Source organism: Nocardioides hankookensis (genome assembly GCF_042658885.1).
Lineage (GTDB): Bacteria > Actinomycetota > Actinomycetes > Propionibacteriales > Nocardioidaceae > Nocardioides > Nocardioides hankookensis.
In genome coordinates this window covers 340,511-397,256 of the sequence record NZ_JBHSRJ010000001.1, presented here as the reverse complement: position 1 = coordinate 397,256, position 56,746 = coordinate 340,511, and the positions used below count along the sequence as shown (strand labels likewise).

At 71.6% G+C, this 56,746-nt stretch carries 49 protein-coding genes (2 of these 49 cut by a window edge); 16 read left to right on the top strand and 33 right to left on the bottom strand.

Going from position 1 to position 56,746, the window contains the following annotated elements; genetic code table 11:
- Positions 1-199: the 5' end (the start) of a leucyl/phenylalanyl-tRNA--protein transferase gene (gene aat / locus ACFPYL_RS01790; RefSeq protein ID WP_379149730.1), read on the bottom strand. The gene continues 485 nt to the left of window position 1, outside the view; only the first 199 of its 684 coding nucleotides appear in the window; its start codon is at positions 197-199; its stop codon lies beyond the left edge, outside the window.
- 32 nt (positions 200-231) lie between these two features.
- Here aat and ACFPYL_RS01785 point away from each other — a divergent pair, with 32 nt between their 5' ends.
- Entirely contained in the window at positions 232-924 is a 693-nt protein-coding gene (locus ACFPYL_RS01785; protein ID WP_379149728.1) for an EcsC family protein, read from the top strand.
- On the opposite strand, the gene ACFPYL_RS01780 is transcribed toward ACFPYL_RS01785, so the two are convergent.
- The 6 genes from ACFPYL_RS01780 to ACFPYL_RS01755 form a co-directional block, all read right to left on the bottom strand.
- Complete coding sequence (locus tag ACFPYL_RS01780; protein WP_379149726.1) at positions 885-2,099, bottom strand: hypothetical protein; 1,215 nt, start codon at positions 2,097-2,099, stop codon at positions 885-887. The two genes, ACFPYL_RS01785 and ACFPYL_RS01780, sit on opposite strands and share 40 nt — an antisense overlap.
- Complete coding sequence (locus tag ACFPYL_RS01775) at positions 2,096-3,193, bottom strand: hypothetical protein (RefSeq protein ID WP_379149725.1); 1,098 nt, start codon at positions 3,191-3,193, stop codon at positions 2,096-2,098. The genes ACFPYL_RS01780 and ACFPYL_RS01775 overlap by 4 nt, the downstream gene beginning before the upstream one ends.
- On the bottom strand, positions 3,190-4,278 hold the full coding sequence (locus ACFPYL_RS01770; RefSeq protein WP_379149723.1) for a hypothetical protein: 1,089 nt from the start codon (positions 4,276-4,278) through the stop codon (positions 3,190-3,192). Before ACFPYL_RS01770 ends, ACFPYL_RS01775 begins: the two co-directional genes overlap by 4 nt.
- A gap of 25 nt (positions 4,279-4,303) precedes the next feature.
- Positions 4,304-5,227 carry a hydroxymethylglutaryl-CoA lyase gene (locus ACFPYL_RS01765; RefSeq protein ID WP_379149721.1) on the bottom strand — a complete coding sequence of 308 codons (924 nt, stop codon included), beginning with the start codon at positions 5,225-5,227 and terminating at the stop codon, positions 4,304-4,306.
- The gene (locus ACFPYL_RS01760) at positions 5,220-7,121 is read right to left on the bottom strand and encodes an acetyl/propionyl/methylcrotonyl-CoA carboxylase subunit alpha (protein ID WP_379149719.1); all 1,902 of its coding nucleotides are present in this window, start codon (positions 7,119-7,121) and stop codon (positions 5,220-5,222) included. Before ACFPYL_RS01760 ends, ACFPYL_RS01765 begins: the two co-directional genes overlap by 8 nt.
- Positions 7,122-7,248: 127 nt before the next feature.
- A complete protein-coding gene (locus ACFPYL_RS01755; RefSeq protein ID WP_379150152.1) occupies positions 7,249-8,763 on the bottom strand; it encodes a carboxyl transferase domain-containing protein in 1,515 nt (504 codons plus the stop codon).
- Between the two features lie 85 nt (positions 8,764-8,848).
- Between ACFPYL_RS01755 and trxA the strand changes: the two genes are divergently transcribed.
- The gene (trxA, locus tag ACFPYL_RS01750) at positions 8,849-9,232 is read left to right on the top strand and encodes a thioredoxin (protein WP_379149717.1); all 384 of its coding nucleotides are present in this window, start codon (positions 8,849-8,851) and stop codon (positions 9,230-9,232) included.
- A gap of 20 nt (positions 9,233-9,252) precedes the next feature.
- Positions 9,253-9,795, top strand: a complete 543-nt coding sequence (locus ACFPYL_RS01745; RefSeq protein ID WP_379149715.1) for an SACE_7040 family transcriptional regulator — start codon at positions 9,253-9,255, stop codon at positions 9,793-9,795.
- Here the strand turns inward: ACFPYL_RS01745 and ACFPYL_RS01740 are convergent.
- Genes ACFPYL_RS01740 through ACFPYL_RS01730 form a run of 3 tightly spaced genes read right to left on the bottom strand, consistent with a single transcriptional unit; the run spans position 9,764 to position 14,148 of the window.
- Positions 9,764-10,420: an SWIM zinc finger family protein gene (locus ACFPYL_RS01740; RefSeq protein WP_379149713.1), complete on the bottom strand. Its 657-nt coding sequence runs from the start codon at positions 10,418-10,420 to the stop codon at positions 9,764-9,766. The two genes, ACFPYL_RS01745 and ACFPYL_RS01740, sit on opposite strands and share 32 nt — an antisense overlap.
- Positions 10,417-13,110 carry a DEAD/DEAH box helicase gene (locus ACFPYL_RS01735; protein WP_379149711.1) on the bottom strand — a complete coding sequence of 898 codons (2,694 nt, stop codon included), beginning with the start codon at positions 13,108-13,110 and terminating at the stop codon, positions 10,417-10,419. The genes ACFPYL_RS01740 and ACFPYL_RS01735 overlap by 4 nt, the downstream gene beginning before the upstream one ends.
- 9 nt (positions 13,111-13,119) lie before the next feature.
- Entirely contained in the window at positions 13,120-14,148 is a 1,029-nt protein-coding gene (locus ACFPYL_RS01730; RefSeq protein WP_379150150.1) for a zinc-binding dehydrogenase, read from the bottom strand.
- A gap of 38 nt (positions 14,149-14,186) precedes the next feature.
- Here ACFPYL_RS01730 and ACFPYL_RS01725 point away from each other — a divergent pair, with 38 nt between their 5' ends.
- The 3 genes from ACFPYL_RS01725 to ACFPYL_RS01715 all read left to right on the top strand — a co-directional run bounded on the left by ACFPYL_RS01725 (position 14,187) and on the right by ACFPYL_RS01715 (position 18,079).
- The gene (locus ACFPYL_RS01725) at positions 14,187-14,675 is read left to right on the top strand and encodes a glutathione peroxidase (protein ID WP_379149709.1); all 489 of its coding nucleotides are present in this window, start codon (positions 14,187-14,189) and stop codon (positions 14,673-14,675) included.
- 46 nt (positions 14,676-14,721) lie between these two features.
- On the top strand, positions 14,722-16,494 hold the full coding sequence (locus tag ACFPYL_RS01720; RefSeq protein ID WP_379149707.1) for an outer membrane protein assembly factor BamB family protein: 1,773 nt from the start codon (positions 14,722-14,724) through the stop codon (positions 16,492-16,494).
- 103 nt (positions 16,495-16,597) lie between these two features.
- The gene (locus ACFPYL_RS01715; RefSeq protein ID WP_379149705.1) at positions 16,598-18,079 is read left to right on the top strand and encodes a DHA2 family efflux MFS transporter permease subunit; all 1,482 of its coding nucleotides are present in this window, start codon (positions 16,598-16,600) and stop codon (positions 18,077-18,079) included.
- Between the two features lie 100 nt (positions 18,080-18,179).
- Here the strand turns inward: ACFPYL_RS01715 and ACFPYL_RS01710 are convergent, their stop codons facing one another.
- Positions 18,180-19,223, bottom strand: coding sequence for an NAD(P)H-dependent amine dehydrogenase family protein (locus ACFPYL_RS01710; RefSeq protein ID WP_379149703.1), 1,044 nt, complete (start codon positions 19,221-19,223; stop codon positions 18,180-18,182).
- 333 nt (positions 19,224-19,556) lie between these two features.
- Here ACFPYL_RS01710 and ACFPYL_RS01705 point away from each other — a divergent pair, with 333 nt between their 5' ends.
- Positions 19,557-21,437 (top strand): glycosyltransferase, encoded by a 1,881-nt coding sequence (locus ACFPYL_RS01705; RefSeq protein ID WP_379149701.1) that lies wholly within the window; start codon positions 19,557-19,559, stop codon positions 21,435-21,437.
- Complete coding sequence (locus ACFPYL_RS01700; protein ID WP_379149699.1) at positions 21,434-22,708, top strand: acyltransferase family protein; 1,275 nt, start codon at positions 21,434-21,436, stop codon at positions 22,706-22,708. The genes ACFPYL_RS01705 and ACFPYL_RS01700 overlap by 4 nt, the downstream gene beginning before the upstream one ends.
- A 4-nt stretch (positions 22,709-22,712) precedes the next feature.
- Here ACFPYL_RS01700 and ACFPYL_RS01695 read toward each other — a convergent pair whose 3' ends face one another.
- The 6 genes from ACFPYL_RS01695 to ACFPYL_RS01670 form a co-directional block, all read right to left on the bottom strand.
- Positions 22,713-23,837 carry a CDP-glycerol glycerophosphotransferase family protein gene (locus ACFPYL_RS01695; protein WP_379149697.1) on the bottom strand — a complete coding sequence of 375 codons (1,125 nt, stop codon included), beginning with the start codon at positions 23,835-23,837 and terminating at the stop codon, positions 22,713-22,715.
- A gap of 67 nt (positions 23,838-23,904) precedes the next feature.
- On the bottom strand, positions 23,905-25,263 hold the full coding sequence (locus ACFPYL_RS01690) for a TolB family protein (protein WP_379149695.1): 1,359 nt from the start codon (positions 25,261-25,263) through the stop codon (positions 23,905-23,907).
- A complete protein-coding gene (locus tag ACFPYL_RS01685; RefSeq protein WP_379149693.1) occupies positions 25,257-26,579 on the bottom strand; it encodes a hypothetical protein in 1,323 nt (440 codons plus the stop codon). The genes ACFPYL_RS01690 and ACFPYL_RS01685 overlap by 7 nt, the downstream gene beginning before the upstream one ends.
- Positions 26,580-26,622: 43 nt before the next feature.
- On the bottom strand, positions 26,623-28,719 hold the full coding sequence (locus ACFPYL_RS01680) for a RecQ family ATP-dependent DNA helicase (RefSeq protein ID WP_379149691.1): 2,097 nt from the start codon (positions 28,717-28,719) through the stop codon (positions 26,623-26,625).
- Positions 28,720-28,882: 163 nt separating this feature from the next.
- Entirely contained in the window at positions 28,883-29,584 is a 702-nt protein-coding gene (locus ACFPYL_RS01675) for a 2-phosphosulfolactate phosphatase (RefSeq protein WP_379149689.1), read from the bottom strand.
- Positions 29,581-31,545: a M13 family metallopeptidase gene (locus ACFPYL_RS01670; RefSeq protein WP_379149687.1), complete on the bottom strand. Its 1,965-nt coding sequence runs from the start codon at positions 31,543-31,545 to the stop codon at positions 29,581-29,583. The genes ACFPYL_RS01675 and ACFPYL_RS01670 overlap by 4 nt, the downstream gene beginning before the upstream one ends.
- Positions 31,546-31,631: 86 nt before the next feature.
- On the opposite strand from ACFPYL_RS01670, the gene ACFPYL_RS01665 reads away from it, so the two are divergent.
- The 4 genes from ACFPYL_RS01665 to ACFPYL_RS01650 are packed head-to-tail and all read left to right on the top strand — an operon-like array spanning position 31,632 to position 35,210.
- Entirely contained in the window at positions 31,632-31,937 is a 306-nt protein-coding gene (locus tag ACFPYL_RS01665) for a putative quinol monooxygenase (protein WP_379149685.1), read from the top strand.
- A gap of 42 nt (positions 31,938-31,979) precedes the next feature.
- Entirely contained in the window at positions 31,980-33,302 is a 1,323-nt protein-coding gene (locus ACFPYL_RS01660; protein WP_379149683.1) for a FlgD immunoglobulin-like domain containing protein, read from the top strand.
- A 28-nt stretch (positions 33,303-33,330) separates the two neighbouring features.
- Positions 33,331-34,743, top strand: a complete 1,413-nt coding sequence (locus ACFPYL_RS01655; protein WP_379149681.1) for a purine-cytosine permease family protein — start codon at positions 33,331-33,333, stop codon at positions 34,741-34,743.
- Positions 34,740-35,210, top strand: a complete 471-nt coding sequence (locus tag ACFPYL_RS01650) for a nucleoside deaminase (protein ID WP_379149679.1) — start codon at positions 34,740-34,742, stop codon at positions 35,208-35,210. The genes ACFPYL_RS01655 and ACFPYL_RS01650 overlap by 4 nt, the downstream gene beginning before the upstream one ends.
- Positions 35,211-35,213: 3 nt before the next feature.
- Here the strand turns inward: ACFPYL_RS01650 and ACFPYL_RS01645 are convergent, their stop codons facing one another.
- The 6 genes from ACFPYL_RS01645 to ACFPYL_RS01620 all read right to left on the bottom strand — a co-directional run bounded on the left by ACFPYL_RS01645 (position 35,214) and on the right by ACFPYL_RS01620 (position 38,914).
- Positions 35,214-36,182, bottom strand: coding sequence for an NADPH:quinone oxidoreductase family protein (locus ACFPYL_RS01645; RefSeq protein ID WP_379149678.1), 969 nt, complete (start codon positions 36,180-36,182; stop codon positions 35,214-35,216).
- Between the two features lie 36 nt (positions 36,183-36,218).
- Entirely contained in the window at positions 36,219-36,950 is a 732-nt protein-coding gene (locus ACFPYL_RS01640) for a hypothetical protein (RefSeq protein ID WP_379149676.1), read from the bottom strand.
- Between the two features lie 73 nt (positions 36,951-37,023).
- Entirely contained in the window at positions 37,024-38,265 is a 1,242-nt protein-coding gene (locus ACFPYL_RS01635; RefSeq protein WP_379149674.1) for a M15 family metallopeptidase, read from the bottom strand.
- Between the two features lie 55 nt (positions 38,266-38,320).
- On the bottom strand, positions 38,321-38,497 hold the full coding sequence (locus ACFPYL_RS01630) for a hypothetical protein (protein WP_379149672.1): 177 nt from the start codon (positions 38,495-38,497) through the stop codon (positions 38,321-38,323).
- A complete protein-coding gene (locus tag ACFPYL_RS01625; protein WP_379149671.1) occupies positions 38,494-38,679 on the bottom strand; it encodes a hypothetical protein in 186 nt (61 codons plus the stop codon). The genes ACFPYL_RS01630 and ACFPYL_RS01625 overlap by 4 nt, the downstream gene beginning before the upstream one ends.
- A 49-nt stretch (positions 38,680-38,728) precedes the next feature.
- Entirely contained in the window at positions 38,729-38,914 is a 186-nt protein-coding gene (locus ACFPYL_RS01620; protein WP_379149669.1) for a hypothetical protein, read from the bottom strand.
- Between the two features lie 166 nt (positions 38,915-39,080).
- Here ACFPYL_RS01620 and ACFPYL_RS01615 point away from each other — a divergent pair, with 166 nt between their 5' ends.
- Complete coding sequence (locus tag ACFPYL_RS01615) at positions 39,081-39,710, top strand: pyridoxamine 5'-phosphate oxidase family protein (RefSeq protein WP_379149667.1); 630 nt, start codon at positions 39,081-39,083, stop codon at positions 39,708-39,710.
- Positions 39,711-39,822: 112 nt separating this feature from the next.
- Here ACFPYL_RS01615 and ACFPYL_RS01610 read toward each other — a convergent pair whose 3' ends face one another.
- The 9 genes from ACFPYL_RS01610 to ACFPYL_RS01570 form a co-directional block, all read right to left on the bottom strand.
- Positions 39,823-40,797, bottom strand: coding sequence for an electron transfer flavoprotein subunit alpha/FixB family protein (locus ACFPYL_RS01610; RefSeq protein WP_379149665.1), 975 nt, complete (start codon positions 40,795-40,797; stop codon positions 39,823-39,825).
- Positions 40,794-41,537 (bottom strand): electron transfer flavoprotein subunit beta/FixA family protein, encoded by a 744-nt coding sequence (locus ACFPYL_RS01605; RefSeq protein WP_379149663.1) that lies wholly within the window; start codon positions 41,535-41,537, stop codon positions 40,794-40,796. The genes ACFPYL_RS01610 and ACFPYL_RS01605 overlap by 4 nt, the downstream gene beginning before the upstream one ends.
- Positions 41,534-44,041 (bottom strand): GcvT family protein, encoded by a 2,508-nt coding sequence (locus ACFPYL_RS01600; RefSeq protein ID WP_379149661.1) that lies wholly within the window; start codon positions 44,039-44,041, stop codon positions 41,534-41,536. Before ACFPYL_RS01600 ends, ACFPYL_RS01605 begins: the two co-directional genes overlap by 4 nt.
- Positions 44,042-45,276: 1,235 nt before the next feature.
- The gene (locus ACFPYL_RS01595) at positions 45,277-46,248 is read right to left on the bottom strand and encodes an ABC transporter substrate-binding protein (protein ID WP_379149659.1); all 972 of its coding nucleotides are present in this window, start codon (positions 46,246-46,248) and stop codon (positions 45,277-45,279) included.
- A gap of 11 nt (positions 46,249-46,259) precedes the next feature.
- The gene (locus ACFPYL_RS01590) at positions 46,260-48,281 is read right to left on the bottom strand and encodes an ABC transporter permease (RefSeq protein WP_379149657.1); all 2,022 of its coding nucleotides are present in this window, start codon (positions 48,279-48,281) and stop codon (positions 46,260-46,262) included.
- On the bottom strand, positions 48,278-49,303 hold the full coding sequence (locus tag ACFPYL_RS01585; RefSeq protein ID WP_379149656.1) for a quaternary amine ABC transporter ATP-binding protein: 1,026 nt from the start codon (positions 49,301-49,303) through the stop codon (positions 48,278-48,280). Before ACFPYL_RS01585 ends, ACFPYL_RS01590 begins: the two co-directional genes overlap by 4 nt.
- Positions 49,300-51,000, bottom strand: coding sequence for a choline dehydrogenase (gene betA / locus ACFPYL_RS01580; protein WP_379149654.1), 1,701 nt, complete (start codon positions 50,998-51,000; stop codon positions 49,300-49,302). The genes ACFPYL_RS01585 and betA overlap by 4 nt, the downstream gene beginning before the upstream one ends.
- A gap of 7 nt (positions 51,001-51,007) precedes the next feature.
- On the bottom strand, positions 51,008-52,477 hold the full coding sequence (locus tag ACFPYL_RS01575; RefSeq protein WP_379149652.1) for an aldehyde dehydrogenase family protein: 1,470 nt from the start codon (positions 52,475-52,477) through the stop codon (positions 51,008-51,010).
- Positions 52,478-52,607: 130 nt separating this feature from the next.
- A complete protein-coding gene (locus tag ACFPYL_RS01570; protein ID WP_379149650.1) occupies positions 52,608-53,372 on the bottom strand; it encodes an IclR family transcriptional regulator in 765 nt (254 codons plus the stop codon).
- 92 nt (positions 53,373-53,464) lie between these two features.
- Here ACFPYL_RS01570 and purU point away from each other — a divergent pair, with 92 nt between their 5' ends.
- Positions 53,465-54,343 carry a formyltetrahydrofolate deformylase gene (purU, locus tag ACFPYL_RS01565; RefSeq protein WP_379149648.1) on the top strand — a complete coding sequence of 293 codons (879 nt, stop codon included), beginning with the start codon at positions 53,465-53,467 and terminating at the stop codon, positions 54,341-54,343.
- Positions 54,344-54,445: 102 nt separating this feature from the next.
- Here the strand turns inward: purU and ACFPYL_RS01560 are convergent, their stop codons facing one another.
- On the bottom strand, positions 54,446-55,885 hold the full coding sequence (locus tag ACFPYL_RS01560) for a trimethylamine methyltransferase family protein (RefSeq protein ID WP_379149647.1): 1,440 nt from the start codon (positions 55,883-55,885) through the stop codon (positions 54,446-54,448).
- Positions 55,886-55,957: 72 nt separating this feature from the next.
- On the opposite strand from ACFPYL_RS01560, the gene ACFPYL_RS01555 reads away from it, so the two are divergent.
- Together ACFPYL_RS01555 and ACFPYL_RS01550 are read left to right on the top strand one after the other, a co-directional pair.
- Entirely contained in the window at positions 55,958-56,731 is a 774-nt protein-coding gene (locus ACFPYL_RS01555) for an IclR family transcriptional regulator (RefSeq protein WP_379149645.1), read from the top strand.
- On the top strand, positions 56,728-56,746 hold the 5' portion of the coding sequence (locus tag ACFPYL_RS01550) for a corrinoid protein (RefSeq protein ID WP_379149643.1). 650 nt of this gene lie beyond the right edge of the window; the window shows 19 of its 669 coding nt (coding positions 1-19); it begins with the start codon at positions 56,728-56,730; its stop codon lies beyond the right edge, outside the window. The genes ACFPYL_RS01555 and ACFPYL_RS01550 overlap by 4 nt, the downstream gene beginning before the upstream one ends.

Below are 56,746 nucleotides of genomic sequence, written 5' to 3'. Positions count from 1 at the left end.
CCCCGCGACGCACGGGGCAGAACCAGTAGGTCGGATCGCCGCGGGTGCCGGACGGCATCGGGAAGAGCCCGCGGCGGTACGCCGCCAGCAGCGTGCCGGGCGCCAGGTCGGCGCCGATGCCCACCAGGTCGTCGTCGGGGTCGAAGCCCGCGGGATCACCGAACGTCCAGCGCGACGGCGGAGGCTCGATCGGAGGCACGGTCCCGACCGTAGCGGCCGTACCATCGCCGTGTGGGCGCGAGGAGCAGCATCACCGCAGCGGCGGGCAAGTACGTCGCACCGCGGATGCCTGTGCTCGCCCCGGAGCTCAACGCGACCTTCGTCCAGGAGGCGCTGCGCCGGGCGATCCACGGCGTCGGCCCGCTGCCCCCGGCCGCGACCACGGCCGAGCGACACCTGCGCGAGCACGACGGCAAGCTGAAGAAGGCCGTCCGCTCCGCCATCGACGACCACGTCCGCTACGCCGGTGCGCAGGGCATGCTGACCAGCGTCGGCGGTGCGTTCACGGCGATGGTCACCATCCCGACCAACATCACCGGCCTCGCGCTGATCCAGGCCCGGATGGTGGCGGTGATCGCGCACCTGCGCGGCTACGACCTCGAGGACCCGCGGGTGCGCAACGCGGTGCTGGCCTGCATGCTCGGCGAGGACAAGGTCGACGCCCTGGTGCGCGCCACCAAGATCCCGGCACCGCCGATGGCCCTGGCGACCGCGCCGGTGCACGACCCCGAGATCGCCCGCGTCCTGTCGGCGGAGGTCACCTCCGAGCTGGTCACGAAGGTCGCCGGCAAGCACGCGGCCATCGCCGTGGCCCGCAAGGTCCCGGTCGTCGGCGGCATCGTCGGCATGGGCGTCGACGGCCTGGCGACGTACCAGATCGGCCACTACGCCGCCGGCGAGCTCCGCCCCCGCGCGCGGCGGTAGGCCGCGAGCGCGCGCCGGCCGATCCCGCTGCCCTGCAGGCGCCGCACGGTCTTCTCGCGCCACCGGTACGTCGGGCGCAGGTAGGAGCGCTCGAGCGCGCGGTAGGCCGCATCGAGCTCGCCCTGGAGCTCGCCCTCGCGGCGGCGCAGCCGGGCGCCCTCGAGGAGCGTCGCCTTGAGCGCGTCGACGGCCGCGTCGGCGACCTGCTCCTCGTCGGGGTGGTCGGGGTCGGCGTACTCCGCGACCGGCGGCGCACCGACCAGGTCGGCGGTGTCGCCGACGACGTCGTAGCCGCGCCGGGCGATCTCGTCGAGCCACGACGCGGTGACGTCGGCGACCCACGGGTGCAGGTCCGGCGGCAGGGCGAGGCGGGGCGACTGCGTGCGGCGCGACAGCGTCTGGTGGGCCAGCAGCTCGCGCACCAGGGGCCGGTAGTCCGCGGGCTCGAGCTCCTGGTTGGCAGCCCGGTTGATGCGGCGCACCAGCGCCGTCTCCGGTACGCCGAGGGACGGGTTGGTGCGCTCGGCCTCGAGGGTGAGGTCGAGCCCGTCGAGGCCGAAGACCGTGCTGAAGCGCTTCCACAGCAGCTCCTGCGGGCCGCCGAGCGGCGGCACGGTGACCAGGTGGACGCGCTCCGGGGGCAGGTCGCCGCCCCAGCGGTTGAGGATGTCGGGGAGCTCCTGCACGCCCCAGAACCAGGTGGAGATCCGAGTCTCGCGGCGCGGGTCGCGGATGTCGTCGAGGAAGGCGCGGTAGGAGAGGCCCGCGCGGTGCTTGACGTTCTCCTGCCACTCCGCGGGGATCTGGCGCACCAGGTCGCGCACCGAGACGACGACGTGGATCTCGGTGCCGTCGTCGTGCCCGAGCGAGGTCAGCGCCCGGCCGACCTGGGCCCGCGACGCCGTCGCGAGGATCTCGTGGCTGATGATCGAGGTGCCGTCGTGCTTGCGCACCTGCGCGGCGAGGTCGTCCCAACGGCCGACGGCCTGTCCCTCGAGCCCGCCCCACGGCATCCGCATCAGGTCGAGCGCGGCCAGGAAGTGGGCGTCGAAGCGGTCGGCCGGGTAGAGGATGCCGGCCGCGGCGAGCGTGCGCTGGTTGCGGAGCAGCACGTCCTGGAGGTACGACGTGCCCGTCTTCGGCGTACCGACGTGCAGCAGGACGCGGGAGCTCACGAGACCTTCACTTCCACCAGCAGGCGCAGGGCGAGCGCCAGGACGCCGGCGTCCGAGGGTTGCGTGACGCCGGGGCGCTCGACCGGCAGCAGGCCGTCGGGGTCGCCGAGGACAGGGTAGCCAGCGCGGACCACCTCGTCGCGCATGGCGCGGGCCCGCTCGCGCGCCCAGCGGACCCGGCGCTGTGGGAGCACCAGCGCCGGACCGGGGTGCTCGGCGAGGCGGGGCACCAGCACCTGGCGCAGCAGCGCCCGCCGCTCCGCGGGCACCGCCAGCAGCCCGAGCACCTGCCCGGTGCGCCGGGCCAGCTCCACGGCGTCCGCCGAGAGGGCGGGCGCGGCCGCGAGCCGGCGACGTACGCCGACCAGGCGCGGCAGCGCGTCGACGTCCAGCACGACCCGGACCCGGCGTACGCCGACCCGCTCGGCCGCGGTCCGCGCCAGCCGGGGGAGGTCGATCCGGTCGGGCAGCTCGTCGAGGCGGGCCGCCCGCCCGACCCAGTCGCCCCAGGGGGTCACGCCGCTGCCGATGCTCCGGGCGGTCCAGGCGTCGACGAGCATCTGCCCCACGTCGGTGCCCACGACCAGGACGAGCTCGTTGCGCCCGCCGGGCGGTCGACCGCGCGAGACCAGGTCGACCCGGCGGGGGTCGGTGAGCATCGGGTCGCCGAGCAGCCGGTAGCGGGTCCGCCACGGGCGCGGCCGCGACGGGGTCACGTCGGGCAGCCCCGCGGCGTGCACGTCCTCGGCGAGCAGCGCGGTGGCGACCCGGAGCAGCTCGTCGGCGTCGAGGTCCGCGGGGTCCACGGGCGGCGGCCCGAAGGCGAGCGGCTCGACGGAGCCGACCAGCTCGAGGTCGGGTCGACCGCGGCCGGGGGCGCTCGCCTCGAGCACCCGGCCGGCCAGGGTGGCGGGCACCGGGCCGGACGCGTTGAGACGGCGGAGCAGCTCGAGCTGCTGGGCTCCGGGCAGGTGCCGGCCGTGCGCGTCGCCCTCGGCGGCCCAGTCGCGCCAGGGCGTCGTACCGCCGTCGCGCAGGTGGGCGGCCCAGCCCCAGGCGCGTCGGAGGCCGGGGGTGTCGCTGGCGCCCGTCATCGCTCCCGCAGCCGCTTGGCCACCTTGGTGACCCGGGCGCTCAGGTGCTCGTCGGGGTCGTCGCGGCGGGCGGCCTCCTCGATCATCGCGACCAGGGCGTCGAGCGCGGCGTCGGCGACGTCGCGCGGCCGGGCGCGGTCGGGGTTGAGCCACACCTCGTCGGCCGGCGGACGCACCGGGCGCAGGTCGTCGATGTCGCCGACGACGTCGACGCCGGAGCCGATGATCCACTCGCGCCAGGACTCCGCGACCTCCTCCGCCCAGTCGTAGCACTGCGGCGGCAGGGTGAGCCGGTGCTTGTTCTTGCCCGCGGCGAGCGTGTCGTGGACGAGCAGCTGCCGCACCAGGGCGCGGTAGTCGGCGTGGTCGACGTCGGCCCGGCGGAGCCGGGTGTTGAGGCGGCGCAGCATGGCGCTCTCGGCGACACCGATCGACGGGTTGCGGCGCACGCTGTCCAGCGGCGCCCAGGCCGGGTCGACACCGACCGCGCGGCAGAAGCGGCGCCACAGCTCGCCGTGCGCGGCACCGGGCTGGGGCACGGTGACGACGTGCACCTGGTCGGGCGGCAGCTGGCGGCTCCACCGCTCGAGCACCTGGGTGACGCCCTGCACCTGCCAGAAGGACTGGGCCACGCCGGTGCGCGGCTTCTGGATCCGGCGGACGAACTTGCCGTAGGACAGCCGGCGCTGGTGCTTGAGGCGCTCCTGCCACTCGGCGGGCACCTGGCGGGCGACGTCGCGGGCCGTCAGCACCACGTGGATCTCGGCAGGCGCCAGCGAGGTGACCGCCCGCTCCACCTGCTCCCGGGTCGCACCCGCGAGGATCTCGTGGCTGATCACCGCCGTGCCGCTGGCCCGCCGGATCCGCTTCACCAGCGAGTCCCACTCGCCCTTCGAGTCGGCGAGCAGGCCGCCCCAGGGTCGCTCGACGAGGTCGAGGGCCGCGTGGAACATGTCGGCGCGCAGCCCGATCGGGTAGCGGACGTCGTGGCGCGCCAGGGCCGACTTGTTCAGCGCCAGCCGGTCCTGGATGTAGGTGGTCCCGGTCTTGGGCGAACCCACATGGAGGTAGACGACGTCGGCCATGGCCCGATTCTGCCGTAGCCCGGGGCTACGCGAGCGCGCGGACGACCGCCGAGGGGCTCGGCCGTCCGAGGTGGCCGGCCATCCACACGCTGGCGTCGACCACCTGCTGGAGGTCGACACCGCACTCGATGCCCAGGCCGCGCAGCATCCAGACCAGGTCCTCGGTCGCGAGGTTGCCGGTGGCGCTCTCGGCGTAGGGGCAGCCGCCCAGCCCGCCGGCGCTCGCGTCGTACGTCGTGATGCCGGCGCGCAGCGCGGAGAGGGTGTTGGCGAGGGCCTGGCCGTAGGTGTCGTGGAAGTGCATCGCGAGCTGGTCGGTGCTCATGCCTGCCCGGCCGAACGCGTCGACGAGCGCGGTGACGTGGCCGGCGGTGCCGACGCCGATGGTGTCGCCGAGGCTGAGCTGGCTGGCGCCGAGGTCGAAGAGCCGCTTGCCGACGCTGACGACCTGGTCGACCGGCACGGCGCCCTCCCAGGGGTCGCCGAAGCACATCGACACGTAGGCGCGGACGTCGAGGCCGGCGTCGCGGGCCCGGCGGACCGTCGGCTCGAACATGGCGAACTGCTCGTCGAGGCTGCGGTTGAGGTTCTTCTGCGCGAAGGTCTCCGTCGCGGAGCCGAAGATCGCGATGTGCTTCGCGCCGAGCTCGAGGGCTCGGTCGAGGCCGCGCTCGTTGGGCACGAGCACCGGGCAGTCGCGCCCGGCCTCGCCCAGCAGCTCCATCAGGTCGGCGGCGTCGGCGAGCTGGGGGACCCACGTCGGGTGCACGAAGCTGGTGGCCTCGACGATCGGGAGACCGGCGGCGAGGAGGCGGCGTACGAACTCGGCCTTCACGTCGGTGGGGACCAGGGCCTTCTCGTTCTGGAGGCCGTCGCGCGGGCCGACCTCGTAGATCGTGACGCGCTCGGGCAGGCCCTCGGCGCGGACGTTCGTGGGCAGGTCACTCATCGGGCTGCACCTCCAGCAGGGTCGCACCGAGCGCGACCTGCGCACCGGTGGTCGCGGCCAGCGCGGCGATCGTGCCGTCGAAGGGCGCCTTGAGCGACAGCTCCATCTTCATCGCCTCGAGCACGACGAGCACCTGGCCGGCCTCGACGCGGTCGCCGTCGGCCACGCGTACGTCGAGCACGGTGCCCGGCATCGGCGCCGTGATCGCGCCGTCGCCCACGTCGGCCGCGTGGTCGCCGAAGACGTCGGGACGCTCGAACGCGAAGCGCTGCCCGCGGTAGGACACCTCGGCGACGTGCGGCTGCACGTTGACCACGGCGCGGTGCCGGCGGCCGTCGACCACGAGCTCCAGGGTGTGGTGGGCGGCGGAGACCTCGCGGACCGCGACCCCGTCGATCGTGCCGCGGTGGCGGTCGACGACGACCGGTCGGTCCAGCTCGACGAGGGTCGGCGCCGGGTCGGCGCCCGAACGCCAGCCGTCGGACTGGAACGGGTGCCCGCTGTCCTGGACGGCGGCGAGCATCGCGCTCACCCAGGCCACGAACATCCGGGGCAGCTCGTCGTCGGGCCGCGCGACCTCGGCGGTGTCGAGCCAGGCCGTGTCGATCGTCGCGTCCCGGAACTCGTCGCTCGCGACCAGGGCCCGCAGGAAGCCGGCGTTGGTGGTCAGGCCGAGGATCGCGGTCCGGTCGAGCGCGTCGACGAGCGCGAGCCTGGCCTCCTCGCGGGTCGCGCCGTGCGCGATGACCTTGCCGAGCATGGGGTCGTACGACGTGCTCACGACCTGCTCGGGCTCGAGGGCGTGGTCGACCCTCACGCTTTCGGTGGTCGAGTAGCGAGCGCCAGCGAGCGTATCGAGACCGGGCCACCGCACGATGGAGGTGCGGCCGGCCTGGGGCAGGAAGCCGCCGAACGAGTCCTCGGCGTACACCCGGGCCTCGATGGCGTGGCCGGTGACGGTGACGTCGTCCTGGGTGATCGGCAGCGGCTCGCCGTCGGCGATGCGCAGCTGGAGCTCGACCAGGTCGAGACCGGTGATGGCCTCGGTGACGGGGTGCTCGACCTGGAGACGGGTGTTCATCTCCAGGAAGTAGGCCTCGCCGGTGTCGGAGTCGAGCAGGAACTCGACGGTGCCGGCGTTCTCGTAGCCGACGTGCCTGCTCAGCGCGACGGCGCTGCTCGTGACGAGCTCGCGCACCTCCGGGGTGATCGTCGGTGCGGGCGCCTCCTCCAGCACCTTCTGGTGGCGGCGCTGGGTCGAGCAGTCGCGCTCGAAGAGGTGGACGACGTTGCCGTGGGCGTCGGCCAGCACCTGGACCTCGATGTGCCGGCCGCGCTCGACGTACTTCTCGACGAGCATCGTGTCGTCGCCGAAGGCGCTGGCGGCCTCGCGCTTCGCGGCGGCGACGGCCTCGGCGTACTCCGCGGCCGAGCGGACCACGCGCATGCCCTTGCCGCCCCCACCGGCGGCGGCCTTGACGAGCACGGGATAGCTGGAGTCGTCGGTCGGCTCACCCTGGGGCACGACCGGCACCCCGGCCGCGATGGCGATCTCGCGGGCGGCGTCCTTGCGGCCCATCCGGTCCATCACCTCGGCGGACGGACCGACCAGCGTGATGCCGGCCTCCTCGAGGGCCCGGGCGAAGGCGGCGCGCTCGGAGAGGAAGCCGTAGCCCGGGTGGACGGCGTCGGCGCCGACCTCGCGGGCCGCGGCCACGACGGCGTCGATGTCGAGGTAGCTCTCGACGCGCACCGCGTCGTCGGCCGCGCGCACGTGCGGCGCGTCCGCGTCGAGGTCGGTGTGGATCGCGACGGTGCGGATGCCCATGCGGCCAGCCGTGCGCATGACGCGCAGGGCGATCTCGCCGCGGTTGGCGATGAGGAGGGTGTCCATCAGATGTCCTTGGTCTCCGTCACTGGGTTTCGACGCGCCCGTTGCGCACTCGTACCTCGGCCGCAGGGCTTGCTCGACCTGGTCTCGCCCACGCGCCGCGTTCGTTCCTCACGCGTCACTGCGAGCCTCACATCCTGAAGACGCCGTACGACGGCGTCGGGGTCGGGGCGTTCGCGGCGGCGGCGAGGCCGAGGCCGAGGACGCGTCGGGTGTCGGCCGGGTCGATGATCCCGTCGTCCCAGAGGCGGGCGGTGGCGTAGTAGGGCGAGCCCTGGGTCTCGTACTGCTCGCGGATCGGCGCCTTGAAGTCCTCGTCGTCGGGCTTGCCGGCGACGGTCGCGAGGACGGAGGCGGCCTGCTCGCCGCCCATCACCGAGATCCGCGCGTTGGGCCACATCCAGAGGAACCGCGGGTCGTAGGCGCGCCCGCACATGCCGTAGTTGCCGGCACCGAAGGAGCCGCCGATGACGACGGTGAACTTCGGCACGACCGAGCACGCGACCGCGGTCACGAGCTTGGCGCCGTCCTTGGCGATGCCGCCGTTCTCGTACTCGCGGCCGACCATGAAGCCGGTGATGTTCTGCAGGAACACCAGCGGGATGCCGCGCTGGTTGCACAGCTCGATGAAGTGCGCGCCCTTGAGCGCCGACTCGCTGAAGAGGATGCCGTTGTTGGCGACGATGCCGACCGGGTGGCCCCAGATGTGCGCGAAGCCGGTCACCAGCGTCTCGCCGTACAGCTTCTTGAACTCGTGGAAGCGGCTGCCGTCGACGACGCGGCGGATCACCTCGCGGACGTCGTACGGCGTCCGGGTGTCGGCGGGCACGACGTCGTACAGGCTGGACGGGTCGTCGTGCGGCTCCTCGACGGGCGCGAGCTCGTACGGCGCGCCCGCGGGCCGACGCTCGAGGGTGCCGACGATGCTCCGCACGATCGCGAGCGCGTGGGCGTCGTCCTCGGCGAGGTGGTCGACGACGCCGGAGGTGCGGGCGTGCACGTCTCCGCCGCCGAGGTCCTCGGCCGTGACGACCTCGCCGGTCGCGGCCTTCACCAGCGGCGGGCCGCCGAGGAAGATCGTGCCCTGGTTGCGCACGATCACGGTCTCGTCGGACATCGCGGGGACATAGGCGCCGCCGGCGGTGCAGGAGCCCATCACGCTGGCGATCTGGGGGATGCCGCGGGCCGAGAGGTTGGCCTGGTTGAAGAAGATCCGGCCGAAGTGCTCGCGGTCCGGGAAGACCTCGTCCTGCATCGGCAGGAACGCGCCGCCCGAGTCGACGAGGTAGACGCACGGCAGCTGGTTGTCGGCGGCGACGGTCTGCGCGCGCAGGTGCTTCTTGACCGTCATCGGGTAGTAGGTGCCGCCCTTGACCGTCGCGTCGTTGGCGACGACCACGACCTCGCGGCCGCTGACCCGGCCGATGCCGGTCACGACGCCCGCGCTGGGCACGGCGTCGCCGTACATCCCGGTCGCGGCCAGCGGGCTCAGCTCCAGGAACGGGCTGCCCGGGTCGAGCAGCCGGTCGACCCGGTCGCGCACCAGCAGCTTGCCGCGGTCGGTGTGCTTGGTCCGGGCCGCCTCGCTGCCGCCCTGCCGGGCGACCGCCAGCCGCTCGCGCAGGTCGTCGACGAGCTCCTTCATGTGGGTCACCCCACCTAGGTTAGCGATCGTTAACCTGCGGGTCCACCACGGGAACATCCGCCCGCGTCGCGCCGTTGGACAGGGCATGGCCACCACCGAGCTGACCGCGGACACCTTCGAGCAGACCGTCGTCGACAACGGCATCGTCCTCGTCGACTTCTGGGCGTCGTGGTGCGGCCCGTGCCGCCAGTTCGCCCCCGTCTACGAGGACGCCGCCGGCCGCCACGACGACATCGTCTTCGGCAAGGTCGACACCGAGGCCGAGCAGTCGCTGGCTGCCGCCGCGCAGATCACCTCGATCCCGACGCTGATGGCCTTCCGCGACGGCATCCTCGTCTTCAGCCAGCCCGGCGCCCTCCCCGCGCCCGCGCTGGAGCAGGTGATCACCGCCGTCAAGGACCTCGACATGGACGACGTACGCCGCCAGATCGCCGAGCAGAACGGCGAGACCGGGACCACCCAGGGTTAACAGGCCCTAACCTGGGCGGCATGAGCCGCAGGGACCAGATCCTGGAGACCGCGGCCGAGCTGTTCGCCCAGCGCGGCTACCACGGGGTCTCGGTGGCCGACCTGGGCGCGGCCTGCGGGATCTCCGGCCCGGCGCTCTACAAGCACTTCCCGTCGAAGCAGGCGATGCTCGCGGAGATGCTCGTCTCGATCAGCGAGGAGCTGCTCCGCGAGGGCCGCCGCCGGGTCGCCGAGACCCCGGATCCCCAGGCGGCGCTGGCCGCCCTGGTCGACTGGCACGTCGACTTCGCGCTGCGGCACCGGCCCCTCATCGTGGTCCAGGACCGCGACTGGGAGTCACTGCCGGCGGAAGCGCGCGAGCAGGTGCGCGCCCTCCAGCGCGAGTACGTCGACCTGTGGGCCGCCGAGCTCCGGGTGCTCGACCAGGGGCTCGACCTGCCGACCGCGCGGTCGATGGCGCACGCGGCGTTCGGACTGATCAACTCGACCCCGCACAGCGGGCTGCTGCCCGACGCCCGGATGCGCGACCTGCTCACCCGGATGGCTCTGGGGGCGCTTCGCTGAGGATCCGCGCGGCGTAGAGAGCTGCCTCGACCGCGTGGTCGAGGTCGGCGTCCACCTCGACGTCCGTCACCTGGCGGGCGTGGAGGCGCGCGAGCAGGTCGTCGCGCGGCAGCCCGCGCAGCTGGAAGAGCACGAACGGGTCGGCGTCGACCAGCCAGGCCAGCTGGTAGAGCACCGCCAGCGCGTGCGTGCAGGGGTCGGTCCAGTGGTCGCACCCGCAGGCCGACCCGAGCTCGAACCCGCTCGGCAGCAGCTCGGCGCCGGCCTCGTCGGCCTGTTCGACCAGGTCGTGCGGCAGCTCGCCCGCAACCAGCGCCGCCACCCGCCCGGCGGCCGCGGCCACCGTCTCGACGAGGGCGGCCACCCCCGCCGCGTCGAGCACCGGCAGCGACCCCTCGACCGTCCAGAGGCCGCGCGCGTCGTCGACGGACGCGACGTACCGGCCAGGCTCGGTCGCGATCTGCCCGACGTGGCCGCCGCGGGCCAGGGTGCGGGCCGCGCGCAGGTCGGCCTCGGCGTACGACGCCTCCTCGACCGCGCGGACCCACGCCTTGCCCCACCAGGTGGTGGCCCGCGCGGCTCCGCGCCGCTGCGGCACCCGCGGGTGGAGGACGGCGCCGCTCACTCGTCGACCGCGTCCGGGCGCAGGGTCACGAGGTCGCGCAGCTCGTCGTTGCTGAGCTCGGTCAGCGCCATCTCGCCCTTGCCGAGCACGGCGTCGGCGAGCGCGCGCTTGCGGCCGAGCATCTCGGCGATCTTCTCCTCGATCGTGCCGCGGGTGATCATCCGGTGCACCTGCACCGGTCGGGTCTGCCCGATCCGGTAGGCCCGGTCGGTGGCCTGCTCCTCGACGGCGGGGTTCCACCACCGGTCGACGTGCAGCACGTGGTCGGCGCGCGTGAGGTTGAGCCCGGTGCCGCCGGCCTTGAGCGACAGCAGGAACACGGGAGCCTCGCCGGCCTGGAAGCGACGCACCATCGCCTCGCGCTCCCGCACCGGCGTGCCGCCGTGCAGGAACTGGTGCGGTACGCCGGCGCGCTCCAGGTGCGCCTCGAGCAGCCGCCCCATCGCGACGTACTGCGTGAAGACCAGTGCCGCGCCGTCCTCGGCGAGCACCGTGCCGAGCAGCTCGTCGAGCAGGTCGATCTTCTGCGAGCGGCCGGACAACCGCACCGCGGACTGCTTCAGGAACTGCGCCGGGTGGTTGCAGATCTGCTTGAGCCCGGTGAGCAGCTTGAGCACCAGGCCGCGCCGGGTGTCCTCGTCGGCGCGCTCGATGCGCTCCATGATGTCGCGCACGAAGGACTCGTAGAGCACCACCTGCTCGCGGGTCAGCCCGATCCGGTGGTCGGTCTCGGTCTTGGCCGGCAGCTCCGGTGCGATGCCCGGGTCGGACTTGCGGCGGCGCAGCAGGAACGGGCCGATCAGCTCGGCGAACTGCGCCGCCTTGGTCGGCTCGCGACCCGACTCGATCGGCGCGGCCCAGGCCTTGCGGAAGGCGTTGCGGCTGCCGAGCAGCCCGGGGATCGCCCAGTCGAGGATCGCCCACAGCTCGGTCAGGTTGTTCTCGACCGGCGTGCCGGTCAGGGCCACCCGGGCCGCGCTGGGGATGGTGCGCAGCGCGCGGGCCGTCGACGTACGCGGGTTCTTGACGTGCTGAGCCTCGTCGGCGACGACCAGGTCCCAGGGCACGGCCGCGAGGCGCTCGGCGTCGCGCTGCATGGTGCCGTACGTCGTGAGCACGAACCCGTCGCCGGCCCTGTCGAGGTCGCGCGCGCTGCCGTGGAAGCGGGTGACCGGCGTGCCGGGGGCGAAGCGGTGCACCTCGTCCTCCCAGTTGCCGAGCAGGCTGGCCGGACACACGACCAGGGTCGGGCCGCTCGTTCCGGACTCGTGGCGGTGCAGGTGCAGCGCGATCAGCGTGATCGTCTTGCCGAGACCCATGTCGTCGGCCAAGCACGCACCCAGCCCGAGCGAGGTCAGCTCGGCCAGCCAGGTCAGCCCGTGGCGCTGGTAGTCGCGCAGCGTGGCGGTCAGCGCCGCCGGCGGGTCGACCGGCTCGCGGGTGGCGGCGCTCAGCAGCTGCTCGCGCACCTTGAGCAGGCTGGCGCCGACGACGACCTGCTCCTGCTGGCCCTCCTCCGGGCCGGTCTGGACGACACCGGTCAGCGCGGCGGCGACGGCCTCGGCCGGCTTCACCGTGCGCAGCAGGCGCTTGCGGGCCTTGCGGACGATCGACGGGTCGACGACCGTCCAGTTGCCGCGCAGGCGCATCAGCGGGGTCGCGGACGACGCGAGCTGGTCCATCTCTGCGTCGCTCAGTGGGTCGCCGTGCAGCGCCACCTGCCACTTGAAGGCGAAGAGCGCCTCGGTGCCGAGCAGCGGCTCGTTGAGCGGCTCCTCCCTCGGGGCCGACGGCGACGCCCGGTCGAGGGTCGCGGTCGCGCTCAGGTCGCGGCCCAGGCTGCGCGGCCACAGCACGTCGACGCCGCGATCGCGCAGCGCCCCGACGCCCTCGTCGAGCAGGCTGACCAGCTCGTCGGTGTCGAGCACCAGCTGGTCCGGCACCCGCAGCTCGAGCAGCCGGTCCAGCACCGGCCAGGCGTCGGCGGCCGCCCGCAGCGCGATCGTCGCGTGGGTGCGCGCCCGGTCGCCGAACCCGTGCTCGGCCGCGCCGTGCGTCCACAGCTCGGCCAGGTCGCAGAGGTGCAGCGGGTTCTGCTCGTCGTGCACCTGCGGCACCAGTCGTACGGCGCCCGCGACCAGCTCCTCCTCGTCGGCCTCGACCCGGATCGAGAGCCGCACCAGCTGCGGCAGGTCGGTCGGGTCCACCCGGCGGTGCTTGGCCAGCCGGGCCTGGAGGCGCTCCTCGAAGGACGGACGCGACGACGTCGGGCCGGGTCGGCGTACCGGCACCTCGACCGGCGGTTGTCGTGGCATCGCGTCGGCGACCGCGTCGATGAGCTCGCGCACCACCCGCTCGTCCTCGCGCTGCGCCCGCGCGAGCATCTCGATGCGCTCCTCGTCGTCCTCGTCGAGCCCGCTGACGCGCCAGCTCGGCGGGCTGCCCTGCGTCGACTCCTGGGGTGCGAACTTCCCGGCGGCCACGAACCGCATCCCGAGCAGCGCGGCTCCGGAGAGCAGGCCGACGCTGGGGTGCAGGTCCTCACGGTTGCGCGCCTTGGTCAGGACCGGCAGCGCCGCGCGGATCGGCAACGCGACCGTGCGGCGATCGTCGGTGAACTCCACGACCCCCTCCCGCGGCGGCTCGCCTGCGCGGAACGTCGCCGGGCCGGTGAGCGGGACGAAGGACACGCTGAGACGTTAGCCGGGCGCGACGACGGTGATGCCGGCGACGGGAGCGCTGTCGAAGACCGGCAGCAGCCGCGCCGCCTCCTCGAGGCCGATCGTCCGCTCGACGAGCAGGTCGGGCCGCAGCGCGCCACGCTCGATCAGCTCCAGCATCGCCGGGTAGTCGACGGCCGCCATCCCGTGGCTGCCCAGCAGGTCCAGCTCCCAGCCGATCACCCGGGCCATCGGCACCCGAGGATGCCCGTCGACCGGTGGCAGCAGCCCGACCTGGACGTGGCGGCCCCGCCGGCGCAGGCTCAGGATCGCGTCCGCGCAGGTCTGCTCGCTCCCGACCGCGTCCACGGAGACGTGGCTCCCACCACCGGTCAGCTCGGCGACGCGCGCCGGCACGTCGGTCCCGTCCGCCAGCAGCGTGTGCTCCGCTCCGACCTCGGTGGCCAGGACGAGGGCCTCCGGGTGGCGGTCGACGACCAGGACGCGCGCCCCCTGGGCACGGGCGATCATGACGGCGCTGAGCCCGACGCCACCCGCACCGACCACCGTCACCCACTCGTCCGCCTGCACCCGGGCCCGCCCGACCAGCGCGCGGTACGCCGTCGCGAACCGGCACCCGAGGGCGGCCGCGGTCGCGGGCTCGACCCCGGCGGGCAGCGCCACGAGGTTGGTGTCGGCCGCGTGCAGGACGACCTCCTCCGCGAACGAGCCCCAGTGCGTGAAGCCGGGCTGCTGCTGGTCCGGGCAGACCTGGGCGTCGCCGGCGAGACACCAGGAGCAGCGGCCGCACCCGCAGACGAACGGGACCGTCACCCGGTCGCCGACCCGCCACCTCGCGACACCGGCACCCACCTCGACGACCACGCCGGCGAGCTCGTGGCCGGGCACGTGCGGGAAGACGATGTCGTCGTCGTGACCGGCCCAGGCGTGCCAGTCGCTGCGGCACAGGCCGGTCGCCAGCACCCGCACGACGACCCCGCGCGGGGGTGCGGACGGCGACGGCACCTCCCGGACCTCGGGCACTGCTCGGACCGCATCGACGACCATGGCGCGCACGCGCCCATCCTGCCTCTACGCTCGTAGTCATGACGATCCTCGACTCCTCCATCGCCCGGCTCGACGGCACCGCCGCGACGCTCGGCGAGCTCACCGGCGGCAAGCCGGCTCTGCTGGTCAACGTGGCGAGCAAGTGCGGCCTGACGCCGCAGTACACCGGCCTGGAGGAGCTCCAGGAGAAGTACGCCGCCCGCGGCTTCACCGTCGTCGGCCTGCCCTGCAACCAGTTCATGGGCCAGGAGCCCGGGTCCGCCGAGGAGATCCAGGAGTTCTGCTCCGCGACGTACGGCGTGACGTTCCCGATGACCGAGAAGATCGAGGTCAACGGCGACGACCGCCACGAGATCTACCGCGGCCTGGTCGAGACGCCCAACGAGAAGGGCGAGACCGGCGACGTGCAGTGGAACTTCGAGAAGTTCCTCGTCGACGGGTCCGGCTCCGTCGTCGCGCGCTTCAGCCCCGGCGTCGTCCCCGAGGACCCCAGCATCGTCAGCGCCATCGAGGCCCAGCTGGGCTGAGCCCGGGCCCGGTTTCGGCCATCACCTCCGGGGGCAGATCCCGGGCATGGGCTCACGGGGGTTGGCCGCGGCGACGCTGGTCGCGCTGCTGCTGGCGTCCGGGTGCACGGGCAGCGACGACGGCGACCCGTCGTCCGACCGGTCGCCCTCGGCCGCGGCGCCGGCCCAGCTGGCGGCCGACTGGTCGACCGCCCTCGGGCCCGCCGCGAAGCCGGTCCCCCAGGACACCTTCGCCTACCGGACGCACGGCGAGCTCGACGTCTGGAGCACCGACGACACCGTCGTGGTCGTGGGCCGTCGCGGCCTCCAGGCGTTCGACCTCGCGACCGGCGACCCGGCGTGGACGCTGCAGGTGCCCGCGCGACTGGGGTCGGTCTGCGCGGTCTCCCCGGAGCTCGGGGCCACGGGGCTCGGCGGGCTGCTGTTCGCCTCGACCGGCCGCTGCGACGCCGCCGGGGTGATCGACGTGGCCACCGGCCGCCTCACCTGGACGGCACCCCTGGCGCAGGGACCGTCGCCGCTCGACCCGGCGTACGCCGACCGGCCCGTGCACGTCGGCGCCCGCACGCTGACCGTCGAGGTGCCCTGCGACGAGCTGCGCCGCTACGACCTCCGGTCCGGTGCGGTCCTGCCCGAGCCCTTCCGCCGGCGCGGCGACTGCACGCACGACGTGGCGGTCGGTGGTGGTCTCCAGGCCGTGGTCGACAGGTCCACCGACATCCTGAGCCTCGCCGACGCCGACTCCGACCGCCGGCTGTGGACCCACGCGATGCCCGCCCACAGCGGCGTCGACGCCGTCGTCTGGACCGACCCGTTGATCCTCGACGTGACCGAGCGCGGCCACCGGGTGCTGCGGAGCTACGACGACCGAGGCCGCCCCGGCGCGTACGTCGGACGTCAGATGGACACGGACCCGAAGGTGCTCGGCGTGCTCGACGGCGTGCTCGTGGTCTCGTACTCCACCAGCGCCCTCGCGGCACCGCTCTTCCGGGGCTTCGACCCCGACACGGGTGAGCAGCTCTGGCGCAGCGACGACGAGCTCTACGTGGCGGGCGAGCAGGCCGGACGGATCTTCACCCTGTTCCGCCCGCTCGGCTCGACGACGACCGACGCCACCGCGGGGGTCTGGGTCGGCCGCGCCGACCCGCGGGACCCGACCGACCAGGTGGCCCTCGGCCGGATCCCGTACGACGAGGACGCGACGTACGGCTGGACCGACGACGTCCTGGTGCGCCAGGTCGGCGCCCGGCTCGACGCCTACCGGTTGCCCGACGCGGCCGAGGACGCGAGCGCCCCGGCGATGCCGCCACTGCCGGGCCAGCAGCCCGAGCCCGCCTGGGCCGACGGGGACGTCCGTCCCGAGCAGGTCGGGGACCTGTGCACCACCGTGCGGCCGGCGACCCTGCGCTCCCTCGATTTCCGCAGCGCCGACCTGCCGGCGCCCGCCACCTGCGCGTGGCACGACGTGCTCGACGACCCCGACACGGACCGGCTGCTGGCGGTCGACACCTTCGCCGTCGCGCCCCAGGACGGTCGGAGCGCGGCCGAGGAGGCGCACCGGCAGCTGGTCGACCTGCGCACCTCGGACATCAACTGGCCCGGTCCGGTGCGGGCCGTCAGCGGGCTCGGCGACGAGGCACAGCTCGCCCAGAAGCGCACCGGGTCCGAGAGCGAGAGCCGTCTCGCGGTCCGGATCGGCAACGTCGTGCTGATCATCCACAGCGACGTGCGCACCTTCGGCGCGAAACCGCCGGCCCTGTCCTCACTGCTCGCCGGCCAGCGCCGGGTGCTCGGCGACCTGACCGCCGGCCTCGGCTGACGCTCGGCTCGCGAGGTTCTTGCACTCACCTGGTGACCAAGACCACCCCGGCCGGAGACGAAAGTCGGATGACCCTGTCGGCGGGTCCACCTAGCCTCGTTGGGTGAGCATCGAGACCCCCACCCAGCCCACCCCGGCCGCCTCCGACAAGCTGGACCGCCAGGTGCTGGTGATCGCGGGCGTGGTCGTGCTCGGGGCCATCATGTCGATCCTCGACATCACGATCGTCTCGGTCGCCCTCCAGACGTTCACCCAGGTCTTCGACGCCACCGCGGCCCAGGTCGCCTGGACGATGACCGGCTACACGCTGGCGCTCGCGGCCGTGATCCCGCTGACCGGGTGGGCCGCCGACCGGTTCGGCACCAAGCGGCTCTACCTGACGGCGATCGTGCTCTTCGCCCTCGGATCCGCGCTCTGCGCCCTCGCGACCTCGCTGCCGATGCTGGTCACCTTCCGGGTGCTCCAGGGTCTCGGCGGCGGCATGCTGATGCCGCTCGGCATGACGATCCTGACCCGGGCTGCCGGCCCGGAGCGGATCGGCCGCGTGATGGCCGTGATGGGGATCCCGATGCTGCTCGGCCCGATCTTCGGCCCGATCCTGGGCGGCCTGCTGATCGATGTCGCCAGCTGGCACTGGATCTTCCTGATCAACGTCCCGATCGGCATCGCCGCGATCGTGTACGCCGCGATCGCGCTGCCCAAGGACGACGTCCAGCCCTCCGAGTCCTTCGACTGGCTGGGCATGGTGCTGCTCTCCCCCGGCCTCGCGCTCTTCCTCTACGGCATCTCCACGATCCCGGAGACGGGCACGTTCTTCGCGACCAAGGTCGTCGTGCCGGTCGTGATCGGCACGGTCCTGATCGTCGGCTTCATCCCGTGGGCGCTCAACCGCCACAACGCGCACCCGCTGATCGACCTGCGTCTCTTCAAGAACCGCAACATGACGATCGCCATCGTCGCGATGTCGCTCTTCGCGATCTCGTTCTTCGGCGCCGGGCTGCTCTTCCCGCTCTACTTCCAGCAGGTGCGCGGCGAGGACGCGCTGCACGCGGGCCTGCTGCTGGCGCCGCAGGGCTTCGGCGCGATGATCACGATGCCGATCGCCGGCGTGCTCGCCGACAAGATCGGTCCCGGCAAGATCGTGCTCGTCGGCATCAGCGTCACCGCCATCGGGCTCGGCATGTTCTCGACGCTGACGGACACCACGTCCTACGCGTTCCTGATGCTCTCGCTCTTCGTCATGGGCCTCGGCATGGGCGGCACGATGATGCCGATCATGTCGTCGGCGCTGGCCACGCTGCGCGACCACACGATCGCCCGCGGCTCGACGCTGATGAACATCGTCCAGCAGGTCGCCGCCTCGATCGGCACCGCCGTCTTCACGGTGCTGCTCACCAACGGGCTCCTCGACAGCATCACCGGCTCCACGCCGCCCGAGGAGATCCCGGGCGCGACCGCCGACGTCTACGGCGACGTCTTCCTGGTCGGCGCCGTCCTGGTCGCACTGGTGCTGGTCCCGGCGTTCTTCCTGCCTCGCAAGAAGATCGAGCACCAGGTCGACCCGGCGCTCATGGTCGGTCACTGAGCCCGACGAAGAGTTTCATCGGCTGGCCGACAAACCTGTCGCTTGGACGATGAACCTTTGTCGTCCAAGCGTGAGTTTCATCGGCCGGCCGATGAAACTCTCACGCCAGGGCGACCCGCCCCGTCACCGGCGGTAGGTCCGCCAGCGTGACGATGCCGGGCGGCGCGGCGACGACGTACGGCACCGCGTTGGTGACCGGCATCGCCGTGTAGATCATCCCGAGGTCCATGAAGCCCTCGGACCAGTCCTTCGGCGGCAGGCAGTGCAGGACGGTGCGCATGTTGGGCACGCCGAAGACCTGGATGACGTGGCCGTGCTGGAGCGGCTTGGGCGGCACCACGTGCTCGCCCATCGTCCAGTTGAAGCCGACGCTCACGACGTTGCGGTCGCCGACCCAGCCACGGTGGTAGCCCATCACGCCGCCGACCGTGCCGGCCGGGATCGTCATGAAGCCGAGGTCGCTGTCGCCGGTGGCGGCGGTGAACTCGACGTCGAAGCTCATCCGGTCCAGGGTCACGCCCAGCGCGTCCGCCATCATCGCGGCGGACTCGGCGAAGACCTCGCTCTCACGGCGTACGGACTCGGCGAGGCCGGGGGTCTCCGGGTCGAGCGAGAAGCCCATCGCCCGCTGCGTCTCGGCGCTCTCGTACGTCGAGCAGTCGACCGACTCGGTGATCCGGATCTCGTCCACCCGCTCGCAGGAGCCGCTGAGCACCATGCCGACGAGGTTCGTCATGCCGGGGTGGGCACCGCTGCCGAAGATCGTGGCCTGGCCGCTCTCGCAGGCCTTCTCGATCCGCTCGCGGTCCTCGGGCGTCTGCTTGCCGCCGGTGATCCAGGCGGCCGAGGTGCACACGTTCACGCCCGACTCGAGCAGCGTGCAGAGCTCGTCGATGCTCGGCCAGAGCGGGTTGTAGCAGCACGCGTCGGCGCCCAGCGCGACCAGCGCGGTGATGTCGTCGGTGGCCAGGACCCCGGTCGGCGACGGCCAGCCGCACAGCTCGGCGGCGTCCTTGCCGACCTTGTCGGCGCCGTGGGCGTAGACGCCGACCAGCTCCATGTCGGGGCGGCCGATGATGGCGTGCAGCGAGCGCCGGCCGATGTTGCCGGTCGTCCACTGGATGACGCGCAGAGGTCTGTCCATGGCCGCAGACTAGAACGCGTTCTACCAACGGTCCAGCCTGAGCGCGCGATGAAGATCGTGTGAACGCGCCCCGGGGTTGAGCGGGAAACGGCCTGTGACGACCATCGCGTGACTCGAAGCACGTCGCTCCCGACTTGCGTCGGGCACCCGACTCTCGACACGGTGGATGGACGAGCGCGACTCACGCAGCGCGCCTTTCCGCCGGTCTCCGAGCGCCCGCCATCGCGGGCCCGCCGGCATCGCACCGCCCGCGCCGCCTCACCCGGCGGCCGGTCCGCCGATACCCGAAAGGTCACGCCCGTGTCCCTCTCCCTCGACCCTCGCGCCTCTCGCATGGCGCACACCCAGGGCCGGGTCGGCTCGACGCAGGACGTCGTCGAGCCACCCGTACGCCGACCGCTCGCCGCGGTCACCCCCGACCGCCCGCGCGAGATCATCGCCGTCATCGACCCCGTCTTCGCCGCTCCCGGCGACGACGTCACCGCCAGCGTCCGGCCGCCCCTCGACGTGGTCGAGCGGGTCGCCGCGCGGATGACCCTGCACCTGCACCCGGGTGAGGTCGTCGCCGCGACGCCGGACGCCCGGCTCACCCTCCGGCTGCGCCGCGAGGACCGCGACGCCCGCCCCGTGCGGCTCCAGGAGATGGCCTACCACGCCGTCGAGGCCTTCGACGGCGTCACCGACCGCGACGGCGTCGTCGACCTCGGCGTCGGCTGGGCCCACATCTCCCGCAAGCAGGACCCACAGACCGCCGAGGACCACGCGGCCTCGGCCGCCGAGGAGTCGGTGCGCGGCCGCGACCTGCAGCCACGCTCGAGCGGTGCCCACGTCCGCCAGCGGCACCCCGTCGTCAGCTGGTGGTCCGCGAGCCGCCAGGTCGTCTGGGCCACGCTCGGCTGCCTGGTGGTGCCGTTCCTGGCGCTCGTCGGGCTGTACGCCGTCGGGCTGGACATCTCGACTCCCGTCTACTGGGCCCTGGTCGCTGCCCTCACGATCACCGCAGGGACCATCTGGGCCGAGTGCTCGCACGCGGTCGACCCGCCGACGGTGCCGGACGCCCCTCCCGGCCCTGCCCCGCGGGCGACGGCGATCATCCCGGCGTACCTGCCCAACGAGGCGGACACCATCGTCGAGACGATCCACACCTTCCTCAGCCAGGAGTACGACGGCGGCCTCCAGACCGTCGTCGCCTACAACACTCCGATCGCGCTCGAGGTCGAGGACGAGCTCGCCGCCCTCGCCGCCGAGCACCGCGACCTGACCGTGCTCAAGGTGCCGGACAGCACCTCGAAGGCGCAGAACGTGAACGCCGCGCTGCGCGTCGCCGAGGGCGAGTTCGTCGGCATCTTCGACGCCGACCACCACCCGATGGCGGGCGCGTTCGACCGCGCCTGGCGGTGGATCGCCGACGGCGCGGACGTCGTCCAGGGCCACTGCGTGATCCGCAACGGCGACGACTCGGCGCTGGCGAAGCTGATCGCCGTCGAGTTCGAGCAGATCTACGCCGTCGCCCACCCGGGCCGGACCCGGCTCTTCGGGTTCGGGATCTTCGGCGGCTCCAACGGCTACTGGCGCACCTCCGCCCTCGAGCGGATCCGGCTGCGCGGCTCCTTCCTCACCGAGGACATCGAGTCGTCGATGCGCGTGCTCGAGGCTGGCGGCCGGATCGTCAACGACCCCGGGCTGGTCAGTCGCGAGCTGGCGCCCGAGACCACGAAGGCGCTCTGGAACCAGCGGATGCGCTGGGCGCAGGGCTGGTTCCAGGTCTCGATCCGGCACCTCATGCCGATCGTGACGCAGCCCGGCCTGACCCTGCGCCAGCGGCTCGGCGTCGTGCACCTGCTCGGCTGGCGGGAGATCTACCCGTGGATCTCGCTGCTCACCTGGCCGCTGCTCGGCTTCCTGGCCTGGCGCGACGGGGGTCTCGACCTGACGTCGCCCATCTTCCTGCTGCTGACGCTGCTGACCACGGCCTCCGGGCCGCTGCAGACGATCGCCGCCTGGCGGCTCGCGACCCCCGAGCTGCGCCGGCACCCGCGCTGGTTCGTCGCGTCGGCGTTCGCCAACATCGCGTTCTACACCGAGCTCAAGAACATCGTGAACCGGGTCGCGCAGCTCAAGCAGCTGCGCGGCGAGCACCGCTGGGTGGTCACCCCGCGCAGCGCCGGCCGCGCCCACTCCACCGACACCGAGCCCGAGGAGGTCGCCGCATGAGCGTCACCGAGCTGACCCGTCCCACGACCGACCCCACCCGGACCACCGACCCGACGATCGACGGTGACGCCGCACCGAGCGGCTCCGACCTGCCGAGCCCGGCCCGGCCCTCGCCGTTCCCGCTCGGCTGGCTGCGCGGGCTGGCCGCGCTGGCCGTCGTCACCTTCCACGCCTACCAGTACAACCGCACCGGCCCCGAGTCGACGTGGCCCTGGAGCGGCACCGCGCACCAGCTGATGCTGGGCACGGACCTCTTCGTCGACATGTTCTTCGTGCTGTCCGGCCTGGTGCTCTGGATGCCGATCGCGCTGGCCTGCGCCCACGGCGTCGCCGCCCGACCCGGGCGGGTGCTGCTGATGCGTCGGATGGCGCGGCTGCTCCCGCTCTACTACGCGATCGTGCTGGTGGTGTGGGTGACGACGAACCCGTCGTTGCCCGGCCACTGGCAGGACCTGCTGCTGCACCTGACCTTCACGCAGGTCTACAGCGACCAGTACATCTTCTGGACCGACGGTCCGGCGTGGTCGCTCGCGGTCGAGTTCCACTTCTACCTGCTGATGGCGCTCTCCGTCCCACTGGTCTACCGGCTGATGGAGCGTCGCCGGATGCGGCGCGGCCGCCTCGCCGTGGCCTCCGCGCTGCCGGCGCTCTGCGCGGTCACGTCGGTCGCCTACCTGACCTGGGCCTCCGTGACCCACCAGCCCGAGACCGACTGGTCGGTGTGGTTCTCCCCGCTGACCCGCGGTGCCGACTTCGCCATCGGGATGGGCCTGGCCGTGCTGGTCGCGGCCGGCGTACGCCTCGGTCGCTCGGCCCGCATCGCCCTGGGCGTCACCGGCGTCGCCGCCCTCGTCGCGCTCGTGCTCAGCCGTCCGTTCGGGACCACCGCCGGCGAGTGGTGGCACCCGCTGTACGCCGCCGCGGTCGCCACCGCGCTGGCCGGCATCGTGCTCCACGGCGGCCCCTGGTCACGCGCCTGGGACTGGAAGCCGCTGGTCTGGGTCGGCACCCTCGGGTACGGCGTGTACCTGATCCACGAGCCGGTCATGCGGTTCCTGGGCAGCCACGGCTTCCTGCCGGAGGGCCGCCCGGGCGGGTTCTTCCTGGTCTCGGCCGTCCTGGTCGCCGTACCCAGCATCGCCCTGGCCTGGCTCAGCGCCCGCACCGTCGAGCCGGCGGGCCTGCGCCTGCTCGCGATGACCGACCGGCGCGGCCGGTCGCGGGACTACTACGAGCACATGGCCGCCGAGGACCGGATGGAGCGTGTCTAGTGTCCTAGGCGGTGATGGCCTCGCCCGTCGGGTCGGCTCCGAGCAGCCGGTCGCGCAGCGCGACCAGCTCGGAGACCGACTCGAGGAAGCGGGTCGTGCTGTCGCCGACCTGGTGGTCGTCGAAGTAGTGGTGCCGCATCGCGACCCGCGCCAGGTGGTGCTCGTCGAGCTCGAGGCGGGCGGTGAGCAGCGCGGTCAGCCCGGCGACGTCGACCTCGTCGAGCACGTCGGCGCAGCGGCTGACCGGCACCTCCTGCCGGAGCCGCTCGGCGTCGTGGTGCCGGTCGGTGATGAAGATCGGCTTCTCGGTGCGCAGGTAGAGCCAGTCCAGGCCGACCGAGGAGACATCGGTGATCATCGCGTCGCAGTCCGGCATCACCGCGAGGATGTCGCCCGCCGTGACCGCACAGTGCTCGCCACCGGCGGCGGCGACCAGGCCGAGGATCTGCTGGTGCGCGTCGCGGATCGCCTCGACCTTGCTGGTCGTGACCTTGGGGTGCGGCTTGTAGACGAGGCGCACACCGGGCACGTCGAGGACGGCGCGGACGATGTCCGCGCCGATCGTGTCGACGGAGGTGTAGTCGTTGTACTCCGCGTCGCCCTCCCAGGTCGGCGCGTAGAGGACGGTCCGCAGCTCGGTCGGCTCGAGCAGAGCCGGCGGGCGCAGGTCGAGCTGCGGCCGGCCGATCCGCACCAGGCGGTCGGTGTCGAACTCCAGGAGTCCGGCCTCGTGACGCTGCACGGCGGCCTCGCCGGCGACGAACACCCGGTCGTAGGCCTTGGCGTTGTTGCTCGCCATGCTCTGCTTGTCGCTCTCACCGTGGTTGATGTGCACGTGCAGCTTGCGGCTGTCCAGGAGCGACTGGAAGTTGAGCATCGAGTTGTTGCAGTAGAGGACGACCTTGGCGTCCGACTCGGCGTACAGCTCGTGCAGCTCGGCGAACGACGGCGCCAGCGTGATCGGCAGCTCGGTCCGCTTCTCGAGCACCGCGACCGTGCTCGCGTCCCTCGCCACGACCGCCACGGGATGGTGCTGGTCCAGCTGCTCCAGGACCGGCAGCCACTGGATGAGCTGGTAGCTGCGGGTCGGGTCGTCGGCGAAGTAGGCGAGGACGGAGGCGTGGATCACCGGGGAAGGTTACGTGCCGCTTGTTTCATCCGTGCAACCGGGATCCGGCGCCCTCCGAGGGTGCCTCTCAGCACCTGACCCGGCGGACGTCGGACTGCAGGAGGAACGTCGCCACGACCCGGCACGGACCGGACTTCGGGCGGTCGTAGAAGTACGCGAGCAGACGGCCGCGGCTGCTCTGCCGGGCCAACGTGTAGGTGAACGGCCTCCACTCGCCACCCCGGCGCACGTCCAGCCACATCCGTGCCTGGTCCGACGGCTGACGGGGCGACACGGCGCTGACGACCCTGAGCGGCTGGTGCTCGCCGGCTGCGGGGTGCACGGCGGTGATCGCCACCTTCGGGATCCGGCTCGTCGGCCACACCACGCAGGTGCCGGTCGGGCACGGCTGCCAGTCGTAGACCACGCTCCGCGGCGGGCCGACCCGCTTCGCGTGCTTGGTGGCGACGTCGATGTAGGCATAGGGCTCGAGGCCGGGCAGGTCCGGGACACCGGCCGGCGGCGCGGTCGCGGAGATCACGGTCCGGCCGTCGGCGGACCACCAGTGGGCGAAGGACGGCGTCCCGATGTTCGGCCGAGCGGTCGCCGGGTACGAGACCTGCCGAAGCGTCCGCAGCCGATCCGGCGCCGTGGCGGTCTCGGCGACCGTGGCGGCGGCCGTCGAGACACTGATGCCTCCCGCCGCCCGCCACGTCACGTCGGTCGCGTCGGCGAGGAGGGCCGCGCCCTCGGGCGACCACAGTGGGGCGCCGTACCGCACGGAGTGGCACTCCCGCGACGCCGCACACGACGGATCGACGTCCGGAGTGTTGTAGGGCTGCGGCGTCCCGCCCACCGCAGGGATCGTGTAGAGCTGCGCGATGAACGAACGCCCGCTCCTCGTCAGGTCGGCGAGGTGGACCTTGTCGGTGCCGGAGACGGCGAGCCGGGAGCCGTCCGGGCTCCAGCTGACCGTGTCCGACTCGAGTCGGATGGCTCCGTCGTCCCCGTCGTACACCTTCGTGGCGCCCGACCCGTCCACGTTCGCGATCCAGATCTCGTCGCCGGTGTTGTTCGCGAGGTAGACCGCGAGCCGGGTCTGGTCCGGGGACCAGGAGATGGAGGTGGCGACGCCGCCGGAGAGGTGCGGGAGCTCGGTGGTCGGGCCGTGGGCGCGGCGGATGACGATCGTGCTGGCGCGACAGCCGGACCGCAGCCACGTGCCCGACGCGAGCATGGAGCCGTCAGGCGAGAACACCGTCGGCTGGCACCAGGACCGGAACGTGAGCGGCCGGCTGCCTCCGGGGACCTTGAACACACCACCCTCGATGAGCAGGTGCCCCGAACGAGCGGTCGGTGCGGGGGCTGCGGCCGACGCCGCGACGGCGGGCAGGCTGAAGGCCGCCAGCGAGACGAGCAGGATGAGCCGGACGACGTTTCTCAGCATCCGACCCTCACCACCTTGCGGAAGACCTGGCGGTAGGTCGCGACCGCCCGGCAGGCGCCTCCCGGCGGATCGTCGCGGCTGGCCATCGCGGTGCGCGTGACCCGCCCGCTGCTGATGTCGATGTCCTTGCTCAGGTAGGGGATCCACCGACCCCGGGCCGCGACCTGTATCTCGACGCGCAGGAACCCTTGCTGCCGCGGGGCGACCTTGGCGGCGATGCGGAGGTGCTTGAACGCCGTGCGCTTCCAGAAGGCCGTGAACGCCACACGAGGCTTCGCTGCACGGGGCCAGCTGACGCACGTCCCGGTCGGGCACGGCTGCCAGTCGTAGACCTCGCCCCGCACCACACCCGTCACCCGACCGGAGACGATCTCCGTGCGGGTGTAGCTCCTGTCGACCGACCAGGGACTGCGAAGCACGAGGTTCGGCACCAGCACCGACGAGCCGTCCGCCGACCAGAAGACGGGCAGGTAGTCGGCGCTGTACTGCGCCCACGGTTGCTCGTCCGACGTCGCGATCGACCTGACCGCGGTCGGCTCGGTCGCGCCCTCGGTCAGGATCGCCGCCGACGAGCTCCACGACTCGGGGTGGGTGGGGGTGTCCCAGGTGGTGTCGGAGGCGTTGACGAGGAGTCTCGTGCCGTCGGGTGACCACCGAGGCGCTCTGAAGGTGAGCTTTCGACACGGCACCGACTCGTAGTCGCAACCGGCATCGACGTACGGCGTGTTGAACGGCGCCGGCGTGCCTCCGGCAGCGGGCACGGTGTAGATCTGGCCGTGGCCGACCGGCGACCAGCCGACGTAGGCGATCCGTGAGCCGTCCGGGCTCCACGCGGGCTCGGCCTCGGGGCTCCCCGCATCGGTCCAATATCCGGAGTAGAGCAGCTGCGTGCCCGAGCCGTCGACCCGGACGGCGTAGAGCGCGGCAGTGTTGTCGTGCGTGACGACCACGGCGAGCTGCTTCCCGTCCGGAGACCAGGTGATACCCCTGATGTTGCCGGCCGGGACCGAGACCGAGGCCGTCGCGCCGTGCGCCCTCTGGATCCGGATCCGGCCGCGCGCGCAACCGTAGGAGACGCTTTCGACGACCGACGCGATCATCGCCCCGTCCGGCGAGAAGGTTCCCTGACACCACAGCGTCGAGCGCAGCAGCTGCGCGTGGCCGGCGAACGACGTCAGCTGACCGCCCCTGGTCAGCACTCGACCGGACACGGCGGGGGCGCTCGCTGCCTGCGCCGAGGCCGACGAGGAAGCCACGGCGGGCAGGCCGAAGGCCACCAGGGCGACCAGCAGGACGAGCCGGGCAACAGTTCTCATGACGACAACAGCGTCCAGGGCCGTGCGTGCGTTACATCCGACCTCAGGACTGCGTGGCGAGGACCAGCGGCCGGACCTCGGCCGCGCCGGCGTTGCGGATCGCCCGAGCTGCCAGGGTCAGGGTCCACCCGGTGCCGACGCGGTCGTCGACGAGCAGGATCCGGCTGCCGTCGGGGACGTCGGCCTGGAGGTCGCAGCGGCGCCCGACCGCGGCGATCCGCTGGGCCGAGTTGGCAGCGCCCTGCCCGGGCGCGACGTCCGGGTCGACGATCGCCCAGCGGCCGACGACCGGCACCTTCAGGTAGCGCGACAGCCCGTCGGCGAGGTCGGCGGTGAGGACCGGGTGGGTCGCCGACTCCACCACGACGATGCCGTCGACGGGTGGGCGCCAGTCGCCGAGCACCTCGACGACGGCGCGCACGAGCGGCACCGGGACGGGACCGTCCGGGGTGGCCGTCGCGAAGAGCTCGCGCAGCGCGTTGCCGTAGCCGAGGTCGGTGAGCCGGGCGACCGCGCGCCCCTCCTCCGCGGCCTCGCCGATCTTGCCGCGCAGGTCGACGCCGAGGTTGGCGAGCGCGGTCGGCCACATCTTCCGGGGCTCGACGACGACGCCGGGGCGCGCGAGCCGGGCCTCGGCCTCCTCGACCGCGGCGGCGGAGACATCGGCCGCGATCGCCAGTCCTCCGCAGTTGTCGCAGCGGCCGCAGTCGGCGGTCTCGGGGTCGTCGAGCTGCTCGCGCAGGAAGCGCATCCGGCACTCGTCGGTCGCGATGTAGTCGAGCATCGCGCGCTGCTCGCGCTCGCGCGCCTCGGTCACCCGTCGGTAGCGCTCCTCGTCGTAGACCCACGGCTGCCCGGTGGACTCCCAGCCGCCGCGGACGCGACGTACGGCGCCGTCCACGTCGAGCACCTTGAGCATGGTCTCGAGGCGGTTGCGGTTGAGCTCGACGTAGGTCTCCAGGGTCGCCGTGCTCATCGTGCGACCTTCCTCGGCGAGCACCTCGAGCGTCCGCCGGACCTGCTCCTCGCGCGGGAAGGCGAGGGAGGCGAAGTAGGCCCAGATGTCGCGGTCCTCGATCGCCGGCAGCAGCACGACGGTCGCCTCCGACGTGCCGCGGCCGGCGCGGCCGACCTGCTGGTAGTAGGCGACCGGCGACGACGGCGCCCCGAGGTTGACCACGAACCCGAGCGTCGCGTCGAAGCCCATGCCCAGCGCACTGGTCGCGACCAGCGCTTTCACCCGGCCATCGACGAGGTCCTGCTCGAGCGCCTGACGCTCGGTCGGCTCGGTCTGGCCGGAGTAGGCCGCGACCTCGTGCCCGCGCGAGCGCAGGTAGTCGGCGACCTCCTGGGTGGCGGCGACCGTCAGGCAGTAGACGATGCCGGAGCCGGGCTGCTCCGCGAGGTGGTCGGCGAGCCAGGCGAGCCGCTGCTCGGGGGTCTTCAGCCGGACGACGCCGAGCCGCAGCGACTCGCGGTCGAGGGTGCCGCGGAGCACGAGGACGTCGCCCAGAGTGCCGGCGCTGCCGAGCTGCTCGGCGACGTCGTCGGTCACGCGGGCGTTGGCGGTGGCCGTCGTCGCGAGCACCGGGATGCCCTCGGGCAGGTCGTGAAGGAGCGTGCGGATGCGACGGTAGTCGGGGCGGAAGTCGTGGCCCCAGTCGGAGATGCAGTGCGCCTCGTCGACCACCAGCAGGCCACAGGTCGCCGCCAGCCGGGGCAGCACCTCGTCGCGGAAGCCGGGGTTGTTGAGCCGCTCCGGGCTGACCAGCAGCACGTCGACCTCGCCGGCGCGGATCGCCTCCTGGATCGGCTCCCAGTCCTCCATGTTGGTGGAGTTGATGGTGACCGCCCGGATGCCGGCCCGCTCCGCAGCGGCGATCTGGTTGCGCATCAGCGCGAGCAGGGGCGACACGATGACCGTCGGACCGGCGCCCTGGTCGCGCAGCAGCAGGGTGGCGACGAAGTAGACGGCCGACTTGCCCCAGCCCGTGCGCTGCACCACGAGGGCCCGCCGCCGCTCGACGGCCAGCGCCTCGATCGCGGACCACTGGTCCTCGCGCAGGGCGGCGTCGTCGCTCCCCACCAGCGCCCGCAGGTGGGCCTCGGCGTTGGCGCGCACGTCGGTCGTCGTCGGCATGGTGCCTGTCTACCAGCGCCGTCCGACAGGGATGTATCTGGCGCCGGCCCGCCCGCTCCTCATCGTCGCCAGCGCGCGACACGGGGTGCGTGCTGGCGGATCACACGGTCGTGTGCCCCAGGACGTCCCATGGCGCGTGCTGGGGCACACGACCCTCCGTCGGTCAGGCTGACCCGAACGCGTCCGACGTCAGGACCGGTACGACGGAGCTGGCGTCCAGCTCGGCGGCCACCTCGACGTCCTCGGGGAAGCCCATCTCCACCAGCTCCCGGCCGCTGGCGCAGCCCAGCAGCTCCGCCCGCAGTCGCGGCTCGACCGCCCGGAACGCCCGCTCAGCCACCCGCGCCTCCGCCGAGAGGTCGGCGGCACCCAGGTCGACCAGCCCGGAGATCACCGCGCCGGCACCCCACAGGTCCTCGACCGCCGGCCGCAGGGTGCCGTCCGGCCACCGCTCACCGGCCGCGACGACCGCCACGTCGCCGCCGCGCGCGTGCAACCAGCGCGCCACAGCGAGCCGGTTGCGCAGGGAGGCGCCGACGACGGTCACGCCGGCCTCGGCGAGCCCGAGGCTGATGGTCGAGCCGTTGGGCGACGGCAGCACCAGCCGCTCGATGCCGACGGCAGCCCGGACCGACACCGGCGACAGGCTGACCCCGTCGCGCAGCGAGCGACCCGTGGCGAGCACCGCGTCGCGCTCGGCGGCGTACGTCGCGGCCCGCTCGTCCTTCCAGCGGAACGGGAAGACCGTCATCCCGCGCTCGACCGCGACCGTCAGCGTGGTCGTGAACGACAGCACGTCCACGACGACCGTCGTCGGCGCCGCGATGGCCGCTGCGCCCGTCGGCCCCCACTCGAACGAGATCACCAGATGCGCACCCGGTCCTCGGGGTCGAGCCAGAGGCCGTCACCCGAGGCGGTCTCGAAGACCTCGTGGTACTCGTCGAGGTTGCGCACGATGTTGGCGCGGAACTCCGGCGGGCTGTGCGGGTCGATGGTGAGGTACTGCTGGTCCTGCTCCTTGCGACGCTTGGTCCGCCAGCAGTAGGCCCAGTTCATGAAGAGGGTCCGGCGGTCGTCGGCGGGCGCGGCCCCGCCGCAGGCGATGAGGTACGCCGTGTGCCCGATCGTCAGGCCGCCGAGGTCGCCGATGTTCTCGCCGACGGTGAGGGCGCCGTTGACGTGCTCGCCCGGCAGGCCGCGCGGCTCGAACGCGTCGTACTGCTCGATCAGCTTCTTCGACTTCACCTCGAAGGCGGTCTTGTCGTCGGGCGTCCACCAGTCGTTGAGGTTGCCGTCGCCGTCGTACTGCGCGCCCTGGTCGTCGAAGCCGTGGCCGATCTCGTGGCCGATCACCGCGCCGATGCCGCCGTAGTTCTCGGCGGCCTCGGCCTCGGGCGAGAAGAACGGCGGCTGCAGGATGCCGGCCGGGAAGCAGATCTCGTTGGTGCCGGGGTTGTAGTAGGCGTTGACCGTCTGGGGCAGCATGAACCACTCGTCGCGGTCGACCGGCGAGCCGATCTTGGCCAGCTCCCGGTCGGTCTCGAAGGCGGACGCCGCGGCGACGTTGCCGAGCAGGTCGTCCCGCGAGACTTGGAGCGTCGAGTAGTCGCGGAACTTCTCCGGGTAGCCGATCTTGGGCCGGAACTTGTCGAGCTTCTCGTAGGCCCGCTGCTTGGTCTGGTCCGTCATCCAGTCGAGGGCCTCGATGGAGACGCGGTAGGCCGCGAGCAGGTTGGCGACCAGGTCGTCCATCATCGCCTTGGAGCGCGGCGGGAAGTGACGGGCGACGTACTCCTTGCCGACGGCCTCGCCCATCGCGCCCTCGACGAACGCGACGCCGCGCTTCCAGCGCGCCCGCAGCTCCGGGGTGCCGTTGAGGGTGCGGCCGTAGAAGTCGAAGTTGGTCTCGACGAAGTCGTCGGTGAGGTACGCCGCCGAGGCGCGCAGCACGTGGGAGAGCAGCCACTCGCGCCACTCGTCGACGGACACCTCGTCGAGCACGGTCGAGAGGTGCGAGAAGTACGACGGCTGCCGCACGCACACCTCGGCAAGGGTCTCGTCGCTGCCGCCGAGGTTGGTGACGTAGGCGTCCCAGTCGAAGCTGGGGCACAGCTCCACCAGGTCGGCCTTGGTCATCAGGTTGTAGGTCTTCTGGACGTCGCGCGTCTCGGCGCGCTCCCAGTGGCCGGCCGCCAGGCGGGTGTCGATGGCGAGCACCGTCGCGGCGGCCTGCTCCGCACCCTCGTGACCGCCGAGCGTGAAGAGGCGGGTCAGGTAGCCGACGTACTTCTCGCGGATCTCGGCGAACTTGTCGTCGCGGTAGTAGGACTCGTCCGGCAGCCCGAGCCCGCCCTGGCCGAGGTTGAAGAGGTAGCGGTCGGAGTCCTTGCTGTCCGTCGCGATGTAGGACCCGAAGAGGCCGTGCCCGCCGATCCGCTCGAACTCGCCCAGGAAGGCGGCCAGGTCGCGGACGTCGCGCAGGCCGGCCACGGCGGCGACGAGCGGCTCCATCGGCGCCGCGCCCTTGGCGTTGATCGTCTCGGTGTCCATGAAGGAGTGGAAGAGGTCGCCGATCTTGCGAGCGTCCTGGTCGAGAGCGGAGTCGATGTCGCTGCCGCCCTCACCGACCTGGCGAGCCAGGTCCTCGATGATCGCGCGGACCTGAGCCTCAGCGATGTCGGCCAGCTGGACGAACGGGCCCCAGCTGGAGCGGTCGGACGGGATCTCCGTCTCGGCGAGCCACCGCCCGTTCACGTGGCCGAACAGGTCGTCCTGCGGACGGATGGCGGTGTCCATGCCCTCGCGGGCGTCCTCGAGAATGCTCACCCGGTGACCCTAGCCGCCCGGGGTGGGCAGAGCGGAATAGGCCGAACGGGCGTCGCGCCCTCGGGTCGGCGCGCTACGGTCCGAGCATGACCGACATCCCTGACGGCGCCCTCCACGTCGTGGCCACCATCCCGATCGACCCGGCGAAGTCGGCCGAGGCCGCCGCGGCGCTCTCCGAGCTCGCCGCCGCCACGCGTGAGGAGGAGGGCTGCTACGCGTACGACGTCTACGAGTCCGCCGCTGCTCCCGGCACCTTCGTCACCGTCGAGGCCTGGCGGGCGCAGGAGGACCTCGACGGCCACATGGCGACGCCGCACATCGCCAAGGCGTTCGAGGTGCTCGGTCCCGCCGTCGCCGGCGACATCGCGATCCACCCGCTCAAGGCCGTCTGAGCGACCTGTAACGCCGGGTCGCTGCCGGACGCTGTACGGGACATGAGCCGACGTCTCGCTGCGGTGCTGACCGCTGCCGCCCTCCTGCCGTTCGCGGCCGCTCCGGCCGCGGCCGCCTCGCCCGACCGCTCCCAGCCCGCCGCGCGGGCCGCGCAGGTGCGGATCCTCGGCACGGGCTCGCAGTTCTCGCCGAACGCCGACGGGCACCGAGACCGGTTGGCCGTGCGCTACCGGCTCAGCGCCCCGGCGCGCGTCAGCGTCGAGGTGCAGCACCGGGGCCGGACCGTGGTCCGGACGGCGCCGAAGGTCAGGAGGGCCGGCACCCGGTCGTTCGTCTGGGACGGCACCCTTGCCAGCGGGAAGCGCGCCGCCGACGGGGCCTACCGCGTCGTCCTCCACGCGACCGGCCACGCCACCACCAGGTCCGACGCGGCCCGCGTCGTCGTCGACACCAGCCCGACCCGGCTCGACGTCGGCACGTTCGGGCTCAGCAGCGACACCGTCTACCCGTACGCGACGGTGATCGACGACGTCGTGGTCGGCAACTTCGGCTTCGACAGCTTGTACTACGGGGACACGTGGAACGAGCAGCAGGAGTGGATCGCGGCATCCCGGGCCCAGGTCGTCGACCGGGACGGTCACGTCGTCGCCACGGAGCGGTTCACCCCGGCCAGCCCCCGAACGGCGGGCGGTTCCATGGACGGCCCGACGAGCTGCGGCCCGTGCGGCCGGTTCACCTGGGACGGCCGCGACTCGGACGGCGTCCGCCAGGCACCGGGCACCTACCGGATCCGCGTGGTCCACGGACGCGACGCCGCCGGCAACCTCCGGATCGCCGGACCCGTCCGGGCGGTGACCGTCTCCGCGGCCCAGCTCGAGCCGAGCACGACCGTCCGCGACCTCCTCGCAGCCGACGCGACCCGGACCTACGACATCCCCACCGGCTGCCTCGGGTGCGAGGTCAGCTCGTGCCCGCCCGTCGACTCGACCCGGTTCACGGGTGGCCTGACCTTCGACCGCACACCGTCGCACTGCCGGGTCTCCTCCGCGCTGTTCACCACGCCCGTCCCGGGCCGGCGCACGCCGTACGACACGTTCTCGGTGGCCGCGACCGGTGGGCCCTCCACCGAGGGAGGCGACGGATCCGCCGATCTGAGGACGTACACCGGGCTGACGATCGAGCCGAGCCATCCCATGACGGGCGACGCGACCGTGAGCACCGACGTCGTATCGGTGTCGCCCAACAGCGAGGTCTACCCCTCCGACCACGCGCCGTCCGTGACGTGGTTGATCGACGGTCTCGCCGGCTCCTACGACATCGCGTCGTTCACGGTCACGATCCACACGTACGTGCCCGTCGCCTGAGCCCGGGCAGGTCGGCGATACTTCCGGCATGGAGACCGTCGACCTGCCGCTCGAGTCCCGCGACTACGGCACCAAGGTCGCGGCCATCGAGCCCGGCGGCGTCGAGCTCATCCCCCTCGAGGAACGGCACGGCTCCCCGGTCCAGCTGCTGTGGACCTGGGCATCGCCGAACCTCGAGTTCGCGACCGTCTTCGTCGGCGTGATCGGCACGCTCTTCTTCGGGCTCTCGTTCGCCCAGGCAGCCCTGGCGATCGTGCTCGGCACCGCGCTCGGCTCGATCACGCACGGCTACCTGTCGACGATGGGCCCGCGCACCGGGCTGCCGCAGATGGTCGCGTCGCGCACGGCGTTCGGGTTCTGGGGCAACGCCGTACCCGCGGTGATCAGCTCGGTGATGGCCGGGATCGGCTGGTTCGCGGTCAACAGCGTCAGCGGCGCCCTCGCGCTCAGCGCGCTCACCGACCTGCCCGGCGTCGCCTGCCTGCTGGTCGTGGTCGGCATCCAGGTCGTGGTGGCGTTCTTCGGCCACAACTTCGTGCACGTCTTCGAGCGGTTCGCGTTCCCGGTGCTGGCCGTGATCTTCCTGGTCGCGATCGTCATCGTGTTCACGAAGGCGGACCCCGGCGCACCGGGCGGTGGCGGCGGCTTCGGTGGCTTCATGCTGCTCGCGTCCGCGAGCTTCGGGTACGCCGCCGGCTGGAACCCCTACGCCTCCGACTACTCCCGCTACCTGGCACCCGAGACCAGCCGCGTGCGGGTCGCGCTGTGCGCCGGGCTCGGGATCTTCCTCTCCTGCACGGCGCTCGAGCTGGCCGGCGCCGCGGCGGTGACGGCGGGCCCGGACCCGTTCCTCGGCAACCCGACCGGCGCGTTCACCGACCTGCTGCCGGGCGTCCTCGGCGACCTCACGCTGCTCGCGATCGCCCTCGGCGCGGTCTGCGCCAACATCCTCAACATCTACTCGGGCTCGATGGCGTTCCTGACCCTCGAGATCCGGCTGCCCTCGCACATCCGGCGCGCGCTGGTCGGCGGGGTCTTCGGCGTCATCGGCTTCTTCATCGCCTGGAGCGGCCTCTCCGACGCCGGCCACAAGTACGAGAACTTCCTGCTCGTCATCGCCTACTGGGTGGCCCCGTGGCTGGGTGTCGTGCTGACCGACCGGCTGCTGCGCCGCGGCACGCCGTCGGTCGGCGCGATGCTGACCCTGGGCTACCGCAACTGGGCCGGCCCGATCGCGTTCGTGGTCGCCACCGTCGTCTCCGTGTGGCTCTTCAGCGACCAGACGAAGTACGTCGGTCCGGTGTCCTCGGCCCACCCGGGCATCGGTGACCTGACCCCGGTCGTCGGGTTCGCCCTCGCGGCCGTCCTGTACGCCGTCCTCTTCCGGCCGCTCGCGGCGCCGACGCCGCCGGTCCCGGCCGAGGTCGGGATGACGGCATGAGCGGGCTGTCGGTCGACATCGCCCGCGAGTGGCTCGCGGTGGCGGTCGAGGAGGCGCGGCTCGGGCTCTCCGAGGGCGGCATCCCGATCGGCGGCGCCCTGGTGGCCGCCGACGGGACCGTGCTGGGGCGCGGCCACAACCGCCGGGTCCAGGACGACGACCCGTCGATGCACGGCGAGACCTCGGCGTTCCGCAACGCCGGACGGCAGCGCACCTACGCCGGCACGACCATGGTCACGACGCTGTCGCCGTGCTGGTACTGCTCGGGCCTGGTCCGCCAGTTCGGCATCTCGCGGGTCGTCGTCGGCGAGGCGACGACGTTCTTCGGCGGCCACGAGTGGCTGGCCGAGCACGGCGTCGAGGTCGTGCTCCTCGACGACCCGGAATGCATCGACCTGATGGAGCGCTTCATCGCCGACCGCCCCGACCTCTGGTTCGAGGACATCGGCGTCGACCCCGCTCCGTAGCCGTCAGGAGCGCACGCGCACGACCGACTTGCCGAGCGTCTTGCGCTGCTCCATGTCGATGAGGGCCTGGCCGAAGCCGTCGAGGTCGTACGTCGCGCCGATCGGCGGCTTGATCACGCCCGACTCCATCATCGGCAGCAGCTCGGCCCACTGCTCCTGCATGTAGCCGGGACGCATCATCGCGAACGCACCCCAGCCGACGCCGCGGACGTCGACGTTGTTGAGCAGCAGGCGGTTGACCTTGACCTCCGGGATGCCCTGGCCGGCGGCGAAGCCGACGACGAGCAGGCGGCCCTGCGTGGCCAGCGAGCGCAGCGAGTCGGTGAACACGTCACCACCGACGACGTCGACGATGACGTCGACGCCGCGCCCGCCGGTCAGCTCCTTGACCGCGTCGCGGAAACCCTCGAGGAGCACGGTCTCGTCGGCTCCCGCGTCCCGCGCGATGGCCGCCTTCTCCTCGGTGCTCACGACGGCGATGGTGCGCGCGCCGTACCCCTTCGCGACCTGGATGGTCGCGGTGCCGACGCCGCCGGCGGCGCCGTGCACGAGGACGGTCTCGCCCTCGCGGAGGTGGCCGCGCTCGGCCAGCGCGAACTGGGCGGTCAGGTAGTTCATCGGCAGCGCGGCGCCCTCGTCGAACGAGAGCCCGTCGGGCAGCGCGAACGTCGTGTCCGCAGGGCTGGCGACGAGGTCGGCGGCGTTGCCGTAGCCCGCGACACCGGCGACCCGCTGGCCCGGGGTGAAGCCCTCCGGGCCGGACACGACCACGCCCGCGAAGTCGACGCCGAGGGTGAACGGTGGCTCCGGCTTGAGCTGGTACTCACCCTTGCTCAGCAGCAGGTCCGGGAACGAGATCCCGACGCTGTGCACCTCGACGAGCACCTCGTGCGCCTGGGGCGTGGGCTCGGGGATGTCGTTGAGGACGACGTCGGCGGGACCGGTGGGCTGGACGACCTGGACTGCGCGCATGCGCTCGAGGCTAGCGGCCACGCCGTACGTCGGGACTCAGGGTGCCGTGTAGACCCACACGTAGCGCACGGTGATCACGCCGGTCGCGGTCGACGTGGCCGTGACGTAGAAGCCGTTGTTCTCGGCGGGATCGGTGCCACCGAAGTCGCCGGCGACCAGCGACCCGCTGCCGTTGGTCACGTTCTCCGCCATCGTGATGTAGACGCACAGCTTGCCCGGTAGCGCCGTCGGCTCGGAGGACGAGCCGGGGCACGCGGTGCTGTCGGTCTCGTCGTCGGCCTGCATGGCGTTGTTGCCTCCGAACCAGAGCGTCCGGTTGGTGGTGCCGACGTCCACGAGCTTGTTGGCCGTCGTGAACGGGAGCGGCGCATAGGACCGGAGCGTCACGGCGGCCGCGTTCACCCCGGCGCTCAAGATCCCCCCGCCCTTGATGACCGTCCCGGACGGGGGCGGCGCGAACGCGCTTGCTCCGGCTTCGCCCGTGTCCCCCTTGTCGCCCTTGGCACCCGCCGCTCCCGCCGCTCCCGCCGCTCCCGCCGCACCGGCAGCACCCGTGGCGCCCTTGAGCTTGGTGAGCTCGGACTTCTTGAAGTCCTTGGCGAGCAACGAGCCGTTCTTGACGTCGGCGCTCGTGACCGTGCCGTCCTTGATCTGCTTGCCGGTGATCATCGCGCCGGCGGTGGCGGCGCCACCCATGGCGACCACCAGGGCGATCACGGCGATGAGGAAGAGCGGGAGGCCGGAGAGCCGGCGGCGGTCTGATGACATGGGGAGGACGCTAGGCAGCGCAGTCGACGTGCGACATGGCACGTTCGGGCCGGAATAGACCGGTGCGGTCGACTCAGCCCGGACGGACGAGGCGGTTCATCTCGAAGTGCATCGGGTCCGTGTAGTGCCAGTCGCCGCCCCAGGTGAAGCCCCAGCTCTTGAAGATCGCGACGACGTCGCGGTCCATCTCGCCGACCGTGCCACGCTGGTTGCCCGGGGTGTTGAGGTCGAGCGCGAGGCCGAACGCGTGGTTGGAGAGCGTCGTGGAGCCCGCGATGAAGCGCGGGTAGTAGCACCCGGCGTACTCCCCGGGGTGGATCTTGTCGGCCAGCCCCTGGGCCTGCACGGCCTGCAGCGCCGCGATCAGCTGCGGGAAGATCGCCTTGTTGCAGGTGACGTTGCCGAGGATCGGCACGGTCTGGGTGGTGATGTGCTCGGCGACCCACGCCGGGTCGGGCGCGATGTGGCCGCCACCGAGGACCGTGTAGCGGAAGGTGCCGACCGCGTCGGCGATGGTGCCGACGACCACCGCGGTCTGCACGACGTCGGGGTCGAGCCCGTAGCGGGCGATCGCGTCGGTCATCTGCACCGACGAGCCCGTGCCGCGCAGCAGCTGCTTGATGGGCTGCCGCAGCGTGATCGGTGCGGTGCCACCGGTGCGGATCAGCAGTGCGTTGCCGGGCGTCAGGTCGAGGTCGGGGATCCAGGTGTCGTTGACGACGGCGTCCACCTCGAGCGCCTGCGGTGCGTACGCACCGATGTGCACGGAGGGAGCGTCCTCGGCGCTGCCCAGCCGGAGGAAGTCGTTGCCGTCGACGGGCAGCTTCTTCGCCGTCGACCGGGCGAGGGCGAGCTCGCCGTCGGCCACGCGCGCCCAGACGTCGTCGGTCTGGGCGCTGCCGTCCGGCGTGTAGTTCCGGTACGTCGCGGGGTCCACGGCGGCGACGTTGAGCGCCCGGTTCTCGATGACGGCCTGGCCCAGCGCGATCTGCTCCACGTCGGTGACCCCGCGGAGCCGGCGGATCGCGTCCACGACGCTCTCGTCCAGCGTCTTCGAGCCGGTGACGATGATGTCGGACGGGGCGATCTGACCGGTGCGTGGGCCGGGCGGTTCCATGGCGCGGGCCGGGTCGAGGGTCGGCGTGCTCGACGGCGGGTCGCTCGCCGAGGCGCTCGGCGAGGCGGACGTCGTACCACTGCCGGCGGTGGTCGGCTGGTCGTCGGCGTGGGTGTCCGAGCCGTCGCACCCGGCCGTCAGGAGGGCGCCCAGGAGCGCGGCGACGGCCAGCGCGGCGCGACTGCGTGCGCGTCCCATGACGCTCCTCCCCCCGGTGGCTTCGGGACCAGGGTAGGCGGGGACGCCCAACCGGTCAGGCCGACCAGCGAACCGCCTCGGTGGCGAGGTCCGCCGGCGAGTAGACACCCGCCAGGTCGGGCCGCCTGCCGAACAGGTCGGCGAGCGCGCGAGCGTGGCTCGACGCACGCACCTCGGCGAGGACCGTCGGCGCCTCCGTCGTCGGGCCGGTCTCCGGTGCTGCAGCAGTCATGTCGACTCCCCCTTCTCGCCCGTGCGCCGGTCGGCGCGGGCGATCATCCAGGTGGCGGTGTACGCCGCTCCTGCGGCGAGGAGCTCGACGTACCGGTCGATGACCAGGAGCACGCCGAGCGTCGTCACGGACACGACCGTGAAGACCGACCACCAGGGGTCGACGTCGGCAGGCTCCTCCACACGAGAAGTCTACTGACTTTATCAAGTTACTGCATCTGTGATCCGAGGATCACGCGGACCAGCGGACCGCCTCGGCCGTGACGTCGGCCGGCGAGTAGACACCCGCCAGCTCCGGGCGCCGCACCAGCAGGTCGGACAGGCCGCGGGCCCGGGTGACCGCACGCGGCTCCCAGGCCGGAGTCGTCTCGTCCTTCTGCATGCTGAGCAGGGTCCCCATGCGCTCGTCGTCGGTCATCTGACTTCCCCGTTCTCCCTCGGCCCTCGGTGGACCGTCCCCTTCGGTGATCGGCAGCCGGCGCCGCCTGTCGAGGGTTGTGCCCGCTGGTCCAGCCCGCCAATCCGCCGCAGCGACCTGTCTGGACCGACCCGCCCGGGAGGTTTGAAGTGGTGGGATGGGGGTCATGGACCGACTCCAGCGATTCCCCGAGCAGGGCGTCACGGAGCGCGCCGCCCTCGACGGCCTGCTCGACTCCCAGTGGGTCGGCGTCCTCTCCTGCGTCGCCGACGGCCGGCCGCTCGCCGTACCGATGCTCTACGCGCGCGACGGCGACCGGATCCTGCTGCACGGCTCGACCGGGGCCGGCGCCCTGCGCCGGGTCGCCGCCGGCGCTCCGGCGGTGCTCACCGTCTTCGCGCTGGACGCGTTGGTGGTGGCGCCGACGACGTTCGAGTCGTCGGTCAACTACCGGTCGGCGACGGTCCGCGGACCGCTGGAGACACTGTCCGACGAGGAGCGCGCGGCCTCCCTGGACGCCTTCTCGGAGGTGCTGGTGCCGGGGCGTACGGCGGAGGTGCGCCCACCGAGCCGCAAGGAGCTGGCCGCCACCCTCGCGCTCTCCCTGCCGATCCGGCCGGACGGCTGGCTGCTCAAGGTCGCCGACGACTGGCCGGCCACCCCGGAGGAGGCGGACGCCGACCCGGACGTGTGGAGCGGACTCGTGCCCGTGCGCACCGTGCTCGAGGATCCGGTCCCCGCTCCGTGGGCGACCGGCCTGCCGGTGCCGCCGTCGGTGCGACGGCTCAGCCCCTGAACGAGCCCACGCTCACACGACCGAGGTGAGCTCCTGAGGCACCTCGCCAACTCCTCGGCCTTTGCAGAGACCAAGAAGTTCGTGGTTACCCGGTTAACCGGGTATCCCTGGATCAACCCCGCCGGCGCTTGATCTCCGCGTTGATCGCCGGGACCACCTCGTGCAGATCTCCGATCACGGCGTACGACGCCTTGGTGACCATCGGGGCGTCCGGGTCGGTGTTGATCGCGAGGATGTACTTCGCGGTCGAGCAGCCGGCCCAGTGCTGGATGGCGCCGCTGATCCCGCACGGGATGTAGAGGTCGGGCGAGATCCGGGAGCCGGTCTGGCCGACCTGCTCGTGGTGCGGCCGCCAGCCGAGCGAGGTGACGACGCGGGAGACGCCGAGCGAGCCGCCGACCAGCTCGGTCAGCTCGAGGAGGTCGGCGAAGCCGTCGGGGCTGCCGGCGCCGCGTCCCGCGCCGACGACGACCTTCGCCGACTTGAGCGTGCCGGACAGGTCGGGCTCGGGCTCCTCGCTCGAGACCACGCGCGCGACCAGGTCGGCCGCCGCGACCTCGGGTGTGTGGACCTGCACCTCGGCGGCCCCGGGCGTCGCCGCGGGCACCGCCTCGACGGCGTGCCCGGCCACGGTGAAGACCGCCGGCCGGTCGCCCAGCCGCATCTCCTCCAGGGCCGCCCCGCCGACCACCTGGCGGGTGACGACGAACGGCGCCAGGCCGCTGAACGACAGCACGTTGGCGGCCATCGCGACGCCCTCGCGCGCCGCGACGTGGGCCATCACCTCGTTGCCCCGGGGTGTGCCGGCCGCCATCACCACGACCGAGCCCCCGCGGACGCCCTGGATGCCGGACGCCCACGCGGCTCCGGCGTACGACGCGAAGGCCTCGCCGGTCAGCGCGTGCACCGTGCGGACGCCGTACGACGCGAGCGTGGCGACCAGGTCGGCCGACGGCTCGCCGACGACCACCGCGTCGACCGGCACGCCGCCGCCCGCCTCGGCGAGCGCGCGGGCGAACGTGATCGCCTCGCGGGAGACCTCGACCGCCTCCCCCGACGGCGTCGTCTCGACCAGCACCACGATCATCGGGCCAGCACCCCCAGCTGCTCGAGCAGGTCGACGACCGCGGGCGCGGCGTCGGCACCCTTGCCGAGGATCTGCACGTCGGACGGCGTCGGGGGCGGCAGCATCAGCCGGACCCGTCCCGGGCCGGCCGGCTCGGCGGTCGGCTGGCGCTCGTCGATGGCGACCTTCTTGGCCTTCATCCGGCCGGGCACAGTCGGGTAGCGCGGCTCGACGCCACCCTCGAGGACCGTGACGACGGCGGGCAGCGGCACCCGGTAGGTCTCGTGGCCGTCGGGACCCGCGCCGCTCGCGGTGACGACCCCCTCGGCGACGGACACGTTGGTGACCCCGTTGACGACCGGCCAGCCCAGCTCGTAGGCGAGCCGGATGCCGACCTGGAAGTCCCCGCTGTCGGCGGCGTCGTTGCCGAGCAGCACCAGGTCCTGCCCTCCGTCGCGGACGACCGCCGCGACCTCCCGCGCCACGTCGGCCGGGCCGAACGTCTGCGGGTCGGCGACGACGTGCACCGCCGCCGTGCAGCCGACCGCCAGCGCGGCGCGCAGCTGCTCGACCGCGTCGGCGTCCCCGAGCGTCATCACGGTGGTCTCACCACCGATCTGCACGCCCAGCTCGACGGCGCACTCCTCGTGGGCGCTGGTCGTGAAGCCGGCGTACCGACCGTCGACGGCCTGGCCGTCCTCGGTGAGCACGACCTCGCTGGAGGAGTCGACGACCCGCTTGATGCAGACGAGCGTGCTCATCGGAGGCGCTCGTTGGCGGGGTCGAGGAGCGCGGTGGCGTCGACCGAGCCGACGGTGACCGGGTAGAGCTCCTCCATGTAGGAGACGGCGAGCTGGTTGCCGATCGAGGCCTCGGCCGGCGGCAGGTAGGCGAGCAGCAGGTGCTTGCCGAGCGACGGAGCCGAGCCTGCCGTGGTGACGTAGGGGTGGTGGCCGTGCCCGTCGGTCAGCGGCTCTCCGGACCGCGTGAGGATCGGCTCGCCACCGAGCATGTAGCGCTTCACGCCGCTCGCCGAGGTGTGGTCGTCGACGACCAGGGTGCAGAGCACGGACTCGACCGGAGCCTCCCGCTGGGCGAGGTAGGCGTCGCGGCCGACGAAGTCGGCGGCCTTCACCTTCGGCCGCTGCATGCCCGCCTCGACGATGGAGCGCTCGGAGTCGAGCTCGTAGCCGAAGGCGCGGTAGCCCTTCTCGATCCGGCCGGTGGTGCCGTAGACGCCGATGCCGACCGGTACGGCGCCGTGGTCGGCGCCCGTCTCCAGGAGCGTCTCCCAGAGCGCGGCGGCGTCGTCCATCGCGACGTACAGCTCCCAGCCGAGCTCGCCGACGTAGGAGATGCGCGAGGCGAGCACCGAAATGCCACCCACGGTGATCTCGCGGCAGGTCAGGAAGCCGAAGCCCTCATCGGAGACGTCGTCGTCGGTGAGCGACGCGAGGATGGTGCGGGCCTTCGGGCCCCAGAGACCGATCGTCGAGACCTCGTCGGTGTGGTCGGTGATCGTGGTGCCGTCGCCCGGCAGCTGGTTGCCGAACCACTGCAGGTCGGCGCGGCCGTGCGCGCCGCCGGTGACCACCCGGAAGTGGTCGTCGCCGAGCCGCATCACGGTCAGGTCGGAGACGAAGCCCCCCTTCGCGTCGAGCACCGGCGTGTAGACAACCTTGCCGACGGCGACGTCGCACTGGGCGACGCAGGTGCGCTGCACCGTGTCGAGCGCTCCAGGTCCCTCGATGTCGAAGACCTGGAACGCCGACAGGTCGATCACGCCGGCCGCCTCACGCATCTGGAGGTGCTCGGCGTTGATGATCGGGCTCCACCAGCGCGCATCCCACTCGTGCTCGCGGGGCATCGTCGCGTCGCCGTACTCCTCGAGGAGACCGGCGTTGGACTCATACCAGTGCGGCCGCTCCCAGCCCGCGGTCTCGAAGAACATCGCGCCGAGCTTCTGCTGGGAGGCGTGCATCGGCGAGAGCCGCTGGTCGCGGTCGGACTCGTACTGCTCGGCCGGGTGGATGATGCCGTAGGTCTTGATGAAGGACTCGGTGGTGCGCAGCCGGGTGTGCTCGCGGCGCATCTGGCGCGGGTGGAAGCGCGCGATGTCGCTGTGGTGCACGTCGATCTCGCTGTGCCCGTGGGTCATCCACTCGGCGACCGCGCGGCCGACGCCCGGGCCCTCCTTGATCCACACCGCGGCCGCCGTCCAGAGGCCCTTGACCAGGCTCTCGCCGAGGATCGGGTTGCCGTCGCAGGTCAGCGACAGCAGGCCGTTGATGGCGTAGCGCATCTCCGCGCCCTCGGCGCCGAGGAGCTCGGGCATCAGCTCGTAGGCCTGCTCGAGCTGCGGGTCGAAGTCGTCGGAGGTGAAGGGCATCTCCGTCGGCGACAGCTTGGCCTGCTCGATCGAGGGGATGTCCTCCGGCTCGTGCAGGATCGCGCGGTGCGCGTAGGAGCCGACCTCCATGTCGGCGCCGTGCTGGCGCTCGTAGCAGAACGTGTCCATGTCGCGGATGATCGGGAACGAGATCTCGCCCTCGCGCTCGGCGAGCTGGGGGCAGGGCCCGACGCTGATCATCTGGTGGACGGCCGGCGTGAGCGGGATCGAGATCCCGGCCATGTCGCCGATCTTGGGGCTCCAGACACCGCACGCGATGACGACGTACTCGGCCTCGATGTCGCCGCCGTCGGTGCGTACCCGGCAGATCCGGCCGTCCTCGACGTCGAGGCCGACGACCTCGACGGTGGGTACGACGGTGAGCGCGCCCGACTCGAGCGCCTTCTCCCGCATGATCGTGCCCGCGCGCAACGAGTCGACGACACCCACACTCGGCGTCCAGAACGCGCCGATGAACTGGTCCTCCTCGATGAAGGGGACCTTCTCCTTCACGAACGCCGGGCTCACCAGCTCGGCCTCGATGCCCCACGCCTTCGCGCTGGACATCCGGCGGCGCAGCTCCTCCATGCGTTCCTCGGTGCGCGCGAGCTCGAAGCCACCCGACTCGGTGAAGACGCCCATCTCCTTGTACTGCCGCATCGAGTCGAGCGTCAGGTCCGTGATCTCCCGGGAGTGGTCCACCGGGAAGATGAAGTTGGAGGCGTGGCCGGTCGAGCCGCCGGGGTTGGGCAGCGCCCCCTTGTCGAGCTGCACGATGTCGCGCCAGCCGAGCTCGGCCAAGTGGTGGACGAGGCTGTTGCCGACAATGCCGGCGCCGATCACGACGACCTTCGCGGAGGCGGGGACGTTGGCCATGAGGCCCTCCGAACTGCTGTCTTCGATGTTGCGTAATCCGCAACGCGATTCGTATTACGAAACTAACTCAAGGATCACCCGTCCCCGGCCGGACGGTCAAGCCCGGCCGGGGACGAGTCAGGCCCGCGCGGCTACCCGAGCCAGGCGTCCACCTTGTCCTGGTTCTCGTCGACCCACTTCTCGGCGGCGTTCGCCGCGTGCTGACCGCCTCGGAGGTTGAACATCAACGCCCCGCACCGTCCGCCTCATGTCGAGTCTGGCCACACACTGTCCAGGACCACCGGACTCTCACGTGTCAACACGGACCGCACCTTTCCCGCCTGCATGGGTCTGTTGAAACTTTCAGGCTTGCGCCCCAGAAAGAGGCTGAGCACGCTCGAAGCGGGGAATGCAACTAGGAGACCTCCCCCGTCCCCTTTGCTGTGCAGAGTGCGGTGTACCCCTGAATCGGCTGCTCCGCATTCGAGCTGTAAGCGCGAATCACGACGTCGAAGACCGCTGCGTCTCGCGTGTAGATCCGATTAAAGGTGATAAATCCATACGGATCCTTCGGGAAGAAGGCTCGCTGGGTCGCCCCGCCCGCCGTCTTTCTCCACGAGATCCAGATGTTTGCGAAACCGTCGGCGTCGACGGCGACGGCTCCACTGCTGCACGACTTGTCTCCGATTGAGACGGTCTTGACGGCGCTCCCACTTGGCGCGGCGCGCCCGGAGCATGCCGCGCTCGCTGTCATAGCGGGACCCCTCGAGTAGGCGCTCCATCTGCCCTCGCTATACGGAGACCAGTACGCGTCAACAGCAATTGCGTCGGGCGCGGTAGGGGTACCGGCAATCGAATTTCCCCATGTGGGACTACTGGCAGGACCACCCTTTTTCACCGCAACGCTATGGCCGGTCACAGGCTGGTATGACACACGCGGCACGATGTGGCCCGCGCCACTACAGTCCAAGCTCCCTGAGTCACTCGTCGCCGCGGCGGGAGACTGGACGACAGCACTGAACGTGCCAGCGACTAGGACAGCCGAACAAAGAAATGCCGAGATTCTCATTGTTTCGCTCCATTTCGTCGGATATTGCGAGCAGACCACGAATCGATCTCGCCGGTAAGCGAGGCTCAACCATCTGCCGAGAGGAGCTCGCCGCGATCTCCGATCTCTGGCTCGACCGGAACTGCCAGCGGACTCCTCTGACAGGGCAGACCTACGGTGATTGCTCGCGGACCAGGGCAGACAGACGTCAATTCAGCCAGGCGTCGACCTTGTCCTGGTTCTCGTCGACCCACTTCTTGGCCGCGTCGTCCGGGTCCATCTGGTCCTGGGCGATGTACTTGGCGACGAGGTTCTGGTCGTCGTTGGTCCAGTTGAAGTTCTTGACCAGGTCCACGGCCAGGCTGCCGGACTTCATCCACTCGGTCGAGACGATCTTGTTGAGGGGGTACGGCGGGTAGTCGCAGGCCACCTTCTCCGGGTCGGCGTCGCAGCCGTCGGTGTACTTCGGCAGGTTGACCTTGACCAGCGGCACCTCGGCCAGGAACCACTGCGGCTCGTAGAAGTAGCCGATCATCGGCTTCTTGTTCTCTTCGGCCGTACGGAATGCCTCGATGAGGGCGTCCTCGCTGCCGGCGTACACCACCTTGTAGTCGAGCTTGAGGTTCTTCACCAGCGCCTCGTCGTTGGTGACGAAGCCGGGGTCGCCGTCGAACAGCGTGCCCTTGTCGCCCGACTCGGACGTCTTGAACATGTCGGCGTACTTGTTGAGGTTCTTCCAGTCCGTGATGTCCGGGTACTTGTCCGCCATCCACGGCGGGACGTACCAGCCGATCACGCCGTCGTTGCCCGTCAGGCCGGCGTCCTCGGCGGTGCCGTCGCCCTCGCCGGCGAAGTACTTCTTCTCGAGCTCCGGGTGACCCCAGTTCTCGATGACGACATCGACGTCCCCGCTGCCGAAGCCCTTCCAGGAGACCTGCTCGTCCAGGTCCTTGTAGTTGACCGTGCACCCGAGCTGCGTCTGGGCGACGTAGCCGACCACGTGCGCGTCGGCCTCGAAGCCGACCCACGGGTTGACGGCCATGTTGAGGTCACCGCAGTCCTTGGTGGCCCCGGCCGGGGTGTCGGCGTCCTTGATGGAGTCGCCACCACACGCACCGAGCGCGAGTGCCGACGTCGTAGCCAGTGCCGCGAGCACCGCTTGTTTGCGCTTGACTCTCATCTGCAACCTCTCTAGGTCCTTGCCCTGATTTGAGTTCCGCCGGCGCGGGCTGCGCCGTACGTCGTGATCCGGTCGAGCATGATCCCGAGCAGCACGATCGTGATGCCGGCCGCGAGGCCCCGGCCGACGTACTCGGACTGCCGGAACCCCTTCACGATGTCGAAGCCGAGGCCGCCGGCGCCGACCATGCCCCCGATGACCACCATCGACAGCACGTAGAGAAGGCCCTGGTTGGTCGCGAGCAGCAGCGAGCCCCGGGCCATGGGCAGCTGTACCTTGGTGATCTCCTGCCAGCGGCTGGCACCAGTGGACCGCGACGCCTCCAATGTCTCGGGCGAGACCCCGCGGATGCCGTCGGCGACCAGCTTGGTGGCGATCGGGACCGCATAGATGACCGCGGCGATGATCGCCGTGAACCGGTTGGGACCGAAGAGGATCAGCACCGGGATGAGTGGCACGAACGGGGGGATCGTCTGGCCGGCGTCCAGGAAGGGACGCACCGCCCGGTCGACCCCGGTGCTGCGTCCCATGGCGACGCCGAGCACGACCGCGATCACCACGACGATCGCCGTCGCCACCAGGACCGACGTCAGCGTGACCATCGCGTTGTACCAGAGGTCGAGCAGGGAGATGCCAGCCAGGCACACGGCCGTCGCGGCCAGTGCGCGCAGGCCGCCGACGATGACGGCGATCAGCAGGATCGCGACGCCGGTGACAAACCACGGCGACTCCGCGACCAGGCTCTGCACCGGGTTGAGGAACCACTCGGTGAAGTTGTTCTGGATCGACGAGGTGAAGCTCGAGAGGTTCGTGCGCAGCCAGTCACCGAAGTCGTCGACCGCGTTGCGCAGCGGCGTCCCGAGGTCGGGGTTCGCCGGGAACTCGTTGGCCCAGACCTGGACGTGCGAGAGGTAGACGGCGATCAGGGTTCCCACAGTCCCGGCCGCCAGCACGATCCGGCGCAGCCGCCGACCGCGATCACCCGCCCGTCGCGCCTGCTCGGCGCGGAGGCTGGACGCGGTCGTCGTGCGGTCGAGCATCACCGCCGCGATCACGATGCAGAGACCCGCGACGAAGGAGGTGCCGAACTGACCGCGCTTCAGCCCGTCGATCACCGGCTGTCCGAGCCCGGGGCCGTTGATGTACGCCGCGATCGTCGCCATCGCCAGTGCGGCCATGATCGTCTGGTTGACGCCCACGATGATGGTTCGCTTCGCGAGCGGCAGCTCGACCTTGACGAGCCGCTGCAGGCGCCCCTGGCCGAGCGAGTCGGTGGCCTCGAGGACCCCGGTGCTGACGGTGCGCAGGCCGTGCGCCGAGATCCGGATCACCGGCGGCGTGGCGTAGACGAGCGTGACCATGATCGCCGCCGCCGGGCCGATGCCGAAGAGGATGCTGAAGGGCAGGAGGTAGACGAACGACGGCATCGTCTGCATGACGTCGAGGACCGGCGTGACGATCGCGGAGACGACCTTGCTGTGCGCCATCCACACACCCAGCGGGATCCCGACGACGCACGCGATGAGGACCGAGAAGAGCGTGATCAGCAGCGTGTCGACGGAGTCGGTCCAGTAGCCCAGGAAGCCGAACAGGAAGAACGACGGCACCACCAGGAGGACCAGCCGCCACCCTGCGATGGCGAAAGTGACCAGCGCCGCTATCGCGACCGTGCCCAACCACCCGATCTGTGGGTAGGGCCGCGGGAACGGCGCCACCGTGAAGAGGTGCTGCAGCCAGGTGAAGACCGAGTCCATCGCATCGGCGAACCCGCTCAGCGCACGGGCGATCACGTTGGAGTCCGACGAGAAGGCGTCGGCGACGGAGTCGCTCAGGTCCTGGAGCCAGCGGTGCACGTCGGTACGCGTGGAGGTGCTGATCTCCAGCGTGTGCATGCCCTCGGTGACGGACCAGATCACGATCCAGCCGACGACCACGGCCAGCAGGGCCCAGAGCCGCGGCCGCGCACGCACCATCGCGACGACCCGGTTCTCCTGGTTGATCCGGGCGACGTCGGCGGTGCTGGCGGTGGTCATGCCATCGACTCCTCGGCGACGACGACCCGGAGGATGTCCTCGTCGTCGACGACGCCGACGAGGCGGTCACCGTCGACCACCCGGCACGGTCCCTGGTGGTCGAGCACGACCCGCGCGGCGTCCCGGACGATCTGGTCCGCCTGGAGGACGGGGCCGTCCACCGTCCCGTCGGGCTCGCGCATCACCCACTTGAGGGTGAGCACGTGCGACTTCGGCACCTCGGAGGTGAAGTCCTTGACGTAGTCGTCGGCGGGGGCGCCGACCACCTCGTCCGGCGTACCGATCTGCACCAGCTCCCCGTCGCGCATGATCAGGATCCGGTCGCCGAGCTTGAGCGCCTCCTGGAGGTCGTGGGTGATGAAGACCATCGTCTTGCCCAGCTCGTGGTGGAGCCGGATCACCTCGTTCTGCATGTCGCGGCGGATCAGCGGGTCGAGGGCGGAGAAGGGCTCGTCGAAGAGCAGCAGCGACGGGTCGTTGGCCAGCGCGCGGGCCAGCCCGACCCGTTGCTGCATGCCACCGGAGAGCTGGTCGGGGTAGGAGAACTCGTAGCCGGAGAGCCCGACCAGCGAGACGATCTCCTCGGCCTTCGCCCGCCGTTCCTTCTTCTTCACACCACGGATCTCGAGCCCGTAGGCGACGTTGTCGATCACCTGGCGGTGTGGCAGCAGGCCGAAGTGCTGGAAGACCATCGAGGTGTGGGTACGCCGCAGGTCGCGCAGCTCGGCCTCGCTCGCCTTCACGATGTCGTGGCCGTCGATGACGACCTCGCCGGCGGTCGGCTCGATCAGCCGGGTCAGGCAGCGCACCAGCGTCGACTTGCCGGAGCCGGAGAGACCCATGACCACGAAGACCTCACCGGGCGCGACCTCGAACGACACGTCCTTGACACCGACGACGCAGCCGGTCTTCTCCTTGAGCTCGGCGCGGGAGAGGTCGGCGTCCGGCGTACCGATGATGTTGTCCGCGCCGCGACCGAAGATCTTCCAGAGGTTGCGGACCGAGAGTGCAGAGTCGCTCATGAGGGGTCCTCCTGGTTGCGGCTGTCGCCGGGCGGGTAGAGCGGCATGCCGTCGCGGTAGCGGTAGTACGGCACGTCGGCGGGCGGGAGCGGCGTGTTGCCGGCGATCAGGTCGGCGGCCTTCTCGGCGACCATCATCACGGGGGCGTAGATGTTGCCGTTGGTGACGAACGGGAAGACCGAGGCGTCGACGACGCGCAGTCCCTCGACCCCGTGCACGCGCATCGTGGCAGGGTCGACGACGGCCATCTCGTCGATGCCCATCTTGGCCGTGCACGACGGGTGCAGCGCGGTCTCGGCGTCCGCGCGCACCCAGTCGAGGATCTGCTCGTCGGTCTCGACCTCGCGGCCGGGCGAGAGCTCGCCGTCGTTGTACGGCGCGAACGCGGGCTGGTTGAGGATGTCGCGCGCGACCCGGATCGCCTCGACCCACTCGCGCTTGTCGTTCTCGGTCGAGAGGTAGTTGAAGAGCAGCGACGGGTGCACCTTCGGGTCCCGGCTCCGGATCCGCACGTGGCCCCGGGTGTCGGCGTACATCGGGCCGATGTGCACCTGGTAGCCGTGCCCCTCGGTCGGCGCGGAGCCGTCGTACCGGATCGCGACCGGGAGGAAGTGGAACATCAGGTTGGGGTAGTCGACGTCCTCGTTGCTCCGGCAGAAGCCGCCGCCCTCGAAGTGGTTGGTCGCGCCGAGGCCGCGGCGGTGGACGAGCCACTGGTAGCCGATGCCCGGACGCCTGCGCCACTTGAGTCCTGGCGCGATCGACACCGGTTGCTTCGACGCGTACTGGATGTAGACCTCGAGGTGGTCCTGGAGGTTCTCGCCGACGCCGGGCAGGTGGTGCACGACCGGGACGCCCTGCTCCTTGAGCAGCGCCTCGTCGCCGACGCCGGAGAGCTGGAGCAGCTGCGGGGTGTTGATCGCGCCCCCGCAGAGGATCACCTCGCCGGCGTACGCCGTACGCTTCAGCCGGCCGCCGCGCAGGTAGTCCACGCCCACGGCCCGCTTGCCCTCGAAGCGCACCTGGGTGGCCATCGCGAGCGTCTCGACGGTGAGGTTCTTGCGGTGCCGCACCGGGTGCAGGTAGGCGCGGGCGGCGGAGAGGCGGCGGCCGCGGTGCAGGTTGCGGTCGAAGCGCGCGAAGCCCTCCTGGCGGTAGCCGTTGACGTCGTCGGTGCGCGGGTAGCCGGCCTCGACGGTCGCGTCGAAGAATGCGGAGAAGAGCGGGTTGTCCGCCGGCCCGCGCTCCAGCACCAGCGGGCCGTCGCCGCCGCGCCAGTCGTCGGCCCCTGCCAGGCACGTCTCCATCCTCTTGAAGTACGGCAGGCAGTGGAGGTAGTCCCACTCCTTCATCCCCGGCTCGGCGCCCCAGCGCTCGTAGTCGAGCGGGTTGCCGCGCTGGAAGATCATCCCGTTGATCGAGCTGGAGCCGCCCAGCACCTTGCCGCGGGCGTGGAACACCCTGCGGTTGTTGAGATGTGGCTCCGGGTCGGTCTCGTACTTCCAGTCGTAGAGCCGGTTGCCGATCGGGAAGGGCAGCGCGGCGGGCATGTGGATGAACGGGTCGACCTTGAAGTCCGACCGGCCGGCCTCGAGCACGAGGACCGTCGTACCGGGGTCGGCGGAGAGCCGGTTGGCGAGCGCGCAGCCGGCCGAGCCGCCGCCGACGATGACGTAGTCGTACCGGTCCCGGCTCATCCGCCGCTCACCCCTGGAACCAGCGCTGCTCGGTCGGGCGGATGTTGTGCCAGACGTGTTTGGTCTCGCGGTACTCCGCCAGCCCGGCCTCGCCGAGCTCGCGGCCGAAGCCCGACTGCTTGTAGCCGCCCCACTCGGCCTGCGGCACGTACGGGTGGTAGTCGTTGATCCAGACCGTGCCCATCCGCAGGCGGCCCGCGACGCGCTGGCCCTTGCCCGCGTCCTGGGTCCAGACCGCGCCGGCGAGCCCGTAGATGCTGTCGTTGGCGATGCGTACGGCGTCGTCCTCGTCGGTGAACGTCTCGACGGTGAGCACCGGTCCGAACGACTCGTCCTGGGTGACCGACATCGTGCTGGTGCAGCTGTCGAGGATGGTCGGCAGGTAGTAGAAGCCGTCCGCCAGCGCCGGGTCGTCGGGCCGCGCGCCGCCCAGGCGGAGCACGGCCCCCTCGGCGATGCCTCGCGCGACGTACGCCTCGACCTTGTCGCGGTGCGCGGCACTGGTGAGGGGTCCGGTCTCGGCCTTGTCGTCGAAGGGGCCGCCGAGCCGGATCGTCGCGGCCCTCTCGACCAGCCGGTCGACGAACTCGTCGGCGATCGACTCCTCGACGACCAGCCGCGCGCCCGCGGAGCACACCTGGCCCGAGTGCAGGAAGACCGCGGTGAGCGCGAAGTCGAGGGCGACCTCGAGGTCGGCGTCAGCGAACACCACGTTGGGGTTCTTGCCGCCGAGCTCGAGCGCCACCCGCTTCACCGTCCCGGCCGCGGCCGCCATCAGCCGCCGGCCGGTCTCCAGACCGCCGGTGAAGGAGACGAGGTCGACCCGGGGATCGGTCGACAGGGGGGCACCGGCGGTCGCGCCGGCGCCGAGAACCAGGTTGCCGACACCGGCCGGCAGGCCGGCCTCGTCGAGCAGCCGCATCAGGTGGATCGCGGTGTGCGGCGTGAGCTCGCTCGGCTTGAGGACGAACGTGTTGCCGGCCGCGAGGCAGGGCGCGACCTTCCACGAGACCTGGAGGAGCGGGTAGTTCCACGGCGTGACCAGCGCGCAGACACCGACCGGCTCGTGCACGATCCGGCTGACGACGTCGGGGTTGCCCGTGTCGACCATCCGGCCAGCGTCCTCGGCGGCGACCCGGCCGTAGTGCCGGAAGACGGACACGACGTCGGCGATGTCGTAGCGGCTCTCGACCAGCCGCTTGCCGGTGTCCAGCGACTCCATCCGCGCCAGGTCCTCGGCGTCGCGCTCGAGGAGGTCGGCCAGCCGCATCAGCAGGTCGCCGCGCTCGCGGCTGGACGTGTCCCGCCAGGGCCCGCCGTGGAAGGCGGCGTACGCCGCGGCGATCGCCGCCTCGGTGTCCTCGGCGCCGGCCTCGTCGACCTCCGCGACCAGGCTCCCGTCGGCCGGGCACCGGATCTCACGGCGTGCTCCACCCCGCGCGCCCACCCAGGCGCCGTCGAGGTAGAGCTCGGCCACTCGGACTCACTCCCCGCGCGACCCCATCGGTTGCGTATGACGCAACCAATTGCTTGTCGCGCAACCGGTCGTTTGACCCGAGGATGCTGTCAGGTCACCGCGCCGTCAAGGGGAAACGGCCCGATGTAACTCAACGTTGACCCCAGCCGAGCCGGTGCGAGACCTCGGCGGCCGCCTCGACGAGCAGCGGGAGGACGCTCTCGACCCGCTCCTGGGAGAGCCGGAACGTCGGCCCGGAGACGCTCATCGACGCGATCACGTCGCCGTGCGCGTTGCGGATCGGGGCCGCGGCCGCGGTGAGCCCCTCCTCCAGCTCGTCCACCGCGACGGCGTACCCCTGCTCGCGCACGAGGTCGAGCTCCTCGCGGAGCTTGCCCTTCTTCGTGATCGTGGTCGAGGTGTAGCGCGAGAGGGTCCCGAGCAGCTGCTTGACCTGGTCGTCGTCCAGACCGCTGAGCAGCACCTTGCCGTTGCTGGTGGCGTGCAGCGGGATGTGCTGGCCGACCCAGTTGTGCGGCTGGAGCGCCGACGAGCCGGCGACCTGGTCGAGGTAGAGGGCCGAGCTCTCCGAGAGGACGGCGATGTTGACCGTCTCGCCCGTGTCGGCCGCGAGCTGCCGGCAGACCGGGCGCGCCTCCTGCACCAGGTCGAGCCGCGCGGTGGTGGCGCCGGCCAGGCGGAGCACGCCGACGCCGAGCCGGTAGCGGCCGCGGTCGGTGGTCTGCTCGACCAGCCGGTGCGACTCGAGGGTGGTGACCAGGCGGAAGGCCGTGCTCTTGTGGACGCCGAGCTCGCCGGCGATCTCGGTGACCCCGGCCTCGCCGACGCGGGCCAGCACCTCGAGGATGGTGAGCGCGCGATCGACGGACTGGACGCCGGCGCTGCCCTCGCTCATGAGCGGAGACTAGCGCAGCAGTTGTTGCGTATTACAGACTGCAATTCGGCTGACGCAACGGTGGTCAGCGCAACGACTCCTCAGGAGAACCCGTGCCCAACCTCGCCACTCCGACCATCGCCGCCGGGGACTACGTCCTCATCCTCTCCTGCCCCGACCGTCCGGGCATCGTCCACGCCGTGTCGGGCTTCCTGGTCGCGCACGGCGGCAACATCATCGAGAGCCAGCAGTTCGGCGACCGGCTCACCGACCGCTTCTTCATGCGCATCGACTTCGAGGTGCCGGGACCGACCGACGCCGCCGCGATGCGCGAGGCGTTCGCGCCGGTGGCCGAGGAGTTCGAGATGCGCTTCGAGCTGTGGGACGCGACCGCGCCGTACCGCACGCTGATCATGGTCTCCAAGCACCTGCACTGCCTCAACGACCTGCTGTTCCGCGCCAGCACCGGGTCGCTGCAGATCGAGATCCCCGCCGTCGTCTCCAACCACCCCGACGCCGGCGCGCTCGCCGCGTCGTACGGCGTGCCGTTCCACCACGTCCCGGTCACGCCGGACACGAAGCCGGAGGCCGAGGCGGAGCTGATGCGGCTGGTCGACTCGTACGGCGTGCACCTGGTCGTCCTGGCCCGCTACATGCAGGTGCTCTCGGACGACCTCTGCCGGTCGCTGTCGGGGCGGGCGATCAACATCCACCACTCGTTCCTGCCGAGCTTCAAGGGCGCGAAGCCCTACCACCAGGCCTTCGACCGCGGCGTGAAGCTGGTCGGCGCGACCGCGCACTACGTCACCGGCGACCTCGACGAGGGTCCGATCATCGAGCAGGACGTGATGCGCGTCGACCACGGCTACGACCAGGACCAGCTGGTCTCCGCCGGCCGCGACGTCGAGGCCCAGGTGCTCTCCCGCGCCGTCCGCTGGCACTCCCAGTCCCGGGTCCTCCTCAACGGCTCCCGCACCGTCGTCTTCCGCTAGGCCGAATCGTGACTTCTGGTCACTCCATTCGGGACTTCTGGTCACTCGAGGTGACCAACATCCCGGACTCGACTGACCCAAAGTCACGATTCGGCGGGGAGGTCAGTCGCCGAGCTCCGCCCGCCGGCGTACGACGTACGCCTCGAGCTCCTGGCGGACGGCGTCGTCGAGGGGCGGCTGCTCGTACTCGTCGAGCCGCTTCTTGTAGAGGTCGGTCGCGCGGGCGGCGGTGTCCTTGGCGCCGTTGCGCATCCAGCGCTCGTAGTTGTCCGACGAGTTGAGGAAGGGACGGTAGAAGCAGGTGCGGAAGCGCTCCATCGTGTGCATCGCACCGAGGAAGTGGCCGCCGTGGCCGACCTCCTCGTGCGCACCGAAGGCCATCGAGTCCTCGTCGATCTCCAGCGGGGTGAACTCGTGCTGGAGCATCTCGACCAGCTGGGCGTCGATGACGAACTTCTCGAAGCCGGCGACCAGGCCGCCCTCGAGCCAGCCGGCGGAGTGCATGACGAAGTTCGCGCCGGCCAGGAAGGTCGGCATCATCGTCATCAGCGCCTCGTAGCCGGCCTGCGCGTCGGGCACCTGCGACGACGTGAGCCCGCCACCGGTGCGGAACGGCAGCCCGAAGTGCCGTGCGATCTGTCCCGTGCACAGCAGCCCGATGCCGGACTCCGGCGTACCGAACGTCGGCGAGCCGGACTGCATGTCGATGTTGGAGAGGAACGAGCCGAAGACCACCGGGCAGCCGGGCCGGATCAGCTGGGAGAGCGCGATCCCCGAGAGGGCCTCCACGATCTGCTGGACCAGGGCGGCCGGGATCGTGACCGGCGACATCGCCCCCATCAGGATGAAGGGCGTCAGGATGACGGGCTGGTTGGCCGAGGAGTACTCGAACTGCGCCTCGAGCATCCGGTCGTCCCAGCGCAGCGGCGAGTTGCAGTTGATCAGCGAGATCAGCGCCGGCGTCTCCTCGATCGACTCGCGCGAGCCGAAGAGGATCTCGGTCATCGCGATGGTGTCGCGGGCGTTGACGCCGGAGACCACGTTGCCCATGTAGATCTTGTCGGTCAGCGTCTGCAGCGCGTACGTCATGTCGAGGTGGCGGCTGTCGAGCGGCGTGTCGTTGGGCTCCGTGATCACGCCACCGGCGGAGTCGAGCACCGAGAAGCTCTGGGCCAGGCGGGTGAAGTTCTCGAAGTCGGCCATCGTCCCGTCCCGACGGACCTCCCCGTCGCGGACGAACGGCGGTCCGTAGACCCCGCTGAAGACCATCGAGTCGCCACCGACGTGCACCGAGTTCGCGGGGTTGCGGGCCTGGAGGTCGAACTCACGCGGCGCCTTGGCCACCTGCTCGAGCACCCAGTCCGGGTCGAGGAAGGCGGTCCTGTCCTCGACGCGCTGCCCTGCCGCGCGGAAGAGATCGAGCGCCCGGTCGTCCATGAACTCGACGCCGATCTCGGTCATCAGCCGGCGCCAGCCCCGGTCGAGCGTGGCCATCGCGTCCTCGGACAGCACCTCGTAGCGCGGCATCTGGTTGCGGAACATCGACCCTCCAACCTAACCTCATGATGTGGGACCACAGTTCCACATCATGGAACCCCTGACCAGAGGACACCCGTGAGCGACGCGAGCAGCGGCAGCGGCACCCAGGCGGTGGACCGCGCGGCCCACCTGGTGTCGACCGTCGTGCACGCCGACGCCCCGCTCTCGTTCGCCGACCTCCAGGAGGCCAGCGGGCTCGCGAAGTCGACGACCTCGCGGATGCTCACCGCCCTCGAGCGCACCGGCCTGGTCGAGCGCGACTCCTCCGGGTCGTACGTCGCGGGCTCGCTCTTCTGGCTGTACGCCGCGCGCCACGACCCGTGGGAGGAGCTGGTCCGCCTGGCTCGCCCGGCCATGGAGCGGATCGGCGACGCGACGTCGGAAACCGTGCACCTCAGCGTCACGCGCGGCGAGAAGGTCGTGCAGGTCGCCCAGGTCGACTCCCGCTACCTCCTCGGCACCCGCGACTGGACCGAGATCGAGGTGCCCGCACACACGTCGGCGCTCGGCAAGGTGTTCTACGCCTGGGGCGCCCTGCCCGTGCCGAGCGGCCCGCTCGAGGCACTGACCGACGACACCCTGACCACGCCGGAGTCGCTGCGCCGCGACGGCATCGCCACCCGCAAGCGCGGCTGGGCGGTCACCCACGACGAGCTCGAGGTCGGCCTCACCGGCATCGCCGTACCCGTCCAGGGACCGCGCGGTGACGTGGTCGCGGCGCTCGGCATCTCGGGACCCACCACACGACTCGAGGCCCGCCTCGAGGAGATCGGCAAGCACCTGTCGTCCCATGCCGCGGAGCTCTCCCAGCTGCTGCGCGGCCGAGCACCCAAGGAGGGTGTGGCATGACATCTCCCGACGAGA

Bases quoted from the DNA above. Each gene is read 5' to 3' on its own strand.
- ACFPYL_RS01600 (WP_379149661.1), bottom strand. From the start codon at position 44,041: ATGGCCAACGTCCCCGCCTCCGCGAAGGTCGTCGTGATCGGCGCCGGC.
- ACFPYL_RS01755 (WP_379150152.1), bottom strand. From the start codon at position 8,763: ATGAAGGAGCTCGTCGACGACCTGCGCGAGCGGCTGGCGGTCGCCCGG.
- ACFPYL_RS01680 (WP_379149691.1), bottom strand. From the start codon at position 28,719: ATGCCGACGACGACCGACGTGCGCGCCAACGCCGAGGCCCACCTGCGG.
- ACFPYL_RS01655 (WP_379149681.1), top strand. From the start codon at position 33,331: ATGGAGACCGTCGACCTGCCGCTCGAGTCCCGCGACTACGGCACCAAG.
- ACFPYL_RS01560 (WP_379149647.1), bottom strand. From the start codon at position 55,885: ATGTTCCGCAACCAGATGCCGCGCTACGAGGTGCTGTCCGAGGACGCG.
- ACFPYL_RS01660 (WP_379149683.1), top strand. From the start codon at position 31,980: ATGAGCCGACGTCTCGCTGCGGTGCTGACCGCTGCCGCCCTCCTGCCG.
- ACFPYL_RS01605 (WP_379149663.1), bottom strand. From the start codon at position 41,537: ATGAGCACGCTCGTCTGCATCAAGCGGGTCGTCGACTCCTCCAGCGAG.
- ACFPYL_RS01590 (WP_379149657.1), bottom strand. From the start codon at position 48,281: ATGACCACCGCCAGCACCGCCGACGTCGCCCGGATCAACCAGGAGAAC.
- ACFPYL_RS01595 (WP_379149659.1), bottom strand. From the start codon at position 46,248: ATGAGAGTCAAGCGCAAACAAGCGGTGCTCGCGGCACTGGCTACGACG.
- ACFPYL_RS01745 (WP_379149715.1), top strand. From the start codon at position 9,253: ATGAGCCGCAGGGACCAGATCCTGGAGACCGCGGCCGAGCTGTTCGCC.
- ACFPYL_RS01765 (WP_379149721.1), bottom strand. From the start codon at position 5,227: ATGAGTGACCTGCCCACGAACGTCCGCGCCGAGGGCCTGCCCGAGCGC.
- ACFPYL_RS01645 (WP_379149678.1), bottom strand. From the start codon at position 36,182: ATGCGCGCAGTCCAGGTCGTCCAGCCCACCGGTCCCGCCGACGTCGTC.
- ACFPYL_RS01585 (WP_379149656.1), bottom strand. From the start codon at position 49,303: ATGAGCGACTCTGCACTCTCGGTCCGCAACCTCTGGAAGATCTTCGGT.
- ACFPYL_RS01630 (WP_379149672.1), bottom strand. From the start codon at position 38,497: ATGACTGCTGCAGCACCGGAGACCGGCCCGACGACGGAGGCGCCGACG.
- ACFPYL_RS01635 (WP_379149674.1), bottom strand. From the start codon at position 38,265: ATGGGACGCGCACGCAGTCGCGCCGCGCTGGCCGTCGCCGCGCTCCTG.
- ACFPYL_RS01665 (WP_379149685.1), top strand. From the start codon at position 31,632: ATGACCGACATCCCTGACGGCGCCCTCCACGTCGTGGCCACCATCCCG.
- ACFPYL_RS01775 (WP_379149725.1), bottom strand. From the start codon at position 3,193: ATGACGGGCGCCAGCGACACCCCCGGCCTCCGACGCGCCTGGGGCTGG.
- ACFPYL_RS01690 (WP_379149695.1), bottom strand. From the start codon at position 25,263: ATGCTGAGAAACGTCGTCCGGCTCATCCTGCTCGTCTCGCTGGCGGCC.
- ACFPYL_RS01615 (WP_379149667.1), top strand. From the start codon at position 39,081: ATGGACCGACTCCAGCGATTCCCCGAGCAGGGCGTCACGGAGCGCGCC.
- trxA (WP_379149717.1), top strand. From the start codon at position 8,849: ATGGCCACCACCGAGCTGACCGCGGACACCTTCGAGCAGACCGTCGTC.
- ACFPYL_RS01650 (WP_379149679.1), top strand. From the start codon at position 34,740: ATGAGCGGGCTGTCGGTCGACATCGCCCGCGAGTGGCTCGCGGTGGCG.
- ACFPYL_RS01720 (WP_379149707.1), top strand. From the start codon at position 14,722: ATGGGCTCACGGGGGTTGGCCGCGGCGACGCTGGTCGCGCTGCTGCTG.
- ACFPYL_RS01570 (WP_379149650.1), bottom strand. From the start codon at position 53,372: ATGAGCGAGGGCAGCGCCGGCGTCCAGTCCGTCGATCGCGCGCTCACC.
- ACFPYL_RS01725 (WP_379149709.1), top strand. From the start codon at position 14,187: ATGACGATCCTCGACTCCTCCATCGCCCGGCTCGACGGCACCGCCGCG.
- ACFPYL_RS01730 (WP_379150150.1), bottom strand. From the start codon at position 14,148: ATGGTCGTCGATGCGGTCCGAGCAGTGCCCGAGGTCCGGGAGGTGCCG.
- ACFPYL_RS01700 (WP_379149699.1), top strand. From the start codon at position 21,434: ATGAGCGTCACCGAGCTGACCCGTCCCACGACCGACCCCACCCGGACC.
- ACFPYL_RS01705 (WP_379149701.1), top strand. From the start codon at position 19,557: ATGGCGCACACCCAGGGCCGGGTCGGCTCGACGCAGGACGTCGTCGAG.
- ACFPYL_RS01685 (WP_379149693.1), bottom strand. From the start codon at position 26,579: ATGAGAACTGTTGCCCGGCTCGTCCTGCTGGTCGCCCTGGTGGCCTTC.
- ACFPYL_RS01610 (WP_379149665.1), bottom strand. From the start codon at position 40,797: ATGATCGTGGTGCTGGTCGAGACGACGCCGTCGGGGGAGGCGGTCGAG.
- ACFPYL_RS01770 (WP_379149723.1), bottom strand. From the start codon at position 4,278: ATGGCCGACGTCGTCTACCTCCATGTGGGTTCGCCCAAGACCGGGACC.
- ACFPYL_RS01620 (WP_379149669.1), bottom strand. From the start codon at position 38,914: ATGACCGACGACGAGCGCATGGGGACCCTGCTCAGCATGCAGAAGGAC.
- ACFPYL_RS01640 (WP_379149676.1), bottom strand. From the start codon at position 36,950: ATGTCATCAGACCGCCGCCGGCTCTCCGGCCTCCCGCTCTTCCTCATC.
- betA (WP_379149654.1), bottom strand. From the start codon at position 51,000: ATGAGCCGGGACCGGTACGACTACGTCATCGTCGGCGGCGGCTCGGCC.
- ACFPYL_RS01760 (WP_379149719.1), bottom strand. From the start codon at position 7,121: ATGGACACCCTCCTCATCGCCAACCGCGGCGAGATCGCCCTGCGCGTC.
- ACFPYL_RS01710 (WP_379149703.1), bottom strand. From the start codon at position 19,223: ATGGACAGACCTCTGCGCGTCATCCAGTGGACGACCGGCAACATCGGC.